This window comes from Corynebacterium massiliense DSM 45435, from assembly GCF_028609805.1.
GTDB classification, from domain to species: Bacteria; Actinomycetota; Actinomycetes; order Mycobacteriales; family Mycobacteriaceae; genus Corynebacterium; species Corynebacterium massiliense.
Genome location: NZ_CP063189.1, coordinates 627481 through 684721, shown reverse-complemented (window position 1 = coordinate 684721; position 57241 = coordinate 627481). Strand labels below are relative to the sequence as shown.

At 64.2% G+C, this 57241-nt stretch carries 50 protein-coding genes, 1 tRNA gene and 3 rRNA genes (1 of these 54 cut by a window edge); 28 read left to right on the top strand and 26 right to left on the bottom strand.

The annotated features are described in order from the left end of the window. The 4 genes in view from rpmB to rpsR are tightly spaced (at most 14 nt apart) and all read left to right on the top strand, a layout consistent with a single transcriptional unit that may run on beyond the window. Positions 1 to 196, top strand: the 3' portion of a protein-coding gene (gene rpmB / locus CMASS_RS03285) for a 50S ribosomal protein L28 (protein ID WP_022862869.1). 41 nt of this gene lie to the left of the window's left edge; only the last 196 of its 237 coding nucleotides appear in the window; its start codon lies off the left edge, out of view; the stop codon is at positions 194 to 196. A gap of 3 nt (positions 197 to 199) precedes the next feature. Further along, a complete protein-coding gene (gene rpmG / locus CMASS_RS03280; RefSeq protein WP_022862870.1) occupies positions 200 to 364 on the top strand; it encodes a 50S ribosomal protein L33 in 165 nt (54 codons plus the stop codon). A 2-nt stretch (positions 365 to 366) separates the two neighbouring features. Further along, positions 367 to 672, top strand: coding sequence for a 30S ribosomal protein S14 (gene rpsN, locus CMASS_RS03275; protein ID WP_022862871.1), 306 nt, complete (start codon positions 367 to 369; stop codon positions 670 to 672). Positions 673 to 686: 14 nt separating this feature from the next. Then, on the top strand, positions 687 to 935 hold the full coding sequence (gene rpsR, locus CMASS_RS03270) for a 30S ribosomal protein S18 (protein ID WP_022862872.1): 249 nt from the start codon (positions 687 to 689) through the stop codon (positions 933 to 935). A gap of 128 nt (positions 936 to 1063) precedes the next feature. Here the strand turns inward: rpsR and CMASS_RS03265 are convergent, their stop codons facing one another. The 5 genes from CMASS_RS03265 to CMASS_RS03245 all read right to left on the bottom strand — a co-directional run bounded on the left by CMASS_RS03265 (position 1064) and on the right by CMASS_RS03245 (position 7063). Then, a complete protein-coding gene (locus CMASS_RS03265; RefSeq protein WP_022862873.1) occupies positions 1064 to 2065 on the bottom strand; it encodes a proline-rich domain-containing protein in 1002 nt (333 codons plus the stop codon). A 63-nt stretch (positions 2066 to 2128) separates the two neighbouring features. Further along, positions 2129 to 3052 (bottom strand): hypothetical protein, encoded by a 924-nt coding sequence (locus CMASS_RS03260; RefSeq protein WP_022862874.1) that lies wholly within the window; start codon positions 3050 to 3052, stop codon positions 2129 to 2131. Positions 3053 to 3097: 45 nt separating this feature from the next. After that, positions 3098 to 4657, bottom strand: a complete 1560-nt coding sequence (gene purH, locus CMASS_RS03255; protein ID WP_022862875.1) for a bifunctional phosphoribosylaminoimidazolecarboxamide formyltransferase/IMP cyclohydrolase — start codon at positions 4655 to 4657, stop codon at positions 3098 to 3100. Between the two features lie 46 nt (positions 4658 to 4703). Beyond that, a complete protein-coding gene (gene purN, locus CMASS_RS03250) occupies positions 4704 to 5321 on the bottom strand; it encodes a phosphoribosylglycinamide formyltransferase (protein WP_027018638.1) in 618 nt (205 codons plus the stop codon). Between the two features lie 50 nt (positions 5322 to 5371). After that, entirely contained in the window at positions 5372 to 7063 is a 1692-nt protein-coding gene (locus CMASS_RS03245; protein WP_022862877.1) for a cell division protein PerM, read from the bottom strand. Positions 7064 to 7394: 331 nt separating this feature from the next. On the opposite strand from CMASS_RS03245, the gene CMASS_RS03240 reads away from it, so the two are divergent. Both CMASS_RS03240 and CMASS_RS03235 read left to right on the top strand, forming a co-directional pair. Beyond that, positions 7395 to 8213 (top strand): M23 family metallopeptidase, encoded by an 819-nt coding sequence (locus CMASS_RS03240; protein WP_022862878.1) that lies wholly within the window; start codon positions 7395 to 7397, stop codon positions 8211 to 8213. A 341-nt stretch (positions 8214 to 8554) separates the two neighbouring features. Next, entirely contained in the window at positions 8555 to 9337 is a 783-nt protein-coding gene (locus CMASS_RS03235) for a M23 family metallopeptidase (RefSeq protein WP_022862879.1), read from the top strand. Here the strand turns inward: CMASS_RS03235 and pcrA are convergent. Further along, entirely contained in the window at positions 9334 to 11883 is a 2550-nt protein-coding gene (gene pcrA, locus CMASS_RS03230; RefSeq protein ID WP_022862880.1) for a DNA helicase PcrA, read from the bottom strand. The two genes, CMASS_RS03235 and pcrA, sit on opposite strands and share 4 nt — an antisense overlap. A gap of 171 nt (positions 11884 to 12054) precedes the next feature. On the opposite strand from pcrA, the gene pgi reads away from it, so the two are divergent. Further along, positions 12055 to 13707, top strand: coding sequence for a glucose-6-phosphate isomerase (gene pgi / locus CMASS_RS03225; protein ID WP_022862881.1), 1653 nt, complete (start codon positions 12055 to 12057; stop codon positions 13705 to 13707). A gap of 15 nt (positions 13708 to 13722) precedes the next feature. On the opposite strand, the gene CMASS_RS03220 is transcribed toward pgi, so the two are convergent. The 3 genes from CMASS_RS03220 to CMASS_RS03210 form a co-directional block, all read right to left on the bottom strand. Beyond that, on the bottom strand, positions 13723 to 14130 hold the full coding sequence (locus CMASS_RS03220) for a YccF domain-containing protein (RefSeq protein WP_022862882.1): 408 nt from the start codon (positions 14128 to 14130) through the stop codon (positions 13723 to 13725). Positions 14131 to 14141: 11 nt separating this feature from the next. Then, entirely contained in the window at positions 14142 to 14975 is an 834-nt protein-coding gene (locus CMASS_RS03215; protein WP_022862883.1) for a DNA-formamidopyrimidine glycosylase family protein, read from the bottom strand. A 62-nt stretch (positions 14976 to 15037) separates the two neighbouring features. Next, positions 15038 to 19924, bottom strand: coding sequence for an ATP-dependent helicase (locus CMASS_RS03210; protein ID WP_022862884.1), 4887 nt, complete (start codon positions 19922 to 19924; stop codon positions 15038 to 15040). Positions 19925 to 19972: 48 nt separating this feature from the next. Between CMASS_RS03210 and CMASS_RS03205 the strand changes: the two genes are divergently transcribed. The 6 genes from CMASS_RS03205 (at position 19973) to CMASS_RS03180 (ending at position 23754) form a co-directional block, all read left to right on the top strand. Then, positions 19973 to 20737, top strand: a complete 765-nt coding sequence (locus CMASS_RS03205; protein WP_022862885.1) for a 3'(2'),5'-bisphosphate nucleotidase CysQ — start codon at positions 19973 to 19975, stop codon at positions 20735 to 20737. A 5-nt stretch (positions 20738 to 20742) separates the two neighbouring features. After that, the gene (locus CMASS_RS03200; protein ID WP_022862886.1) at positions 20743 to 21552 is read left to right on the top strand and encodes a thymidylate synthase; all 810 of its coding nucleotides are present in this window, start codon (positions 20743 to 20745) and stop codon (positions 21550 to 21552) included. A gap of 2 nt (positions 21553 to 21554) precedes the next feature. Further along, positions 21555 to 22091 carry a dihydrofolate reductase gene (locus CMASS_RS03195; RefSeq protein ID WP_022862887.1) on the top strand — a complete coding sequence of 179 codons (537 nt, stop codon included), beginning with the start codon at positions 21555 to 21557 and terminating at the stop codon, positions 22089 to 22091. Beyond that, positions 22092 to 22382, top strand: a complete 291-nt coding sequence (locus CMASS_RS03190; RefSeq protein WP_022862888.1) for a mycoredoxin — start codon at positions 22092 to 22094, stop codon at positions 22380 to 22382. 56 nt (positions 22383 to 22438) lie between these two features. After that, a tRNA-Arg gene (locus CMASS_RS03185) sits at positions 22439 to 22511 on the top strand. A 190-nt stretch (positions 22512 to 22701) separates the two neighbouring features. Continuing rightward, positions 22702 to 23754 (top strand): DUF1906 domain-containing protein, encoded by a 1053-nt coding sequence (locus CMASS_RS03180; RefSeq protein WP_022862889.1) that lies wholly within the window; start codon positions 22702 to 22704, stop codon positions 23752 to 23754. 3 nt (positions 23755 to 23757) lie between these two features. Here the strand turns inward: CMASS_RS03180 and CMASS_RS03175 are convergent, their stop codons facing one another. The 4 genes from CMASS_RS03175 to CMASS_RS03160 form a co-directional block, all read right to left on the bottom strand. Continuing rightward, positions 23758 to 24876: a hypothetical protein gene (locus CMASS_RS03175; protein WP_022862890.1), complete on the bottom strand. Its 1119-nt coding sequence runs from the start codon at positions 24874 to 24876 to the stop codon at positions 23758 to 23760. A 9-nt stretch (positions 24877 to 24885) separates the two neighbouring features. Then, positions 24886 to 25758 (bottom strand): aldo/keto reductase, encoded by an 873-nt coding sequence (locus CMASS_RS03170; protein ID WP_022862891.1) that lies wholly within the window; start codon positions 25756 to 25758, stop codon positions 24886 to 24888. 33 nt (positions 25759 to 25791) lie between these two features. Next, positions 25792 to 26151, bottom strand: a complete 360-nt coding sequence (locus CMASS_RS03165; RefSeq protein ID WP_022862892.1) for an FKBP-type peptidyl-prolyl cis-trans isomerase — start codon at positions 26149 to 26151, stop codon at positions 25792 to 25794. Positions 26152 to 26350: 199 nt separating this feature from the next. Then, positions 26351 to 27643: a citrate synthase gene (locus CMASS_RS03160; RefSeq protein ID WP_022862893.1), complete on the bottom strand. Its 1293-nt coding sequence runs from the start codon at positions 27641 to 27643 to the stop codon at positions 26351 to 26353. A gap of 77 nt (positions 27644 to 27720) precedes the next feature. Here CMASS_RS03160 and serC point away from each other — a divergent pair, with 77 nt between their 5' ends. The 3 genes from serC (at position 27721) to CMASS_RS03145 (ending at position 30904) form a co-directional block, all read left to right on the top strand. Next, complete coding sequence (serC, locus tag CMASS_RS03155; protein ID WP_022862894.1) at positions 27721 to 28857, top strand: phosphoserine transaminase; 1137 nt, start codon at positions 27721 to 27723, stop codon at positions 28855 to 28857. 70 nt (positions 28858 to 28927) lie between these two features. After that, on the top strand, positions 28928 to 30007 hold the full coding sequence (gene sepH, locus CMASS_RS03150; protein WP_022862895.1) for a septation protein SepH: 1080 nt from the start codon (positions 28928 to 28930) through the stop codon (positions 30005 to 30007). A 33-nt stretch (positions 30008 to 30040) separates the two neighbouring features. Continuing rightward, a complete protein-coding gene (locus CMASS_RS03145) occupies positions 30041 to 30904 on the top strand; it encodes a DUF6928 family protein (protein WP_022862896.1) in 864 nt (287 codons plus the stop codon). Here the strand turns inward: CMASS_RS03145 and CMASS_RS03140 are convergent. The 4 genes from CMASS_RS03140 to CMASS_RS03125 form a co-directional block, all read right to left on the bottom strand. Beyond that, positions 30877 to 31695, bottom strand: a complete 819-nt coding sequence (locus tag CMASS_RS03140; protein ID WP_022862897.1) for a TrmH family RNA methyltransferase — start codon at positions 31693 to 31695, stop codon at positions 30877 to 30879. The genes CMASS_RS03145 and CMASS_RS03140 overlap by 28 nt on opposite strands. 18 nt (positions 31696 to 31713) lie before the next feature. Further along, complete coding sequence (locus tag CMASS_RS03135) at positions 31714 to 33018, bottom strand: aspartate aminotransferase family protein (RefSeq protein ID WP_240482781.1); 1305 nt, start codon at positions 33016 to 33018, stop codon at positions 31714 to 31716. A gap of 156 nt (positions 33019 to 33174) precedes the next feature. Further along, complete coding sequence (locus CMASS_RS03130; RefSeq protein ID WP_022862899.1) at positions 33175 to 34599, bottom strand: NCS2 family permease; 1425 nt, start codon at positions 34597 to 34599, stop codon at positions 33175 to 33177. 100 nt (positions 34600 to 34699) lie between these two features. Continuing rightward, positions 34700 to 35383, bottom strand: coding sequence for a DUF3027 domain-containing protein (locus CMASS_RS03125; protein WP_027018642.1), 684 nt, complete (start codon positions 35381 to 35383; stop codon positions 34700 to 34702). 29 nt (positions 35384 to 35412) lie between these two features. Between CMASS_RS03125 and CMASS_RS03120 the strand changes: the two genes are divergently transcribed. Both CMASS_RS03120 and CMASS_RS03115 read left to right on the top strand, forming a co-directional pair. After that, positions 35413 to 36300 (top strand): glutaminyl-peptide cyclotransferase, encoded by an 888-nt coding sequence (locus CMASS_RS03120; protein WP_240482775.1) that lies wholly within the window; start codon positions 35413 to 35415, stop codon positions 36298 to 36300. Positions 36301 to 36311: 11 nt separating this feature from the next. Then, positions 36312 to 36851 carry a DUF2771 domain-containing protein gene (locus CMASS_RS03115; RefSeq protein ID WP_022862902.1) on the top strand — a complete coding sequence of 180 codons (540 nt, stop codon included), beginning with the start codon at positions 36312 to 36314 and terminating at the stop codon, positions 36849 to 36851. On the opposite strand, the gene CMASS_RS03110 is transcribed toward CMASS_RS03115, so the two are convergent. Then, entirely contained in the window at positions 36848 to 37231 is a 384-nt protein-coding gene (locus CMASS_RS03110; RefSeq protein WP_022862903.1) for a cold-shock protein, read from the bottom strand. The genes CMASS_RS03115 and CMASS_RS03110 overlap by 4 nt on opposite strands. Positions 37232 to 37542: 311 nt before the next feature. On the opposite strand from CMASS_RS03110, the gene CMASS_RS03105 reads away from it, so the two are divergent. Beyond that, positions 37543 to 38196: a resuscitation-promoting factor Rpf1 domain-containing protein gene (locus tag CMASS_RS03105; protein ID WP_022862904.1), complete on the top strand. Its 654-nt coding sequence runs from the start codon at positions 37543 to 37545 to the stop codon at positions 38194 to 38196. 101 nt (positions 38197 to 38297) lie between these two features. Here the strand turns inward: CMASS_RS03105 and CMASS_RS03100 are convergent, their stop codons facing one another. Then, the gene (locus CMASS_RS03100) at positions 38298 to 38483 is read right to left on the bottom strand and encodes a hypothetical protein (RefSeq protein ID WP_022862905.1); all 186 of its coding nucleotides are present in this window, start codon (positions 38481 to 38483) and stop codon (positions 38298 to 38300) included. A 65-nt stretch (positions 38484 to 38548) separates the two neighbouring features. Between CMASS_RS03100 and CMASS_RS03095 the strand changes: the two genes are divergently transcribed. Continuing rightward, the gene (locus CMASS_RS03095) at positions 38549 to 40657 is read left to right on the top strand and encodes a helicase-associated domain-containing protein (protein ID WP_022862906.1); all 2109 of its coding nucleotides are present in this window, start codon (positions 38549 to 38551) and stop codon (positions 40655 to 40657) included. Here the strand turns inward: CMASS_RS03095 and CMASS_RS03090 are convergent. After that, positions 40654 to 41901, bottom strand: a complete 1248-nt coding sequence (locus CMASS_RS03090) for an HNH endonuclease signature motif containing protein (RefSeq protein ID WP_022862907.1) — start codon at positions 41899 to 41901, stop codon at positions 40654 to 40656. The two genes, CMASS_RS03095 and CMASS_RS03090, sit on opposite strands and share 4 nt — an antisense overlap. Positions 41902 to 42129: 228 nt before the next feature. On the opposite strand from CMASS_RS03090, the gene CMASS_RS03085 reads away from it, so the two are divergent. From CMASS_RS03085 to CMASS_RS03065, 5 genes are read left to right on the top strand one after another with little or no spacing between them, the layout of a single operon-like run. Next, on the top strand, positions 42130 to 42393 hold the full coding sequence (locus CMASS_RS03085) for a helix-turn-helix transcriptional regulator (protein WP_022862908.1): 264 nt from the start codon (positions 42130 to 42132) through the stop codon (positions 42391 to 42393). Then, on the top strand, positions 42393 to 42887 hold the full coding sequence (locus tag CMASS_RS03080) for a hypothetical protein (RefSeq protein ID WP_022862909.1): 495 nt from the start codon (positions 42393 to 42395) through the stop codon (positions 42885 to 42887). Before CMASS_RS03085 ends, CMASS_RS03080 begins: the two co-directional genes overlap by 1 nt. A gap of 21 nt (positions 42888 to 42908) precedes the next feature. After that, positions 42909 to 43808, top strand: a complete 900-nt coding sequence (locus CMASS_RS03075) for an ABC transporter ATP-binding protein (protein WP_022862910.1) — start codon at positions 42909 to 42911, stop codon at positions 43806 to 43808. Between the two features lie 3 nt (positions 43809 to 43811). Beyond that, positions 43812 to 44990 (top strand): ABC transporter permease, encoded by a 1179-nt coding sequence (locus tag CMASS_RS03070; RefSeq protein ID WP_022862911.1) that lies wholly within the window; start codon positions 43812 to 43814, stop codon positions 44988 to 44990. A 28-nt stretch (positions 44991 to 45018) separates the two neighbouring features. After that, the gene (locus CMASS_RS03065; RefSeq protein WP_022862912.1) at positions 45019 to 46668 is read left to right on the top strand and encodes a DNA repair helicase XPB; all 1650 of its coding nucleotides are present in this window, start codon (positions 45019 to 45021) and stop codon (positions 46666 to 46668) included. On the opposite strand, the gene CMASS_RS03060 is transcribed toward CMASS_RS03065, so the two are convergent. From CMASS_RS03060 to CMASS_RS03050, 3 genes are read right to left on the bottom strand one after another with little or no spacing between them, the layout of a single operon-like run. Continuing rightward, positions 46654 to 47199, bottom strand: coding sequence for a hypothetical protein (locus CMASS_RS03060; protein WP_022862913.1), 546 nt, complete (start codon positions 47197 to 47199; stop codon positions 46654 to 46656). The genes CMASS_RS03065 and CMASS_RS03060 overlap by 15 nt on opposite strands. Next, a complete protein-coding gene (locus CMASS_RS03055) occupies positions 47192 to 47560 on the bottom strand; it encodes a DUF6114 domain-containing protein (protein ID WP_022862914.1) in 369 nt (122 codons plus the stop codon). Before CMASS_RS03055 ends, CMASS_RS03060 begins: the two co-directional genes overlap by 8 nt. Positions 47561 to 47566: 6 nt before the next feature. Further along, positions 47567 to 48136, bottom strand: coding sequence for a DUF6230 family protein (locus CMASS_RS03050; protein WP_022862915.1), 570 nt, complete (start codon positions 48134 to 48136; stop codon positions 47567 to 47569). A gap of 106 nt (positions 48137 to 48242) precedes the next feature. Here CMASS_RS03050 and CMASS_RS03045 point away from each other — a divergent pair, with 106 nt between their 5' ends. From CMASS_RS03045 to CMASS_RS03035, 3 genes are read left to right on the top strand one after another with little or no spacing between them, the layout of a single operon-like run. Then, positions 48243 to 48884: a DUF3239 domain-containing protein gene (locus CMASS_RS03045; RefSeq protein ID WP_027018644.1), complete on the top strand. Its 642-nt coding sequence runs from the start codon at positions 48243 to 48245 to the stop codon at positions 48882 to 48884. Between the two features lie 42 nt (positions 48885 to 48926). Next, the gene (locus CMASS_RS03040; RefSeq protein ID WP_027018645.1) at positions 48927 to 49748 is read left to right on the top strand and encodes an ABC transporter ATP-binding protein; all 822 of its coding nucleotides are present in this window, start codon (positions 48927 to 48929) and stop codon (positions 49746 to 49748) included. Then, a complete protein-coding gene (locus tag CMASS_RS03035) occupies positions 49745 to 51358 on the top strand; it encodes a hypothetical protein (RefSeq protein WP_022862918.1) in 1614 nt (537 codons plus the stop codon). Before CMASS_RS03040 ends, CMASS_RS03035 begins: the two co-directional genes overlap by 4 nt. Before the next feature lie 547 nt (positions 51359 to 51905). Here CMASS_RS03035 and rrf read toward each other — a convergent pair. From rrf to CMASS_RS03020, 3 genes are all read right to left on the bottom strand, one after another. Continuing rightward, a 5S ribosomal RNA gene (rrf, locus tag CMASS_RS03030) occupies positions 51906 to 52023 on the bottom strand. 138 nt (positions 52024 to 52161) lie between these two features. Beyond that, positions 52162 to 55235, bottom strand: a 23S ribosomal RNA gene (locus CMASS_RS03025). A gap of 456 nt (positions 55236 to 55691) precedes the next feature. Beyond that, a 16S ribosomal RNA gene (locus CMASS_RS03020) occupies positions 55692 to 57212 on the bottom strand. Together the 16S, 23S and 5S rRNA genes form the textbook arrangement of a ribosomal RNA operon. Positions 57213 to 57241: the final 29 nt, after the last annotated feature.

Here is a 57241-nt window from a genome sequence, read left to right as displayed (position 1 = left end):
CGGCAAGCAGGTCTCGCACTCGCACCGCCGCACGTCGCGTCGTTGGAACCCCAACATTCAGCGTCGTCGGTACTACCTGCCCTCCGAGGGTCGGCACATCACTCTGAACGTGTCGACCAAGGGCATGAAGATCATCGACCGCGACGGCATCGAGTCCGTCGTGGCCAAGATTCGCGCTCGCGGGGAGAAGGTGTAAGAGATGCCACGTAACGATATTCGTCCGATCATCAAGCTGAAGTCCACTGCGGGTACCGGCTACACGTACGTCACCCGTAAGAACAAGCGCAACAACCCGGATCGCATCACCCTCAAGAAGTTCGATCCGATCGCCCGCAAGCACGTCGAATTCCGCGAGGAGCGATAAATATGGCTAAGAAGTCCAAGATCGCTAAGAACGAGCAGCGCAAGGAAATCGTCGCCCGCTACGCGGAGCGCCGCGCTGAGCTCAAGAAGATCATCAAGAACCCGAACAGCACCGACGAGGAGCGTCTCGACGCTCAGTTCGAACTGAACCGTCAGCCGCGGGATGCTTCCCCGGTTCGCGTGCGCAATCGTGACTCCCACGATGGCCGTCCGCGCGGTTACCTCCGCAAGTTCGGTCTTTCCCGTGTCCGCATGCGCGGCATGGCTCACCGCGGTGAGCTGCCGGGCGTTCGCAAGTCCAGCTGGTAAGGGGGAGTTGCACAATGAAGCGCAATAACCACAAGAAGTTCCGGGCTGAGCAGACCCGTCGTTCCAAGAAGAACCCGCTCAAGGCAGAGGGCATCGAGAAGGTGGACTACAAGGACACCAAGACCCTGCGCCTGTTCATCTCGGATCGTCACAAGATCCGCTCTCGCCGCGTCACCGGCCTGACCCCGCGCCAGCAGCGCCAGGTCGCCACCGCCGTGAAGAACGCACGCGAGATGGCTCTCCTGCCGTTCACCGCCCGCTAAACATTTAGCCGGGGTATCAACAGCGCACTTTTGCCGCTGGTAAGTGTGACACGGTAAAAGCACACAAAGCCGCCGCCTCCTCACTTCCAGGAAGACGGCGGCTTTGTTGTGTTTTCCGTGCCCGCGGGTTAGCTAGCGCTCGCTGCCCCAGTCTTGAACCACGTGGTACTGCCGCCCAGGCACAGCAGAACCAACACGGCCACGTGAATAGGCAGCAGGATGATGATGAAGTAGACGAGCGCGCCCATACCGCCAATGATGGCTGCGAGGTCCGCGATGATCATGACGCCGGTCTTCGCGATGAGAATCCAACGCGAGAAGTCGCCTGCCGGCTTGGCGGCCGCACCCGCGGCGCTCAGGCCCCAGAGTGCGTGCACGACAAGGAACGTCACGATAGCGGCGATGAGCGGCGCGATGAAATCGTTGCCACCGAAGAAACCAGTGACGGAGTCTCCGATTTCGTCACCGAAGAAGTCTCCCGCGACTCCGCCCAGCACCTTGCCGCCCACGCTGCCTACCTCGATGACCGAGCGCACCCAGAAGGCCGCGATCAGCACCGACAACGCGGACAGAACCGCGGCAACAAAGCCCAAAATGGTGACCCACTGGATGGACTTCGGGGCGTCTTTCACCCCAGCGATCTCCGAGTCAGCGAGTAGCCTGCTCATCTTCTCCGCGCCGAACTGCGAGGCGCTCTGCTGCGAGTACCCCTGTTGCGGGTATCCCGGCTGTGGGAATCCCGGCTGCGGCTGCCCCTGCTGCGAGTAGCCGTAGTGCGGCTGCCCCTGCTGCGGGTAGCCCTGCGGGCCCGACGGCATTTCCTGGCCGAACAGCGATTGCGGCTGCTGGGCCTGCTCGTCAGTGAAGAGTCCGGTGTGAGCCAGTGACAGCAGATCAGAAATCTGCATGTCCGGCGCGCTGGTGTCCTGCAGGCGGGAGTCGTGCTTGGAACGAAGGGTGTCATCGCCAAGCACGGTGCGGGCCGTCTTGACTTCCTCGATGCGCGCGTCCCCATCGGTTACGCCCTGGGAACGCAGGTCCTCGATGCGGGAATCGAGCTGGCTTGCAAGGTCAGCGGTAGAACTCGACGTGTCCAAGCCGAGAGACTCGTAGAGATCGTAATGCGCCACGATCGCGTCCTTTCTTGTAGGTTGCTGTGTGGAACATTACCGAATCTGGACTATTTCGCAGGCTTAGTGCGCACTGGTCCCCGATTTTTCCCCGGAAACTTTCTGAGCCAGGTAGCTCAGCTCCTGTTGGGCGGTCTCGTACGTACCGTCGCCGGCATGGGCATAGACGGCCACCCCGACGTCTTTTCCGCCCAGCTGCACGCGGCCTATCTGCACGACGTCGTAAGCTCCGGTTTCGTCCGGGCCCCAGCCTCCTTTCAGCGCCGCGCCGTCGAGGGTGCGCAGGCCATAGGCTTGGGCTGGGTCGTCAGCGCGCATCGCCTCTAAGACGGGCCCTGCCCCCGCGATCTCGGGTAGCGCGTGGGCGAAACGCGCCTGGTTTTCTAGCCCCCAGTGGGTTTGGCCGAAGGCGGTAAATTCGGGGCGCACCTTTTCAGTCTGCACAGTGGTTTCTTCGTCGCCGCCGTCGCGCAACACCTCGTTTGCCGCGGCCCCCGCCGCAGCCGGATCGCCGAGCGCAGCCCACAAGGACTCCGCAGCCTGATTGTCGGAGTAGGTGATCGCCTGCGAGATTGTGTGCGCATCGGCCACCCCGGCGCGCTGTGCCGCGATGGCCACCGGGACCTTCGAGGTCGACCAGGCCGGGTATCCCTCCGTCGTTCCGGCGGAGTGCACCTCAGCGCCGTCAAACACCGCGATGCCTGCCTGGCCGCCGTAGGTGTCGATGGCCGCTGCCACCGCGTCCTTCAATGCAGCGTCGTCCGTGCGCGCCTCCGAGCCGGCAGGATCCGGTTCTTCTGCGGCGGTCGAGGACGTTGGAGTGACCACGGTGGTGACGGTCGAGGGGGCATCGGAAAGCGTGGCGTCCCGGTCGTCTGACGGGGACGAACCGTCACCGATGGTGCAGCTTGCGAGCGCGAGCGCGGCGGTCAGCTGGAGGATCAGCGCACCGCCCGCCCGCGAATAAGTACGTACAGCGCGTGCCATGGAAAGCGATCCTACTGTGGCCGCGCTGTTGCCGCGTGCGCGCCTTTAGTGCGCGAAGTGGCGGGTGCCGGTGAAGTACATCATGATTCCGGCCTTCTTGGCGGCCTCGATGACCTCCTCGTCGCGGATGGAGCCGCCCGGCTGCACGACCGCCTTCACGCCGGCTTCAAGGAGGGTTTCCAGGCCGTCCGCGAACGGGAAGAAGGCGTCGGAGGCGGCCACGGAACCGCGGGCCCGCTCCGCGCCATCCTCGGACAGGGAGTTCGCACGCTCGACGGCCAGACGGGCGGAATCAACGCGATTGACCTGCCCCATGCCCACGCCGACGGTGGCGTTGTCCTTGCTCAAAAGGATAGCGTTCGACTTCACCGACCGCACCGCGCGCCACGCGAAGGCGAGCTCGGAAAGCAGCTCGTCATCTGCGGCCTCGCCGCAGGCCAGCTTCCAGTTGGCCGGGTCGTCGCCGTCCGCCTGGTAGACGTCCGCGTCCTGAACCAGGGTGCCGCCGCTGATCGGGCGGCGCTCCTCGCCGCGGTCCTCGTGCTCGGCGACCAAGATGCGCAGGTTCTTCTTGCTCTGCAGCAGCTCGAGGGCCTCCGGCTCGTAGGACGGCGCGATGATGACCTCGGTGAACACGCCCTTGACCTGCTCGGCCATCTCGCGGGTGACCTCGCGGTTGGCTGCGATGACGCCGCCGTAGGCGGACACCGGGTCGCAGGCGTGCGCGGCAGTGTGGGCCGCAGCGATCGACTCGTCGGAAACCGCAATGCCGCACGGGTTGGCGTGCTTAATGATCGCCACGCACGGACGCTGGTGATCCCAGACCGCGCGCCATGCCGCGTCGCCGTCCTGGTAGTTGTTGTAGCTCATCTCCTTGCCGTGCAGTTGCTTGGCATTGGCCAGGCCCTTGCCGCTGCCATCGCTCAAAACACGTGCCTTCTGGTGCGGGTTCTCGCCGTATCGCAGGGCCTTCTCCCCCGCAGCAGTCTCGTCGGCAGCGCTGTCTGCCGCGGTCTGCTCCACAAACCACTGGGAGACGGCCGCGTCGTAGTCGGCGGTGTGCAGGAAAGCATCGCGCGCCAGCTCGCGGCGCTCGGCCTCGGTGAAGCCGCCGTTGTCCAAGGCCTGAGCCACCTCGCCGTAGCGCTTCGGGTTGACCACGACCGCCACGGACGGGTGGTTCTTCGCGGCGGCGCGCACCATGGACGGCCCGCCGATGTCGATCTTTTCCACGCAGTCATCGAAACCGGCACCGGAGGCGACGGTCTCCTGGAAGGGGTACAGGTTCACCGCGACGAGCTGGAACGGCTCGACGTCGAGGTCGGCCAGCTGCGCCAGGTGGTCGTCTTTGCGGGTGTCCGCCAGGATGCCGGCGTGCACGCGCGGATGCAGGGTCTTCACGCGGCCTTCCAGGCACTCCGGGAACCCGGTGAGCTCCTCCACCGGAGTCACGGCGATGCCCAGATCCTTAATCTTCGCCGCCGTCGAACCGGTGGAGACGATTTCCACCCCGGCCTTATCCAAGGCGCGTGCGAGATCCTCCAGTCCGGTCTTGTCGTAGACGCTGAGGAGAGCGCGCTTGATTGGCTTTCGGTTATCACTCATGTGTGTTTCGTTGCCTTTCTTGAAAACTGTGCTGGCCAGGTTGGTTCTATCCAGAAAAACTGATGCTCAGCCCGCCCGCGCTTTCCACGCGGGTGTGGCGGAGCACCTCGACGATGAGTTCGCGTTCGACGACCTTGATGCGCTCGTGCAGGCTGGCTTCGTCGTCATCGTCCGCCACGCGCACGGGCCGTTGCGCGATGATCTGCCCGGTGTCGACCCCGGAGTCGACGAAATGGACGGTAGAACCTGTGACCTTCACCCCGTAGTCCAGTGCGTCCCGCACCCCGTGCGCCCCCTTGAACGCGGGCAGCAGTGCCGGGTGAGTATTGATGGTCCGCCCGCCAAAACGGTGCAGGAACCCCTCCCCCAGAATTTTCATGAAGCCGGCGGAGACCACGACATCGGCACGCGGCGCTGCCGCGGCCACGGCCTCGGCGAGCTCCTCGTTCCACGCCGCTCGGTCGCCGGTTAACGCAACGACCTGCGTATCGATGCCCGCCTTTTCCGCCCGGTCAATCCCCGGGCACGGCTTATCGGCGACGACCTTGACCACGCGGTAGCTATCGCCTTGGTGGTCGAGGATGGATTGCAGAAGCGAACCCGTCCCGGAGACGAGTACGACGACGTTCAATACAGGGTGCTGAACTGTCTGCGGTGAAGTCACTCACCTGAGCCTAGTCGCCGCACCCGCCAGCGGGGAATTCAGCCGCCCGCCTACTCCTCCGGTCGCGACACCTTCCGGACGGTGAGGTTCTCACCGGCGGCCGTGTCCGTGTCGTCGTCTTCTGCGTCTTCGTCTTCGGCCTCGGCAACATCTGCATCGTCTGCCTCCGCCACCGGGCTTGCCGATGCCTCCTCATCCCCACCGTCGTCCTCAGTGTCGGTGGGAGCCGCGGTCTCTGCAGTGTCGTCGACTTCCTCGTCTGCCGGTTCGTCCTCTGCCGCTTCTTCGCTTACGGACTCCTCGTGAGCAGGCTCTTCGTGATGAGCAGACTCCTCGATAGGCGCGGCATCGAGATCCGCGTCCGCGTCGATGACGTCTACGCCTTCGGCAGCGTCCTCCGGTTCGGCGGCCGCCTCCTTGCCGCTACCGCCGAAACGCTCCATCACCGCGAGCGCCGCGACAACGGCAATGCCGGTCGCCGCCGTCCACAGCGCGGCCAGTCCGGCGGCCGGCCACGCATTCGGCCCCGTCGAGCGGTAGCTGCCCAGCTCGCCGCCAGCGAAGTAGCACGCAATAAGAACCAGCAGGCCGACCCCTACGCCGGACCCCACGGCGATGATGAGGCCACGGGAGCCCACTGGGCGCAGCCGCAGCCACACCGAAGCGCACACCACGGCGGTCAGCGCCAACAGGGCTACCGCCCAGTCGGCGGCCTGCGGCGGGATGGCGGCAAACCACGGCATCGGCGGCAGGGGCACCAAGTGGATATCGAACAGGCTGACGCTGGCGGAGGCCGTATGGGCGTCGCTGCCGACGAGAATGGACAGGCAGGCGATAACCACGTTGGGGAAATACAGCACAGCCAGCGCGATAAGCCCTGCCCCACCGGCGGCACCCAGGTGCGGGTACGCGGCGAGCATCTCCTGCTGGCGCCCCCAGCTGACAACGAGGGCGACCAGGGCCACGACCGCCGCGAGTGCGACGAGCGCGCCCGCCACGCGGAGTGCTACCGCGCCGCAGTGGTAGACCGCCATCGGCACGCCGTAGCGCTTAAACAAGGCGCGCCAGAGTTTTACCCCGAAGCCCACGGCGAGTGCCACCAGGTGGAAAAGGACCACGCGCGCCAGGGCGCGACCCAGCGGCGGCGCGGCAACCTCCAGGGTCTTGTCGGCGTGGTGCAATACGCCCCAGGCGATGAGCGTGAGGATAACCGGGATGGCCACCACCATCGCGGTAAGGACAATGAGGTCCCGAATGCTCACGCGCTGTTTGATTGCGCGGTTAATCCGCCAGGAAATCATCGCCAGAAACAGCAGCGCCGGCAGCATGGGAATGACGGATACGGTAATCCCGCCCGCGGCGACCGGCGCCATGTTGAAGACCATCCAGGCCTCCGACACGGCCGCGCCCAGCCAATCCAGCGGGGCACTGGACAGTAGCAAGATGGCGAAGGCAACGACGGTAATACCGAGGACCGCGACGAGGTTCGGCGCGAAGGCGGCGGCGAACAGCTGACGGTTCCGCTCCCCGCGGGTGGCCTGCGCGGCGCCGCGGCGGGCCCGGGTGTGCGCGTCGACGGTGTGCGCAACGCGCGCTGCCGGGTCCGTGTGTGCGCGGGCGCTGCTGGCTGGGGCGTCAGCAGTTGCGGTGCGCCGTGGTCGGCGAGTGTGAGCGCGCCCCCGCTGGGGACCGGTGCGTGCGGAGCGACGTTGGGTCCGTGTCCGATTAGTGTCAGCATTCATATTGCGTCTACTCTGCCACGCATATAAGTCGAACTGCGGGCGGCGCGACCAAGGCAATGGGCAAAGGTCACACACGGCCGGAAGCTACGGGCATTCACCTGCGGTTTCGCCAGGTCGCGACTATGAAACCAGACCGCCTACTTAGTCACAGCAACACCACACACAACAGATTGGACGTCGAGTTGGGTAAACAGGTTGCCCGCTAGATACGGAGGCGCTAATGTTACCTCTCGTTAATAACGGGAAGGTCACAATCTCGTAACCGCCCGTAACGCAGAATTCCGCCTCACTTCGAGGCATGACAGTGAGACGAAAAACGGGAAGTTAAATAATGCGCACGAAGACTCAACGCAGCGTCGGCCGCCACCGCAAGGTCGTGCCTGCGCAGACCGCCAAGGGCCGCATCGCCCTCGTGACCGCTGCTGCGGGTGCCGTATCCACCGCAGGTGTGGGTGGCGCCGCAGCCGCACAGGTCACCGGCCACGAGGACAACGATCAGGCACAGTCGGTCGACATCGACCTGGCCGCCGACAACCACGACTTGGCCGGTTCCGCCAAGGACGCTGCCCCGCAGATTCTCGCCATGGCTGACAATAAGCCGGTGGACAACCTGCAGGAGCAGCTGGACAAGGCCGTCAACCTGGACAACGCGCGCCAGACCGCCGAGGCCGCCGCCCGCGACGCACAGCAGGGCATCGCCGGCGAAGGCAGCGCCGACCTCAGCAGCCTTTTGGGCGGCTCGAGCGCGTCCATCCTCCGCCCGGGCAGCACCGTTAAGCCGGCCGAGGGCCAGTACACCTCCGGCTTCGAGATGCGCTGGGGCCAGTTCCACGCCGGCATCGACATCGCCAACGCCATGGGCACCCCGATTGTCGCTGCCCAGGACGGCGAGGTCATCTCGTCCGGCCCGGCCTCCGGCTTCGGCCAGTGGATCCGCATCCAGCACGACGACGGCACCATCACCGTCTACGGCCACATGGAGACCCTCGACGTCAACGTGGGCGACCACGTCACCGCCGGCCAGAAGATCGCCGGCATGGGCAGCCGCGGTTTCTCCACCGGCACCCACCTGCACTTCGAGGTGCACCCGGCAGGCGGCAGCGCCATCGACCCGGTCCCGTGGCTCGCCGAGCGCGGCATCTCCCTGTAAGAGACTTTTATTCCCGCATCTCACTGATTTCTGCGGCTTTCCCGCGGCCTAGGTTGTATTCCTAGGCCGCTTTTCTGCGTTTTCAGCGCCGTACTCTTCCCGCCACATGTGTCTCTAAGGCGCCGGCCCCACCTCCCCCCGCGGCCACCCCCAAACGCTAAACAACGGGTTAATACCCAGCGCACACCACCCGCGGGCGAGGTAGCCCTAACGCTGGCACGTTCGACGATGTTCGAAACATATACAACAGGAGGCGATTATTCTCCCATTGGCCACAAGAGTCACAGGGCGATAAATTCTGTAGCGCAGAAAAGAACTCCCGCCGGGAAAAGGAAACTTGTATGAAGCGCAGTCACCGCGCCCGTGTCGCCGCGTCCGCGGCAGCCGCGGCGCTTATCGCGGGGCTCACCCTGCCCCTCGGCACCGCCACAGCCGGCGCTGCACCGAAGAACGCCGCCACCATCGACCTGTCCGACGGCTCCGCTCACCCGTCTCTCACGCACGTGGATTCCGCATCGCTTGCCGATGCCCTGGTGGGCCTCTACGAGTCCGGCAAGGCGGTCTACAACGGCGAAGTGACCCCGCAGTTCTCACAGACGGAAAACGGCATCGCCATCAGTGTGGTCATCGACCCGAAGTCGGTGCCCGGGCTAGGTGATGCGTTCGCCCCGTCCAAGAAGCAACAGAGCCACCAGCTGTCGCCGTCGATGACCGGCAAGACGGCCAACGGCTCGAAAGTGGTCTTCCCGACCACCGGCACCCTGACGTCCACCTTCGGCGCGCGCTGGGGCGCGCAGCACAACGGCATCGACGTGGCCAACTCGCAGGGCACGCCAATCGTCTCCGCCATGGACGGAGAGGTCATCTCTGCGGGCCCGGCGCAGGGCTTTGGTAACTGGGTGCGCGTGCGCCACGACGACGGCTCCATCGCCGTTTACGGCCACATGACCGCTCAGTCCATCCAGGTGTCGGTGGGCCAGCGCGTGACCGCCGGCCAGCAGATCGCGGCCATCGGCAACGAGGGCCAGTCCACCGGTCCGCACCTCCACTTCGAGATCTGGCCGGATGGCGCGACCCCGAGCGACCCGCAGCAGTGGTTCGCGCAGACGGGAATTACGGTCTAGAGCTTTTCCATCGGCAACCCGCCGATGAGCATGAGCCGCACGGTTCCGGCGCTGCCGAAGTCGATGGTCGCGGTGGCACGAGCCCCGCTACCGCTGCAATCGACGACCGTGCCCAGACCGTACTTCGCGTGATTGACACGGTCGCCCACCGCCAGCTGCAAGTTGGAGTTCTTCATCCCGGCGCCACCGCCGCCGGAACGGGAGCCGCGGTTTCGGCCCCGCTGCGTAGGGGAAGACGCAGTGGAGCCAGACCGAGCCCCCGAGCGCGACGACCGCGACTTTCCGCCCCACCCAGACCAGGACGAGCCGAAGGTGCGCCCGTAGGAGTAGGACGGCTCGTCCCACCCCGACCCCGACAGGGAGCTATCCGGCTCCTCCCTGCGCCAGCTGAGGAGATCCTCCGGGATCTCGCCGAGGAAGCGGCTGGCGGGATTGGTCAGCGGGTTGCCCCACGACGAGCGGATGATGGCCCGCGAGAGGTACAGCTTCTCGCGGGCGCGCGTGATCCCCACATAAGCCAGGCGCCGCTCCTCGGAGAGCTCCTTCGGGTCTCCCAGCGCGCGCATGTGCGGGAACTGCCCGTCCTCCCAGCCGGTGAGGAAGACCACGGGGAACTCCAGACCCTTCGCGGTGTGCAGGGTCATGAGGGTGACCACACCGTTCTCCGAATCGGGGATCTGGTCCGCGTCCGCCACCAGGGAGACCTTTTCCAAGAAGGCCTGCAGCGAGCCCGGCGCGGCCTCGCCCTCCTCGACCGCCTCGGCAGGATCGATATCGCTGGCCGCCAGCTGGTTGGCCGCCTCGGAGGAAAACTCGCGGGCGACGGAGACCAGCTCGTTCAGGTTGTCCAGGCGCGAGCCGTCCTGCGGGTCGTTGGAGTTTTCCAGCTCAGCGCGGTACCCCGTCGCATCCAGCACGGCGTTGATGAGCTCGCCCAGATCGGGCTGCCCAGTCACCGAGTTGCGCATGTCCGGCACCTGGTTGGCTATCCCCTGCATCATCTCGTTGAACTTGCGCACCGCGTTGACCGCCCGGGTGCCCAGGCCCGGCACGTCGCCCGCCGCGGCATCCACCAGCGCGCGCCCAAAGCTCACGCCTAGGTTATCTGCGTGCACCGCAATGTGGCCTTGCGCTTTGTCCCCGATGGCGCGCTTGGGCACGTTGATGATCCGGCGCAGGCTCACCGTGTCGTCCGGGTTGTCCAGGATGCGCAGGTAGGCGACGATGTCGCGGATTTCGCGCCGCTCGTAGAAGCGGGTGCCACCCACCACGCGATACGGGATGCCGGTGCGGATGAAGATGTCTTCCAGCGCGCGGGAGGCATTGTTGGTCCGGTACATCACCGCGATGTCCGAGTACGGCTTCCCTTTGTCCGCCAGCGCGTCGATCTCGGTGGCGATAAATCGCGCCTCGTCGTGTTCGTTGTCCGCCACGTAGCCGACGATCTGGTCGCCGCTGCCCTTGGCGGTCCAGAGGTTTTTCTCCCGGCGGTTTTCATTGCGGGCGATGACAGCGTTGGCGGCGTCCAGAATCGTCTGCGTCGAGCGGTAGTTCTGCTCCAGCAAGATCGTGCGCGCCTGCGGGTAGTCGCGCTCGAACTCCTGGATGTTGCGGATAGTCGCACCGCGGAAGGCGTAGATGGACTGATCCGAGTCGCCCACCACGCACAGCTCGGGCGCGTCTGGGCCGAGGTTCCCGCGGCCGACCAGCTCGGAGACCAGCCGGTACTGGGCGTGGTTGGTGTCCTGGTACTCATCAATGAGCACGTGGCGGAAGCGCTTGCGGTAGAACTCCGTGACTTGCGGGTAGTCCGCGAAGATGCGCACGACCTCACCGATGAGGTCGTCGAAGTCCACCGCGTTCGCCGCGCGCAGGCGCTTCTGGTAATCCGCGTACACGTCCGCGACGGTGCGGTCGAAAGGATTGCGCGTCTCACTCGCGCGGTGCGCCGCCGCGTCGGGGCCGATGAGCTCGTTTTTGTAGTTCGAAATCTGGTTGGCCAGCACGCGCGGGGTGAACTTCTTGAGATCGATCTGCTTTTCTTTAGCGATCATTCCCAATAGCCGGCGGGCGTCGTCGCCGTCATAAATGGTGAATTTGCTGTTAAGCCCCGGCACGAGCTGCGCCTGCTGACGCAGGATGCGTACGCAAAACGAGTGGAAGGTAGACACCCACATCCGCTCCGCGACTGGGCCGACGAGCTGGCCGACGCGGTCTTTCATCTCCGCGGCAGCCTTGTTGGTAAAGGTAATGGCCAGCACCTGCCACGGCGAGACCCCGCGGTTGCGCAACAGGTGGGCAATGCGCCGGGTAAGCACCGCGGTCTTTCCGGAACCCGCGCCGGCGACAATCAGCAGCGGCGCGCCGGTATGTTCCACCGCCGCGGCCTGCTGCTCGTTGAGCCCCGTCGTCAGCGGCTCCGGGGTATTCGCTGTCTCGCGCGCGGGCTGGGCGCTTCCGTCACCGCCGCCGAAAAGGGACGGCTGGCCTTGGGGGTTGTCGCTATCACGGGAAGAAAATGGGCTGCTAAAAGGCGAGTTCGTCATAATGCCCTCTAACCTACTAGGCACCCCGGACACTGCCTTCGCCCCCGCCAGCCAAGCGCGATTTTTGGGCAAAGGATCGGCATTTCCCAGCGGCCTCAGCCCCGTTACGATTAGCGTTGGATAATTGACCGAACCGCCCATTTTCTTGCCGCAGAAAGGCTGACTTCCGCCGTGGACTCCTCCGCCCGCCAGCTCACCGACCTCGCCGAGTGGAACGACCTCCAGTCGCACTACGACGAGTTTTCCGGCCGCACCCTCCGCGAGCTTTTCGATGCCGACCCGGACCGCGCCCACCGATTCAGCTTCGATGCGGCCGGGCTGCACGTCGACCTGTCGAAGAACTTGGTGGACCACGACGGCATCGGCAAGCTCATTGCTCTGGCCCGCGCCGCCGGCCTCGAAGACCGCCGCGCGGCGATGTTTAACGGCGAACACATCAACTCCACCGAGGACCGCGCCGTGCTGCACACCGCGCTGCGCATCCCCGTCGAAGACGATCTGCGCGTCGACGGCCAGGACGTCGCGGCCGACGTGCACGACGTGCTCGGCCGCATGCGGGATTTCGCCACCGCCCTGCGGTCCGGTTCCTGGCTGGGGCATACCGGCCACACCATCAAGAAAGTGGTCAACATCGGCATTGGCGGCTCCGACCTGGGGCCGGCCATGGCTGCCCAGGCGCTGCGGGCGTACGAGACGGCCGGGATTTCCGCGGACTTCGTCTCCAATATCGACCCGGCGGACATGACGGCCACCCTGGATAACCTCGACCCGCACTCCACTCTTTTCGTCGTCTCCTCCAAGAGCTTCACCACCCAGGAAACGCTCACCAATGCGCACGCGGCGCGGCGCTGGCTGGTCGAGCAGTTCGACGGTGACGAGTCGGCTGTGGCCAAGCACTTCGTGGCGGTGTCGACCAACGCGGACAAGGTCGCGGAGTTCGGCATCGATACGGCCAACATGTTCGAGTTCTGGAACTTCGTCGGCGGGCGCTACTCCATCTCGTCTGCCATTGGCCTATCGCTCATGTGCACAATCGGGCCGCAGGACTTCATGCGTTTCCTCGGCGGTTTCCACGCGATGGATGAGCACTTCCGCACTGCCCCGCTGGAGGACAACGTGCCAGTGCTCATGGGTCTGTTGGGCATCTGGTACACCAACTTCTACGGCGCGGAGACCCACGCCGTGCTGCCCTACTCGCAGGATCTCGGCCGTTTCCCGGCGTACCTGCAGCAGCTGACGATGGAATCGAACGGCAAGTCGGTGCGCCGCGACGGCACGCCCGTGGCCTGGGATACCGGCGAGATTTACTTCGGCGAGCCGGGAACCAACGGCCAGCACGCCTTCTTCCAGCTCATGCACCAGGGCACCCGGTTAATCCCGGCGGACTTCATCGGTTTCGCCCGGCCGCGATTCGATCTGGCCACCGCGTCGGGCAACGGCTCCATGCACGACCTGTTGATGAGCAACTTCTTCGCACAGACGAAGGTCCTGGCTTTCGGGAAGACCGCCGCGGAGATCGCGGACGAAGGCGTCGCCGAAGACCTCATACCGCACAAGGTCATGCCGGGCAACCGCCCTACCACCACGATCCTCGCGCCGGAGCTTAACCCCGCCGCCTTGGGCGCGCTCATCGCGCTCTACGAGCACATCGTGTTCGTCCAGGGCGTTATCTGGGACGTCAACTCCTTCGACCAGTGGGGCGTGGAGCTGGGCAAGAAACAAGCCGGGGACTTAGCCCCGGCTGTCAGCGGTGAGACAGCGCCGGATTCCGGCGACGCGTCCACCGACGCGCTCATCAACTGGTACCGCGCGAACCGCGGTTAATGTGCGCGGAAGTAGTTAGACCATCGGGCGCCATCCGGCCGGGATGGCGTCGGAATCGGCGATCCGGCGGCCGAAGGGCACGACCATGACCGGCAGCATCTTCAGGTTCGCCCACGCGAACGGGATGCCGACGATGGTCACCGCCTGCGCGAGGGCGGTGGCAATGTGGCTCAGGGCAATCCATACGCCCGCCACGCAGAACCAGATAACGTTGGACACCACCGACACCCCGCCAGTACCGTGCACCGGTTCGATAACGGTGCGACCAAACGGCCAGAGGGCGAAATTCGCCATGCGGAAGCACGCCACGCCGAACGGAATGGTGACCACGAAGACGCAGGCGATAACGCCGAAGATGAGGTAAGACAGCGCCAGCGCCCAGCCGCCGAGGATGAACCAGAGGAAATTAAGCAAGACCTTCATGGTGTCCTACCCTACGGCAGCCGATACGGTCCGGGCTGGCACACCGGGCACCACCAGATGACGCGCTCAAGCTCCCCGGCGTCCCCGCCGTAGTCGACGCCACCGAGGAAAGACTTTGTGATCAACGTGCCGCAGCGCCTGCACTTGCGGTGATTGCGCCCGAAGACGTAGGTGGCCTCCCCGGCACGCCGCACCCCGGTGGTCACGCGTACCGGCGAATTCCGGTTGGCCCACATAATCTTCCGGGAGATATCCACGACGTGCTCGACGTCGACCCGGCCGACGGCGCTGGCTGGGTGCATGCCGGCGATAAAACATGCTTCGGCGCGGTACTCATTGCCAATGCCCGCCACGTTGCGCTGGTCCAACAGCGCCGCGCCGATGGCGCGCTGCGGCCGGGCACTAATGCGGCGGATCGCCTCTTCCCTGCCGCCGCTTTCCGCCCAGTCCGGCGCAAGGATGTCGGGACCCAAGTGCCCGATGCGCTCCGCGTACTGGTTCGCCGGGAAGACCTCGACCAAGCCTAGGTTGTGCCCGACGACCTTCACGTCCCGCGGGCGCGCCGCCAGCTGCAGCACCACGCGGGCGGTGTGCCCCGGCCGCTTCCACTTGTCGCCGGCGTAGTGGGTGGTCCAGATACCCTCCATCTTGAGGTGCGTGTGCAAAATACCCTTGCCGAACTGCATGAACAGGTGCTTTCCGTACGGCCACACGCGGTCGCATACCTCGCCGTCGAAGCGGACGGTGGCGTACCGCGGCACGCGCAGGGACGTACGGGTGACCTCCCTGCCGGTCATAAACTGCAGCCGCCGGGACAGCTGCAGTACCGAATCCCCCTCGGGCATGCGCGGGTCACCACCTTTCCGTTTGTCGTTTCATCCGGCGCCACATCGGCCGCCGGGCCACCCTATCGGCGATACGGTCCGCGCCGCCGGAAGCTGCCCGAACGCGGGTCGTCAAAGCTTGGAGATGCGGAGCCTGGAGCTGCGGAGCCCGAGACATCGTCAAGCTCGGCCAAAGCCTGATCCAGGGTGCGGCCGCCGCGGCTTCGTGACGTCCGCGGGGCCGCCGTCGTCGCCGCGATGCGCACGCCCTTCGGGGTAATGCCGGCACCGGCGTGGCGCAGCGCCTGCGCAGCCGGGGAATCGAACACCGAGTGGCCGTTGGCCTTTTCGATGGTCAGCGGCGTAAGCCTGCCGGCGCCGACCAGCTCGACCAGAGCCTCCACGATGCTCTCCCACACGAAGGCGTGATCGATGCCCTCGGGTAGGGCATCGAAGAACGTCGTGAGCGTCTTGCCGCCGCGGGTGAGGTGGGCGACGGCGAGGCCATCGATAAGAATGGCCAGCGCCCCCGCCGACCGCCCCGGCGCCGACGTGGCCTTGCCACCAGCCTCATCGCGCTGCGGCCAGTCGAGCGCCGCGCCGTACGGGTTGGCCGGATCGGTCGCGGCGAGCACCACCACGTCCGGCTCGGTGGTCCCCGACGGCCACCCGGTGACGTCGGCGGAGTCAGACAATCCACGCAGCCTGTCGATGACCGCGGGCGTAGAAAACTGCGCCGCGCCGAGCCCCTCGATGACATAGCCGCGCATCGCTTTGCCGGATTCTTCGAACCCGGAGAGCACCTTGTAGGCCAGCGCGAACCCGCCAAGCACGTCCTCGGCGACGACGCTGCCGCGGGTAACCACGCCGTAGCGGTCCAGCCACGCCTCGCCGTGCTCGAGGCTGCGGTTGGTCGGATCGGTCGCGGGAGGAACGGCAAGCGCCCAGCGCCCGCCCATATCCGGCGGGGTCTCAGTCGCCTGCGCCTTGTGGGCCTGGGCAAACGAGGTACGGCCCATGCGCAGCCGGGAGCGGGTCGGCCGCCGTTTCGCGCGGTGCGCGGTGCTCCCCCGCCGGCCCTTGCCGGCCAGGCGCGTGCGAATGGGCTGGAAGGAATCGGGGGCGACAAGGCCCGCTTCCACCAGACCCCAGATGGCCTCGCGCAGCTCGGTGGCACTGGCGTTTCCGGTGATAAGCCCCAGATCGCCGCCGGCGCCGGTGGTCTCGCGCAGCAGATCGGCGAACAGGAAGGCGCCGCCGCGTTGCAAGACCTCGAGCACCGATTCCTGCAGCGCCGTCAGCCCCTCCGGTTCGACCTCAGGGGCGAGCTGCGCGGCGTAATCGGCGGGCAGCAGCATCACCCACGGATCGGCAGCGCCCGCCTTGCCGGCGCCGACAATGAGCACCTCGCCGGAGGAGGTGAGCTCGTCGAGCATCGCCGGCGAGTAGTCCCCGACGCGCGCCGGCAGCACCAGGGACTCCCACGCGGAGGCCGGCAGCCGCACCCCGGCGAACTGTTCCACCACGGTGAACACCCCGTCGGCCCCGCGCAGCACTGGGCGCTGGCCCACCGGGGCGACCTGCTGCCAGTCCGGCAGGAAGCGCCCGAACGTGGCGGCGCTGACCGGCTCGGTGGCCGCCCGAGCCGCCGCCAGCGACTTGGAACGGATGACCTTCAAGACCTCCGCGGCGCAGTATTCGGTATCTTCCACCCCCTGGCGGTAGTGCCCCTCCACGGTGCTGTCCATGGAGGTCACCGCGGTATACGCGGCGGAGATGGACAGGCCGAACGCCGCGGCGAGCTCGCGGAGGACGAACGGGCCGCGGGTGCGCGCCCACCGGCTGACCAGCTGGCTGAGCGCGTCCTCGATGGTCTCCACCTGCGCCGGCACTCCCGGCGGGACGGGCACGCCGAGCCCGTCGCGCAGCAACGGCGCGTCGCTGACCTGGGCGAGGTGCTCGCGCCCGGCGATGCGCACCCGCATGGCGCGGCCCGCGTTGACCAGCTCGCTTTCCACCGCTTGGGCAAGGCCGGCGTCCCAGTCGCCCTCGATGTGGGCGTCCATCTCCTCCACCGGCACGGGGCCCAACACGCGCAGCAGGTCGGCGACTTCCTCGGGCGTGCGCGCCCGGCGGCCGTCTGCTGTGCGCTGCAGCTGGGCGTGGACGCGGTCTATCACCTCGGCATCGAGAAGCTCCCGCAGCTCCACCGTGCCCAGCAACTTGGCTAAAAGACTCGGGTCCAGCGCGAGGGCCGCCGCGCGCTTTTCCGCCAGCGGCGAGTCGCCCTCGTACATTAACGCGCCGGTGTAGTTGAACAGTAGCGACGATGCGAACGGCGAGGGCTGCTCGGTAGTGACCTCCGCAATCCGCACGCGGCGATGACCCAGATCGCGCGCGACCTCACGTAGCGCCGGCAGGTCGTAGACGTCCTGGAGGCATTCGCGGACGGTTTCCAAGATGATGGGGAAAGACGGGTACTTACGGGCGACATCGAGAAGCTGCTCGGCGCGCTGGCGCTGTTGCCACAGCGGGGCGCGCTTCCCCGGATTGCGCCGCGGCAAAAGCAGCGCGCGGGCGGCGCACTCGCGGAAGCGGGAGGCGAACAGCGCGGAGTTTCCTACCTGTTCGGTGACGATGTCCTCGATCTCGTCGGCGCCGAACACAAACAGCGACGCGTCCGGCTCGGCGTCCGCCTCGGGCAGGCGCAGCACGATGCCGTCGTCGCCCGCGACCGCCTGCGGGTCCATGCCGGTCTGCTCCGCCACGCGCGCGCCCACCGCGAGCGCCCACGCAGAGTTGACCCCGCGGCCGAACGGGGTGTGCAGCACCACACGCCAATCCCCCAGCTCGTCTCGGAAGCGCTCGAGCACCAGCGTCTTCTCGTCCGGGATGACTCCGGTGGCTTCGTCCTGTTCCTGCAGGTAGGCCGTAAGGTTCCGGTCGGCTTTGTCATCCAAGTCCACCACCTGGGCGGGATCGGCGTGCACCGTACGCCGGAACTCGCCCAACGCCTGCCCCAGCTCGTACGGCCGGCCCGCCTGCCCACCGTTCCAAAACGGCAGCCGGCCGGTGTGCCCCGGCGCGGGCGTGACGATGACCTGGTCGCGCGTAATATCTTCAATCCGCCACGAGGTCGCACCCAGGGTGAACACGTCGCCCACCCGCGATTCGTAGACCATCTCCTCGTCAAGCTCGCCCACCCGGCGCGGCGCGCCCTCCGCGCCGGCCAGAAAGACGCCGAACATGCCGCGATCGGGGATCGTCCCGCCGGACGTGACCGCCACGCGCTGCGCACCGGGGCGCGGGGTGAGCACGCCGCTCACGCGGTCGTAGACCACGCGGGGTTTCAGCTCCGCAAAATCGGTCGACGGGTACACGCCGCTGGCTAGGTCGATGACCGAATCAAAGACGTCCCGCGCCAGCTCTCGGTAGGGCCACGCTTTGCGCACGGTGGCGTACCACTCATCGACGTCCAGCCCGTCCGGCTCGGACGCCGCCACCGCCGCAATCGTCTGCTGCACCAGCACGTCCAGCGGGTTGGTGGGCGTGTGCAGCTTTTCGATGAGCCCGGCGCGCATCCGCTTGACCGTCACCGCCGACTGCACCAGATCCGAGCGGTGTTTCGGGTAGAAGGTACCCTCGGAGACGGCGCCCACCGAGTGGCCGGCGCGGCCCACGCGCTGCAGCCCACTAGCCACTGACGGCGGGGACTCGACCTGCACCACGAGGTCGACCGCGCCCATATCAATGCCCAGCTCCAGCGAGCTGGTGGCCACCACCGCGCGCAGCGTGCCCTCTTTAAGCATCTGCTCTGTCATGGCGCGCTCGTCCTTGGACACCGACCCGTGGTGCGCGCGGGCGATAACGCTCGGCGCCTTGCCCGCGACGTCGGTCTGCTTCATCAGCTGCGCCGGGTCCCGGCGCGTGTCCGGCGAGAGCGAATCGGGATCGTGCTCTTCGGCATACAGCTCGTTGAGCCGGCTGGTCACCCGCTCCGCGGTGCGCCGGGAGTTCACGAAGACCAGCGTGGAGCGGTGCTCCATGACCTGGGTGAAAAGCTCCGTTTCAATAAACGGCCAGATGGATTTCGCCGTCGGCAGCGCGGAGTCGGCGGCGACGGGCTCCGTGTCCGCGATCCCCAGCGGATCGTCCAACGTAGACTCGCCGATGGTGGAACCGGGCTCCGGGGTGGGGAGATCCGACATGTCCTCGACCGGCACGCGGACCGATAGCTCCCAGCGTTTATCCGCCGGCGGGGCGATGATCTCCACGGGCCGGCCGCCGCTTAGGAAATTGGCCACGGATTCTAGCGGGCGGACCGTGGCGGACAGCCCGATGCGTTGGAAGGAGCCGGCGAGCCGTTCCAGGCGCTCCAGGGTCAGCGCGAGGTGCACGCCGCGCTTTGTGCCGGCGAGGGCGTGGATCTCATCGATAATGACGGTGTCCACGCTGGCCAGAACCCCCGCCGCCTGGGAGGTGAGCATGAGGTAGGCCGACTCCGGGGTGGTAATGAGGATGTCCGGCGGGCGGCGCACCTGCCGGGTGCGCTCTGCCTGCGGGGTATCGCCGGAGCGCACGCCCACGGAAATCTCCGGTTCCGGCACGCCGAGGCGCTGCGCCACGCGGGAGATGCCCGCCAAGGGCGCGCGCAGGTTCTGCTCCACGTCCACGCCCAGGGCCTTCAGCGGGGAGATATAGAGGACCTTCACCCCGCCGTGGGAGGATTCGCGCGCGGCGTGCTTGGCCACCGGCAAGGCGGTCTGGCCGTGACGGCCCACCAGGTTGTTGAGCGCCCACAGAAACGCCGCGAGGGTTTTGCCCGAACCGGTCGGGGCCACAACTAAGGCGTGGTCCCCGGCGGAGATGGCCTTCCAGGCGCCGGCTTGGACATCGGTAGGCGCGGCGAAAACCTCCGTGAACCATTGCCCGACCTCGGGGCGGAACTTGTCCAGGATGTTTTCGGCCATGCCTTAGACTAACGCGCGCGTCGGACACGACCGGTAACGTGTGGGTTTATGACGGCCACACTTTCCGATTCCCGCCTGACCAACGCCCTGGCCGAAGGGTGCGGGCAAATCCTCAAAGGCATTCGCAAGGGCGGTCTGTTGCGCCACGTTTCGCTGGGAGACGCCGGCGACGAGCTCGCGCAGTCGTGGATTTCCCGCGTGCTGGAGCAGCACCGGCCGGACGACGGCTTCCTGTCCGAAGAAGCCACCGACACCCTCGACCGCCTCAACAAGGAGCGGGTGTGGATCGTCGACCCGGTTGACGGGACCAAGGAGTTTGCCACCGGCCGCCAGGATTGGGCGGTGCACATCGCGCTGATTATCGATGGCCACCCCGCCCACGCCGCCGTCGGCCTGCCGGATCTCGGCGTGACCTTCAAGTCCTCCGACGTGCGCGCGGTGAAAGGCCCACTGTCGCGCAAGATCGTCGTCTCCCGCAACCGCCCGCCGGAGGTGGCCGGCTACGTGGCCAATCAGATGGGTTGGGAGACTGTCGGGATCGGGTCTGCCGGTGCCAAGGCCATGCACGTGCTACTTGGCGATTACGACGGTTATATCCACGCCGGCGGCCAGTACGAGTGGGATCAGGCCGCCCCCGTGGGCGTGGCGCTCGCGGCGGGCCTGCACTGTTCCCGCCTCGACGGCTCCCCCATTACCTTCAACAACGAAGACACCTACATTCCGGATCTGTTGGTCTGCCGCCCCGAGCTTGCCGATGACATCCTGGCCCACGCAGCCGAATTCAAAGCCGCCCATGGCGGGACTCTAGAGTAGGCCCCATGGATTCCGCCGCTATTGCTACCCCATACGAGGACCTGTTGCGCGACGTGCTGGACAACGGCACGGCGAAAGATGACCGCACCGGCACCGGCACCCGCTCGGTGTTCGGCCGTCAGCTGCGCTACGACTTGAGCGAGTCCTTCCCGCTGCTGACCACGAAGAAGGTCTACTTCCACGGGGTCATCGGCGAGCTGTTGTGGTTCCTGCGCGGCGAGTCCAACGTGCGCTGGCTGCAGGAGAACAACGTACGCATTTGGAACGAGTGGGCTGACAATGAGGGCGACTTGGGCCCCGTCTACGGCGTGCAGTGGCGCTCGTGGCCCACCCCGGACGGCCGACACGTGGACCAGATCCAACAGGCGCTGGACACCTTGCGCAACAACCCGGATTCGCGCCGCAACGTCGTCTCCGCGTGGAACGTCTCCGAGCTCGACCAGATGGCGCTCCTCCCTTGCCACCTGCTCTTCCAGCTCTACGTCGCGGACGGCAAACTGTCGCTGCAGGTCTACCAGCGCTCCGCCGACCTCTTCCTCGGAGTGCCGTTCAACCTGGCCTCGTACGCAGCCCTGGCGCACATGTTCGCCCAGCAGGCGGGCCTGGACGTCGGCGATCTCATCTGGACCGGCGGCGATTGCCACATCTACAACAACCACTTCGACCAGGTAAAAGAACAGCTCTCGCGCACCCCGCGCGAGTACCCCCAGCTGAAGCTCCACCCGGCGAAGAGCATGTTCGACTACGACTTCGACAACTTCGAGATCGTCGGCTACGACCCGCACCCGGGCATCAAGGCGAAAGTGTCGGTGTAGCCATGGATTTCCTCGGCGCCGTGTGGGCACAATCTCTCGACGGCATCATCGGCGACGGCACCGACATGCCCTGGAATGTGCCGGAAGACATGCGGCACTTCAAGGAGGTCACCATGGGCGCGCCCGTCATCATGGGCCGCGGCACGTGGGAGTCCATCCCCGCTAAGTTCCGCCCGCTCCCCGGCCGCGACAACTTCGTGGTCTCCAGCCGCGCGCCCGGCGAGTGGTCGACTGGTGCCACGGTCATGCACAACCCCAGCGACATCGACACCGGCTGGGTCATGGGCGGCGGGCAGCTGTACCACGCCACCCTCGAGATGGTCGACGTCATCGAGATGACGCTCATCGGCGTCAACATCGGCGGCCTCTACGGCGATGATGCCGTCCACGCCCCCGCGGTCCCCGATGACTTTGGCCTCAGCGCCGACTCCGACTGGCTGACCTCGGAAAAAGGCAGGCTCACTATCCCGAACCAGCCGCCGAGCGATCTCCCTTTGAAGTACCGATTTTTAACCTACGAGCGAAAGGACGCCGCGTAAATGAGCGACATTCAGACCCCTGAGACCACCGAGCACGTCACCATCTTCGCCGCTGAATGGTGCCCGTTCTGCCAAAAGCTCAAGCAGCGCCTCGACCGCACCGAGACGCCCTACGCGCTTGTCGATGTCGAGTCCGACGACAACGCCGCCGACATCAACGCGTGGATCGAGTCGGTCAATGACGGCAACCGCATCATCCCGACCGTCTTGTATTCCGACGGCACGCACGCCACCAACCCAGAGGCGTCCGCGGTGCGCAAAAAGCTGCGCGAGCTCACCGGCGAGGAATAACTTCATCCCCTGCCAGTTATCTAGCTGCCGCGATGCTGCGGTACGCTAGCCCCGTTGCCCCAGTAGCTCAGGGGATAGAGCACGGCTCTCCTAAAGCCGGTGTCGGCGGTTCGAATCCGTCCTGGGGCGCAATTTTCTCTCCCCTTCACCCCCGGGCCGCGCCGATCCCCCCCCCGAAGAATCCGCGAACGTACGCCCGACCTCGTTCTTGTGTCCAGGGCCGGTCACCGCAGCGTTGCACGCCGTGATACCGGAGTTGCTAAAGTTAACGGCTGATACTGCAGTTAACAGCCTCTTCCCACCTCCGGAGACTCAAACCATGGAAAATTTTCGCTCCGCAGCGTTTAACCGCCGCTCCCTGTTCAAAGCCGGCGCAGCCGCGCTCGCAGTCGGCGCATTCGGCGCCGTCGCAGGCCAGCGCGCTCCCCTAGCGCAGGCTGCCCCGAAGCTGGGCACCATCCTCGACTACGCCGCGGGCGTCCCCTCCGCAGCGTCCGTGAAGGCAGCCGGCCACATCGGCGCCATCCGCTACGTCTCCGCTAAGCGCCCCGGCGCGGAGTGGATGACGGGCAAGCCGGTCTCGTTGAAAGAGACCAAAGACTTCGCCGCCCACGACCTGAAGACCGCCTCCATTTACCAGTTCGGTCGCGCAGAGACCGCCGACTGGAAGCAGGGCGCCGCCGGTGCCGCGGTGCACGCGCCGCAGGCCATCGCATTCCACAAGGCCGCAGGTGGACCCACCGGACGCCCGATCTACATCGCCATTGATGACAACCCATCGCGCGGCGAATACGACTCGCTCATCCGCCCCTACCTCAAGGCGTTCGAGACCGCCCTGAAGGCGGCCGGGTTCCAGGCCGGCGTGTACGGCAACTACAACGTGGTGGACTGGTGCGTCGCCGACGGCATCGGCTCGTTCTACTGGATGCACGACTGGGGTTCGGGCGGCAAGGTTCACCCGAAGGCGCACATCCACCAGTTGCCGCAGGGCCAGCAGACCAAGGTCGATGGCGTGGTGGCCGATGTCAACGACGTCCTCCAGTCCGACTGGGGCCAGTGGACGCCGGGACAAGCCACTAATACCCCGAAGCCTGCGCCGAAGCCGGAGCCCGCAAAGCCTGCGCCGAAACCGCAGAACAACCCGGCTCCTACGTCCCCGCTGGACGGGCTTAGCTCCCAACTCGACCCGAACAGCAGCGCGGCCTACGCCGACGTCATCAACGGGCTGGCCAACCAGGCGGCGGGCACCGCCGGCGTGGCCCTGCCGCGTATCGATGCCAACGGCATCACCTACAACGGCTTCACCGTGACCAACGAGCAGCTGAAGCAAGCGGCGCAGATCGCGGAGATCATCGCCAAGCAGATGCTCTAGCCGCTACTTCTTCGACTTTGGCTCAGCGCTTTTAGACTCCGTGTCCTTCGGCTCCTCTTTCTTCTTGGAGTCGGAAGGCTCGGAGTTTTTGTCTTTCTTGTCATCTTTAGACGTCGTTTCCAACGACTTCGACTCGGACGACTTAGACTCCAACGACTTCGACTCGGACGACTTAGACTCCGACGACGTTGTCTCCGACGACGTGACGGTCGGCAGCGGCGGCACCATCTCGTGCGAGCCGCCGCGGGCGCGCTTTTCGGCCTCCTTGAGGTGATCCTTAGTCACCTGCTTTTCCACCAGTTTGCTCAGGTCATCCGCGGACCCAGACACGCCGGCGGCGACGATGAAATCCTTGCCGAATGACACCGAGTTGTGCAGATCCTTGTCGTTCGACCAGCCCCACTTGGTGCCAATGACCCCGTCGAGTTTTGCCGTGCCGAAGTCCTGGTCGTAGCCATCTTCGGCGACCTTATCGGCGTTCGACATCGCGACCAGGATCGGGTGAACCTCGTCTTCCTTCATCAACGCGGCGAGGAACTCCGTCATGTCGTAGGTGGAGGTCAGCGACTCGCCCCACGTCGGCCCCGCAGTGGTGGAATACAGGTTGTAGTGCCGCGCGGTCTCCGTGATGGAGTCGGGGTACTTCTCAAAGAGCTTGTCCGCCGCCTTGTCGGAGGAGTTCGCGATCATGTCGAGCGCCTTGTAGCTATCCTCCACCGACCCTTCGCGCAGAACGTAGTCGGCGATGTACAACTTGATGATGCTTAGCGCCGGCCGCGCGAAGCGCTCATTCGCGGTGCCCATGCGCACGCCATCGGAAAGCCGCACGTAACTCAGCTGCGAACCGGTGGTGGTCCGCACGTTCGCCTCCGCGGGATCCTCCCCGACGAGGCTCGTGTCGTAGGGCCGCGGGGCGGTCTTTTCCCCCGACTTCCCCGAGTGCTCTTCCGACACGTGGGAAGCCACCGCCGCGTCAGTGGAGCGCGGAGCAGTCGCGCGGGCGACGAACCAGGTGCCGGCAAGCAGGAGCGCTATCACCACAATGGCCGCCATGATGGCGGCCGGGGTGACACCAGACGGGTTTACGCGTGACGCTTGAGAGCGAGACTTGGGTTTTTCCACGCACCCATATTAAGCGTTCGCTGATTCCCCAGGGAACTCACGCGGATCTTTAAACATCCGCCCGAAGCCCGGCGCGGATGCCAGCGCGTCAATCTCGGCCATCTCCTCGCCCGTGAGCTCAAAGCGGAAGGACGCCAGGTTCTCCTCCAGGCGCTCCTTGCTCGAGGTCTTCGGGATGATGGAGATGTTGTGCTGCGCCAGGTACCGCAGAACGACCTGCCCGGTGGTCACCTCGTGGGCGGCGGCGATCTCCTCGATTTTCGGGTTGTTGAGCACGACGCCGCGCGCAAGCGGCGCCCACGCCTCGGTGACAATGTCGTGGCTGTCATGGAACGCGCGCAGCTCCGGCTGGGTGAAACCGGGGTGCAGCTCCACCTGGTTGAGCACCGGAGTGATGCCAGTGGTCTCAATGAGATCGTCCAGCACTTCCTCGTAGAAGTTGGCCACGCCAATGGACTGCACCTGGCCCATACCCTGCAGGCGACCCATCTCTTCGAAGGTCTCGTTGTAGAGCCCGCCCTGCGGCCACGGCCAGTGGATGAGGTACAGGTCGATGTAGTCGAGGCCGAGCCGCTTCATCGATTCGCCGAACGCGGCGTCCACGTGGTCCGCGCCCTGCTGGTCGTTCCACAGCTTGGTGGTGACAAAAACATCGTCACGCGCGACATCACCCGCCGCGAACGCCTCGCGCAGGGCCTTGCCCAGCGCTTCCTCGTTGCCGTACATCGACGCGGTATCAAAACGCCGATACCCCAGCTCGATTGCCTGGCGCACCACGGTGACGCATTCATCGTCAGTCAGCTTGTAGGTGCCCAGACCGAGCTGGGGCATCAGGGTATCGTCGTTCAGCTTGAGCATGGGGACATTACGCATGTCCCCCATTGTGCCCGAACGGCGATGAGTTGGGGAGGAAGTTTACTTCACATCGAGCAGGTCGATGATGAAGACCAAGGTGCGGCCCGAGAGCGGGTGGCCGCCACCAGCCGGGCCGTAGGCCTTCTCCGGCGGGATGGTCAGGCGACGGCGACCGCCGACGCGCATGCCCGGGATGCCTTCCTGCCAGCCAGCGATGAGGCCGGTCAGCGGGAACTCGATGGACTGACCGCGGTCCCAGGAGGAGTCGAATTCCTGGTTGGTTTCGAAGTCAGCGCCGACGTAGTGAACCTCAACCTGCCCACCAGCCTGCGCCTCGGCACCGTCACCAACAACGATGTCTTCGACGACTAGGTCCGCGGGGGCCTCGCCAGTCTGGGCTTCAATCTGAGGTTTTTCCATGGGATTTACTCTCCTTGGATTTAACGTGTATGAAACTGCGGTAAGGCTAGTTCAGAGCTGACGCTAACCGCAAAAAGATGGGCGATGTTGCCACCAAACGATACACAAACTTTATAAGCGCCTGGCGGTTATATGCATTGAAAAAGCCCGCTCTCCCCACCGCGGGAAAGCGGGCGTGTCAGGGGCTACTGCGCCCTCATTAGCGCTGGTCGCGCGGAACAACCTTGCGCTCGACCTCGCCGGTGTAGATCTGGCGCGGGCGGTTGATCTTGGTGTTCATCTCCAGCTGCTCGCGGTACTGCGCGATCCAGCCCGGCAGGCGGCCGATGGCGAACAGGACGGTGAAGAAGTCCGTCGGGAAGCCCATGGCGCGGTAGATGAGGCCGGTGTAGAAGTCGACGTTCGGGTACAGCTTGCGCTGGATGAAGTAGTCGTCGTTGAGGGCGATTTCCTCGAGCTTGACGGCCAGGTCCAGCAGGTCGTCGCCGCCCAGGTGCTCCAGGATCTCGTGGGCGGTGTCCTTGACGATCGCCGCGCGCGGGTCGTAGTTCTTGTACACGCGGTGGCCGAAGCCCATCAGGCGGACGCCCTTTTCCTTGTTTTTCACGCGGTTCATGAAGTCGGTCGCGTCGCCGCCGTTTTCCTTGATCTCCTCGAGCATCTCGAGGACGGCCTGGTTGGCGCCGCCGTGCAGCGGGCCGGACAGCGCGTTGATGCCGCCGGCGATGGCGACGAACATGTTGGCCTGCGCGGAGCCGATCATGCGGACGGTGGACGCGGAGCAGTTCTGCTCGTGGTCAGCGTGCAGGATGAGCAGCTTGTCCAGCGCCTTGGCCACGACCGGGTCAACCTCGTACGGCTCGGTCGGGTAGCCGAACATCATGCGCAGGAAGTTCTCGCGCGGGTTGAGGGAGTTGTCCGGGTACATGTACGGCTTGCCCTGGGACGCGCGGTAGGCGTACGCCGCGAGCATCGGCACCTTAGCCAGCAGGCGGACGGTGGCCTTGTCCAGCTGCTCGGAATCGAGCGGGTTGAGCTGATCCTGGTAGTAGGAGGACAGAATGTTAACGGAGGACGCGAGGACCGCCATCGGGTGCGCGTCGCGCGGGAAGATGTTGAACTGCGCCTTGAAGTCCTCGTCGAGGAGGGTGTGGTGGCGGATGTCCTCGTTAAAGGCGGTGAGCTCTTCCTGGTTCGGAAGGTGGCCCTTGATGAGGAGGTGGGAGACCTCGTTGTAGGTCGCGTTTTCCGCCAGGTCCGCGATGTCGTAGCCGCGGTGGCGCAGGATGCCTTCCTCACCGTTAATGAAGGTGATTTTCGACTCGGTGGAGCCGGTCGCGGAGTAGCCCGGATCGAAGGTAACCAGGCCAGTCTCGTTACGGAGCTTGCTGATGTCGAAACCAGAGTCACCCGCGGTGGACTGCTTGATGTCCATCTCGTACTCGCCGCCCGGGTACTGAAGGACTACCTTGTCATTGCTGTCAGAAGCCACGTTCGATCCTTTCTCACTATCGCTTAAAACTGTCTACAGACAGATCTGACTCTAGCAAAGATTGTGACGCGCCCGACATGAACTCCCACACTCTACGCATCCCACCGCACCTTCTGCCTGCCGACGGCCGCTTCGGCTCCGGACCGTCCAAAGTGCGCAGCGCACAAGTCGCCGCCGTGGCCGATAGTGGGGCCACCGTGCTGGGTACGTCGCACCGGAAACCACCCGTGAAAAACCTCATCGCGCAGATCCGCGAAGGCCTCGCCGAGCTCTTCGCCCTCCCCGCCGGCTACGAGGTGGTCCTCGGCCTCGGCGGGGCGACCGCTTTCTGGGACGCGGCGGCCTTCGGCCTGGTCCGCCGCCGCGCCGCCGCGTACGTCTACGGCGAGTTCACCCGCAAGTTCGCCGCCGCGTTGCAGCGTGCACCATGGCTCGACGATCCTCAGCTCATCGACTCCCCGGCCGGCACCGCCCCCACCCTCACCCAGACGCCGCAGGCAGACGCGGTGTGCTGGGCCCAGAACGAAACCTCGACGGGTGCGATGGTGAAGGTGGCGCGGCCCCAGCCGGGGACGGACCAGCTGGTGCTTGTCGATGCCACCTCGGCCGCCGGCGGCCTTCCCGTCGACGTGTCTGCCACCGACGCCTATTACTTCTCGCCGCAGAAATGCTTCGGTGCCGACGGCGGGCTGTGGGTCTCGCTTCTCTCCCCCGCCGCCGTGGACCGCATCGAACGGATCTCCCGCAGCGACCGATATATCCCCGCCTTTCTGGATCTACAGACCGCGGTGGACAACTCGCGCAAGAACCAGACGTACAACACCCCGCCGATAGCCGCGCTTCTCCTGCTGGCCGCGCAGATCGAGTGGATGAACGCCGCCGGCGGGCTCGCCGCGATGACGAAGCGCACCCAGCACTCCGCGGACATCCTCTACTCGTGGGCGGAAAACCGCCCGGAAACGTCCCCGTTCGTCTCCGACCCGGCGGCGCGCTCGCACACGGTGGGCACGATTGACATAGACACAGACATCGACAGTCGCCTGCTCATCGACACGCTGCGCGCGAACGGCATACGGGATATCGATCCGTACCGCAAGCTGGGCCGCAACCAGATCCGCGTCGGGATGTTTCCGGCGGTGGAGCCAGCGGACATCGCCAAGCTGACCGCGTGCATTGATTACGTGCTGGACTCGGGGTGCGTGGCAGCGCAGTAACGGCGACGCCTGCGTTAAAGTAAAGCCCATCACATTATCCGCAGACGTCTGGGAAAAGGAGCGCTGATTTATGCGCGAGCTGTACGTGGTCGACAGCGAATCCACCACCTCCTCTCTCGTCCTCCGCGATGAGAACGGCGAGGAGTTCTTCCTCCCAGTCGACGAGGAGCTGCGCAGCCTCCTTACCGAATCCACGGATACCGACTCTGCCGCCGCCACCGTCAGCACCGAACCCGAACTCAGCCCGGTGCACGCCATCGGCCGGCCGGATGAGGACGACGAGCCACAGCCGGAAGAACCCGAGCCGGAGGAGCCTGCGGCGGAAACGCCCCAGGCTGACGATGTCCCGTCGCAGCCAAGCCCCCTGCAGTCGGTGCCCGCGCCCACACCAGAGGCTCCGCGCCCGCTGTCGGACGCGATGTCGATGCGCCCGGCCGAGATCCAGAACCGTATCCGCGCCGGCGCGACCTCGGCGGAGCTCGCCGACGAAATGGGCGTGGCCGAATCCCGCGTCGACGCCTTCGCGCACCCGGTCATGCTGGAGCGCGAGCGCATCGCCCAGTTGGCCAAACAGGCCCACCCGGTGCGCGAGGATGGTCCGGCGGACCTGACGCTGTGGGAGATTCTCGCCACGGCGTTCGCCGCCCGCGGGCACTCGCTCAACGAGGCCGAGTGGACCGCCTACCGCCAGCAGGGCGAGCCCTGGGTCGTCCGCGTGACCTGGACCGCCGGTTTGAGCGAAAACGAAGCCGAGTGGACGCTGAAGCAAAACCGCACCTCCAACGCCACGGTGGAGGCCCGCAATTCGGTCGCGGCTGACCTCGTCGACCCCGACTTCGTCCAGCCGGTCCGCAGCCTGACCTCGGTCGGCCGCGGTGCGCGCTACGACGAGGCCATCGACGGCGATCACCCGGGCGAGGCCACCGCCCAGCCGATGTCCGAGTTCTACGACCAGGAAGACGACGACCTCGCGGACACCCGGGACGACATCCCGCGCGTCGAAGAGACGGACGCGGAAGGCGAGGAGGACTTCCTCCAGCACCCAGATCCGGCGAAGAAGCCGTCCAAGCGGCGCCGCAAGGCCGTCACCCCGCACTGGGAGGACGTGCTGCTTGGCGTGCGCACCAACACCAAGCGCCCCCGCAAGTAGTCCCCCCCGCAAGTAGAGGAGAGTGTCCTGGCCGTGGAATGTGAAAGCGCAGTCCTCAACCTCTGGTACGTCACCGCGGACAACCCCGGCGAGGTCCTCGCGGCGGAGCCGAAGGCGGATCGCGGCTACGGCCGCAAGTACCTCGCCCAGCTCAACCCGGCGTTTCCCATTACCCCCATCGGCCAATTCCCCTTGAACCGCTCGGCGCAGGCTGATGCCGGCGAGTTTTACATCGGCGGCTACCCGGGCGTCACGGTCGTCCAGACGGTGGTGACCGCGGAGGCCACCCGTCTTTCGGAGCTGTCTCCCCTGTTGTTGCGCGCCGCCCCGGCCGAGCACGTCTTCGCTTTCGCCGAGGACCCGAATTCCACTTACGCCGCGTTCGCGCACTGGGACGCCGGCGAGCTCAAGCGGTCGTTCTGCGCCAGCCGCTACAACAGCCTGGAAGACATCGGGCTGCCCGAACCTTTCGAGGGCCCATTCTGGGCGGGTGAGCACGGCGAGCAGCTCGGCGGAATCGCCCTTCCCTTCGAACCGGAAAAGCTGATGCAGGCCGCCCAAACGTACTGGCTGGGCGTGGAAATTGGTCCGGAAGGCCCCGATCTCCACGTGGTGGGCTACGCCACCGACGGCCGGCCGGAGCCCAAGGTCGACGAACCGAAAAAGCGCACCCCAAAGCCCACCGACGAGCTGGCCAGCCACTCGGCGGCAAAACTCGGCATCGGCCCGGGCAACGGCGACTACGACGACTACGAGGGCCCAGGCGATGACACCGGCACCACGGAAAGCCTCAAAGACCTGGCGCATGCGGTGCAGCGAGCTGGTCGCGTGACCGGCCGCTTCCTCGGCTCGGTCGGGCGCCGGGTCGGTCAGGTCAAAGACCGCTGGCGCTCGTAGAACGCCACGGCGGCCGCGGTGGCCACGTTGAGCGAGTCGGTACCGGCGGCCATCGGGATCCGCGCCCGCACATGGGTGGCGCGCATCGCATGCTCGGTCAGCCCGGGCCCCTCCGCGCCGACGAGCAGCGCCGCCTTCTCCGCACCGGCCAGCGCCGTGGCGAGGTGCACCGCCTCCTCGTCGGGGGTGAGGGAAACGAGGCGGAAGTCGGCATCGGCAAGCTGGGCCAGCGAGCGCTGCCACGTGGTAAACCCGCCTTCTAAGTGGGCGAACGGGGTCAGCAGGACGTGGCCCATGGAGACGCGCACGCTGCGGCGATAGAGGGGATCGGCCGCGCCGGACCCGAGCAGCACCGCGTCAACCCCGAGCCCCGCGGCATTCCGGAACAGCGCGCCGATGTTTTCGTGGTCGCCCACGCCCTCCAGCACCGCGATGGTGCGGGCATTGCGGATAATGTCCGCGACCTCCGGCTCCGGCGCCCGGCTCGCGGCGGCAACCAGCCCGCGGTGCATGTCAAAGCCGACGACGTCCGCGAGCGTGTCGCGGCTGACCTCGTAGACGGGGCAGTCCGGCTCGCCGTGAAGCTCGATGAATTGGTCAATCTTGTTCGGGAATCCGACGATGCACCGCACCGGGAAACGCGACCGGCACAGCCGGGAGACCACTAGGTGCCCTTCCGCGATGACCAGCCCCTTGCCGGTGGCGTCGCGGCCGTGGCGGTCGGAGCGGTTCAAGTCCCGGACATCGTCAAGCCGCGGATCCGCGGCCGACTCGATAGCGATTCGCTGCATGCCTTCCCAGGCTAGTAGCTAGGTCCAGCCCAGTACCTCGTCGGTGTCCAGTTCGATCTCGCCGTTTTCCAGGGCTGTGAATGCGTCGTCGAGGACCGCGATCCCCTGCTCCAGCTGCTCCTTCGGGGTGTTCATCGGCGGCTGGAACCGCAGGACGCTGGCGGCCAGAGTGATGAGGATGACGCCGTGTTCGTGGCAGTACTTCATCACCTTGTTCGTCGCGTCGCTGTCTGGCTCTTTGGTGTCCCGATCCTTGACCAACTCGATCGCGCCATTGAGGCCGTACATGCGAACGTCCCCGATCGCCGGATGCTTCTCCTGCAACTCGTTCAGCCGTGCTTTCGCCCACTCGCCCAGCTCGCGGGAACGCTCGACCAAACCTTCCTCCGCGATGACGTCCAGCACCGTGGAGCACGCCGCACACGCGATCGGATTGCCGGCATTGGTGAAGATGTGACCGGGGGCCTGCAGGCTATCGATCACCTCCGCGCGGCCAACAACCGCCGACAGCGGAAGTCCGTTGGCCAGGGACTTGGCCGTGGTCAGCAAGTCCGGGACCACGTCGAAATGCTCGATGGACCACATCGTGCCGGTGCGGCCGAGCCCCTGGTTGATTTCGTCCACGCCCAGCAGGATTCCGTTCCTCTTACACAGCTCGGCCAGCTGCTGGACGTAGCGCACCGGCGGCTTGACGATGCCGGCGTCGCCCTGGATCGGCTCAATAATCACCGCCGCGACCTCTTCCGCCGGGATGGTGGTGGCCAGCATTTCCTCGACGTAACCGAAGTAGCGGTCGGTGAATTCTTCCTCGGTCTCGCCCGGGAGCGCCTTGTGGTAAAAGTCCGGGAACGGGATCGTGTGGACCTCGGGGACCAGCGGGCCGGAGCCGGTGCGCATCGTGCTCGTGCACGTCGACATCGTCAGCGCGCCGTAGCTGGTGCCGTGGTAAGCACCCGAAAACGTCAGCACGGTGGTGCGCTTCGTGTATGCACGGGCGTACTTCATCATGCCGTCGTTCGCGTCCGAGCCGGAGGTACCGAAGGCGACCTTCTTGGGGAAATCGCCCGGCGTGGTGGCCGCGAGCTTCTCGATGGTCTCCACCATCCGGTCGTGGTAGAAGAAGGCCGCGCTGTAGTTGACCAGGCGATCGGCCTGGTCCTTGATGGCTTCAACCACCCGCGGATGGGAATGCCCGATGTTGCCCACCGAGCCGTTGCCGTGCAGGTCGATGTACTCGTTGCCGTCAATATCGGTGACCGTCGCGCCGTGGGCCGTGGCGACTGCGAGGTCTAGCCACTTGAAGTGCGAGCTGGCTGCGTAGATCGGGTCAGCCTTCTCGTAGTAGGCGCGGGACTTTTCTGCGGAATGCGACTGTGAATCACTTATCGCGGGCAGTCTCCTCTCCGGTCACTTCAACACTGCTGTGTTCAACACTGTTGACGGATCAGACTAACCAAGCGAGAAGTGATTCACACCACTTTAATTCACCAGCTGCATGATCGGGTCCATCGCGAAGTACAGGACGAACAGCGCCGCGATGAGCCACATGATCCAGTGGAGCTTCCGCGCCCGGCCGGCGAAGACAGACAGCAGGGTGAACGAGATGAAGCCGACGCCGATGCCGTTGGCAATGGAGTAGGTAAACGGCATCACCACGATGGTGAGGAACGCCGGGATGGAGATGTAGAGCTTGTCCCACTCAATGTTGACGATCTGGGTGGTCATCATGACGCCCACGATGACCAGGACGGGCGAGGCGGCTTCAATGGGCACGGCCTCATACAACGGGGTGAAAAACATCGCCAGGAGGAACAAAAGGCCGGTGGTGATGTTGGCCAGACCGGTGCGCGCGCCATCGCCAATGCCCGCCGAGGAATCGACGAAGACGGTGTTCGACGAGGTGGAGCCGATACCGCCGGCGACCGCGCCGAAACCTTCGACCACCAGGGCCTTCTTCATGCCCGGCAGGTTGCCGTCTTCGTCCATCAAGCCGGCCTGGTTGCCCAGCGCGGTCATGGTGCCCATCGCGTCAAAGAAGTTGGTGAGCACGAGGGTGAAGACAAGCAGCGTGGTGGCCACGACGCCGATGTGCGTGAACGCGCCGAAGAGGCTGACGTTGCCCACGATCGACAGATCCGGCAGCCCGCCGAGCGAGTTCGGGATCTCCGGCACGGCCATGCCCCAGCCGCCGGTCTCCTCCGCCGCCGATCCGGTGCCGTAAACCGCCTGGAGAATCATCGCGATGATCGTGGTGAGCACGATGCCGATGAACAGGCCGCCCGGAATGTTCCGGATGACCATGAACGAGCAGATGATGAGCCCGATAACGAAGATGAGGGTGGGCAGCGAGGCGATGGATCCGTTGATGCCCAGCCCGACCGGAACCGTGGTGCCGGCCGCGTCGGGCACACGGGTGACAAAGCCGCCATCGACAAAGCCAAGCATCGCGATGAACATGCCCACGCCGACGCCCATGGCCGCGCGCATGGAGTTCGGGATGGCTGCGAAGACCGCGGAACGGAAACCGCTAGCCGCCAACAGCACGATGATGATGCCGTCGAGGACCACAAGCCCCATGGCCTCGGGCCAGGTCAGCCCCTCGGTGCTTACCAAGGTCACGGCGACGAACGAATTGACGCCCAGCCCGGCCGCGAAGGCGAAGGGATAGTTAGCAATCGCGCCGAAGATGATGCTCATCAGGCCGGCGATGAGCGCGGTGGCGGCGGCGACCTGGGTGGTTCCCAGCGCGTGCCCGGTGACATCTTCCACCGTGCCGACGATGAGCGGGTTGAGCAGGATGATGTAGGCCATCGCAAAGAACGAGACCGTTCCCGCGCGCACCTCAGTCCCGATTGTCGAACCGCGTTGGGAGATTGTGAAGAATCGATCTAAGGCCGCGCCCATAGATAGCCCCTTTACCTAGTGCCAGGAGGTGTATTGATTTTGCCGTACCCCAGTCTCCCTGTTTGCTGGGAATTCACAAAATCCACCGAGCGGCCCTGCGCTAGTAAAGCGGCTCCTCGTCGTCGAAGGCGACCTCTCCCGGGGTGAAGTCGTCGCCGGTGTCCACCCGCGTTTCCGAGTGCGCGCCGCAACCATACGCCGCATGCACGACCCGCCCGTCGGCGGAGAACTTGTTGGCGCACACGCCGAAGTTAGGTCCGATCTCGTCGCCTGTGGGGAGGAAAAAGGCGCAGGTGCGGCACTTCAACCGCGCCTGCGTGGCCATCTCCGAGTGGGGCCCGAAGTCACCGTCGCGCCACCGCGCGCGGGCGCCGTCCAGCCCCGCGCGCGTAAGCGTGCCATTGGCGATGCGCGGATCATCAGGTTCCGGCGGGAACACATCCCCCGGCCCCAGGTCGCCGGGGCGGACGCGATCGGCGTACGGTACCCAGTCCGGCGCCTGCAGGGCCTGGCCGGTGTTACCGGGCACGAGTGCGACCTCGTTGACGGTCACGTCCGCCGCCCCACTCGCGCACGCGACGACCGCGTGCCACTCCCAGCCCGGGTAGCCCGGCAAGTCGGCGGAGAAGCGCAGAGTCGCCACGTTGCCTGCGCCGGACACGGCGAAGAAGCCGAGGTGTTCGCCTACCCCGCCCTCGTCGAGCTCCTCCAGTGCGCGGCGCGCTATCTCTACTGCCTGTTGCCCGAATAACGGATTGGGGTTCGAGTCAGTCACGTTCCTCATTATGGGATACGTCGGGCACAATGAACCACATGGGTTCTCGGTTCCGGCTTCTCTCCTGCCTCTGTCTGGTTGGTCTCGTGGTGGGGTGCAGCATCGACAAGCACAGCGACGGCGACGGCGAGGACATAAGCGACCGCCCCGCCGAGCCTGAGCATCTGCGCGCGGAAGTTACGGACACGCTGCCGTTCAACGCCGACTACTTCACCCAAGGCCTAGAGGTAGATCGCCGGGATGGTTCCCTGCTGGTGGGCACGGGCGGCTACGGCACGTCCGGCATCTACCGCATAGATCCCGAGACGGGAGAAGAGATCAACTCCGCCGCCATGCACGATTCCCTCTTTGGCGAGGGCATCACGCAGTCCGCGGGCGGCATTTGGCAGCTGACGTGGAAAGACCACATTGCCACGCTGCGCAACCCGAAAGACCTCTCCGTCGACCACGTGGCTCACCCGGATGGCGGCGAGGGCTGGGGCGTGTGCGAGCTACCGACCCACCCGCGCCGCCTCAACGTGGACGGCACCTCTCCCCTGCCGACGCCCGAGCTGGTGGTCTCCCACGGCACCTCGGAGCTGACCTTCCACGACCCGAAGACGATGGCCGGCGGCGGCTCGGTCGAGGTGACCAACCAGGGCTCCCCGGTGGACAAGATCAACGAGCTGGAGTGCGTGGGCGGGGACGTGTACGCCAACGTGTGGATGTCCACGGACATCCTGCGCATCGACCCCGCCACCGGCGAGGTCACCGCAATTATCGATGCCTCCGGCCTGCCCAACCGCGCAGCGAACGATCCGGACAACGTGCTCAACGGCATAGCCGCGATCCCGGAGACCGAAGACGAAGACGGCGTGCCCGAGTTCTATCTCACGGGCAAACGTTGGCCAGACCTGTACCGCGTGCGGCTTACCCCAAACGAGTAGCATTCACTGCCATGGCAACGCGCAAAGAGGCACGGAAAAAGTCCCTGCTGCAGATCCTCGGGCTCATCATCGCGGTGGCGGTCATCGCGGTCGGCGCAGTGCTCATCCAGAGCTGGTGGAACAACCGGCCCGGTCCGGATCCCGCCTCCATTTCGCTGACAGCGTCCGTCGGCGACCGCACCGAGGAGGTCGCGCCGTACTTGGTCTGCGAGCTGGGCGTGGAGTGCCCCGAGGGAAAAGTCCCCAACCTCAAGGTCGGTGACGACGAGACACTCCACTTGGATATTCCAAAGGAAATCAGCAACACCCAGTGGAAGCTGCTGCGCATCTACGACAATCCGGCCGCGAACGACGAGACGGTCTATGGCGCCGGCGAGGAAAACTCGGTCGACGTACCGGGCTCGGTCGACCCCATCGAGGAGTCGGACTCCAAGGACCGCCCGCACCTGCAGGTGGTGGAGGTCTCCTCCGTGATGGTCAGCGAGGTCGACGGGAAGGAAGAGGCCCCGTACAGCGTGGTGTGGTCACTGTCCACGATGGACGACGACTAGCTGTCGAGCTCCTTGGCAATCGCCCGCAGGATGCTCGCGACCTGCCGTCCGGTCTTGCGCTCTGGGTAGCGGCCCTGCGCAAGGGTGGGCTGGACCTGAGTTTCTAGGACCGTCATGACGTCGGAGACCATGCTGGACAGCTCCGCGGGTTTTCGGGACGGCCCCTTCTTGCGGCGCGGAGTCTCGAGCACCTTGATGCGCAGGACCTGCGGGGCGCGCTTGCCAGCCGCGAAGTCGAATTCGATGCGCTGGCCGTGGACAAGCTCGTCGACGCCTTCCGGCAGTACGTGGCGGCTGACATAGACGTCTTCATCACCCGGGTTGGAGACGAACCCGAACCCCTTGTCGGGGTCGTACCACTTCACCTTGCCGATGGGCACGGAAGTTCACCACTTTCCACTTGTAGGAACGTGTACAGAAATCCCTATTTTAACCCGCCGGGGGCGGTGGGGCCTAAACCTTCCCGTAGCCACATCAACTATAAAGTGCCACAGATCACACTCAGTAATTTTCACAGCGCCGAAGACCCTCTCACCAGCTGATTTCCCCTTAAACGGTGGCGCAAGTGGCCCATGTGACTGCGCGCCACGCGCCCAAATGTCACGGAATGTGACTATTTCGTTACATACCGTTACCGTAGCGAGCAGTTATTTTCGCGGACCTTTAAAACCAACGAGAAGGGAAAACGTTCATGGGACGCCACACCGCTCACCGCAAGGGCTTCGCCTCCAAGCTTGCCGCCTCCACCGTCGCCGTCGGCGCCGCCGGCGCACTCTTCGCACCGGCCGCCACCGCTGCCCCGGATTCTGACTGGGACCGCCTGGCGCAGTGCGAGTCCGGTGGCGATTGGCACATCAACACCGGCAACGGCTTCCAGGGTGGCCTGCAGTTCAACCAGGGCACCTGGCAGGGCCACGGCGGCGGCGAGTTCGCCCCGTCCGCCGACCAGGCAACCCGCGAGCAGCAGATTGTCGTTGCCGAGCGCGTTCTCGCCTCCCAGGGCTGGGGCGCATGGCCGGCATGCTCCGCTTCCCTCGGCCTGAACTCCGCACCGACCGAGCGTGATGCCGCGCCGGCCCCGGCACCGGCACCGGAAGCCGAGCCGGTTGAGGCCCCGGCCGACGCCCCGGCTGAGGTCCACGCGGCCGCCGACGGCCAGTCCGACGAAGCCGCCGTCGACGCCGTCTACGGCATGGTCAAGGACACCCTGGCCACCTACGGCGTCGAGGTCCCGGCATTCGTCGACGACCTGTACAACGCCAACCGCGGCAACTTCACCGAGTTCTACAACGCTAACCGCGACTACATCGACTACGTCGCCGACCTGGCTGAGCAGAACCTCTAAAGGTCCTCCCCTTCCTCACAGAGAAAAAGAACTCCTCCTTCCCACAGCGGGAATGGAGGAGTTCTTTTTGGTACTTGAGCTGCTAGAACCTACTAGTAGCTCTAGCGGTTAATGCGGGTGTACGGGTGAACGTAGCCCAGCTCTTCGACCGGTCGCGGAAGAACCATGTCGTCACCAAACGGGATGGGCGCGCCAGCGAACGGCGCGGAGATTTCAGTCACGGCGTGCTCGCGCGCCGTGGTCGGCCAAGCCGGGGACACAAAGTTCTTCTTTTCTACGTTTGCCATAGGCACCATTCTGCCAAACCACGCGGAAAAAAGTAACTGAAGCGCTACTAGACTCTGCTCACATCATGACTGGTTCCACCCCCTCTCCTACCGCGACATTCCGTAAGTGGCTTGCCGGGCTTGACGATGCCGCCTTGGCGACCATCGTCCGCAACCGCCCCGACGCGGCCCACCCGTTGCCGCCAGGCATCGACGCCCTGGCCACACGTTTACTGCTACGGCAGTCCGTCGCCCGCGCGCTCGCCGAGTGCACCGCCGCGGAGCTTTTGGCCGCGGAACGGCTCGCCGCCGACGGAGCAGAGCTGGAACCTGCCTCCCCGCCCCCAGAGGACGCACAAGCCATCGAGGGTTTGACCGACAAAGCCCTCGCCTTCCCCGCTGGCGACAAGGTCTACCTCGCCAGCGAGGTCATCCCGGCGCTGCCCACCGGCTGGAGCCTTCTCGACCAAGCGGCCGTCTCGCCAGAGGATCTTGCCCAGCTTGACGATTCCCAGCGGCACATCCTCAACACCCTCCTCCAGGCGGGCGGCACCGGCACCACCCGGGACGCGGCCCCTGATGCCGATCCGTCCCGTCCCATTCCACAACTTCTCGCAGCCGGCCTCTTGCAGCGCGTCGATTCCCGCACGGTGCGCCTCCCACGGGCCGTGCGGTCCGCGTTGCGCGGGGAGGACGCCGCGCCCATCCCCACGCAGCCGTCGGGTAGGGCGGGTCAACCGGGCATCGATAAGAAAGCGGACGAGGCAGGCGCCGCTGCCGGGCTCGAGGTCGTCCGCCTTGTCGGAGAGCTCATCGACGCCGTCGGCTACAGCCCCATCGAGCTGCTCAAAGACAAGTCCCTCGGGGTGCGTTCGGTCAAGCAGCTGGCGAAATCCCTGAACACTACCCCGACCGATGCTGCCCGCTTGGTCGGACTCGGTTTCGCGGCGGGGCTTTTGGGCCGCGGCGAACCGAAAGGGTTTGACGGCAATTTCCTTGGCGCCACTACCCGCGGTCTCGATTGGCAGGAGGCCGAGCTATCCGAACGCTGGGCCGTACTTATCGATGCCTGGCTCAACTCCCCCTGGGCCACCTGGATGTCCACCCGCGGCATCGACCCGGAGACCAACCGCCCACGGCTGAACGGCTTTCGCGACCGCGTCCTTTCCGTGTACCGCCACACCGACGGCGAATTGGCTTTCCCCGAATTCCTCGAGGAGCTGCGGTTTAGGTTCCCGTTGTTCGCCTCGTCGACGGCCGCGAGCACCATTGAGAACCTCCATGCGGAAGCGGAGCGTGTAGGCCTCATCGCCCGCGGGCGCGCCACCTCCGTGCTTATCCGCGCCGAGGACGAAGACACCAGCGCCGTGACTGCGGAGCTGACCCCTGCCACCGTCGACCAGTTCATCGTGCAGGCCGACATGACGATCTTGGCCCCCGGGCCCCTGGAGCCAGATATTCGGAAGCGGCTGGCCACGATCGCGGAGTTGGAGTCGCCCGGCCTGGCCAGCGTGTATCGTCTAAGCGAAAACTCGCTTCGCCGCGGCCTCGACCACGGCGCGACCGCCGGCGAACTGGCCGACTTCCTGCGCGAGCACGCCATCGGCGAGGTGCCGCAAACCGTCACTTATCTCCTCGACGACCTCACCCGCCGCCACGGTACCCTCCGGTCCGGCGCGGCTTTGTGCTACGTGCGCAGCGAGGACCCTGCCCTGCTTGCCGATGCCACACGCCACCTCCCCCAGCTCCGCCTCATCGCCCCTACCGTTGCAGTGAGCACGCTGCGGCTGTCGGCCGTCCTGGACAAGCTGCGCGAACAAGGCTTCAGTCCCGCCGCCGAAGACGAAACCGGGGCCTCCATCGACGCCCGGCCCGAGCCTGCAACGGTTCCCCTGCCTAGTCCACGGGCACGCCCGGACCGCGGGCTCGACATCGACAAGGTCGTGCGCTCGATCCGAGACCACGACGGGGACGACGCTGACGGCTCGACGGATGCCAGCCCGTCGCTGGACCTCCTTCATGTCGCGGCCCGCGGGGGACGTCCCGTGTCCATTACGTATGCGGACAAAAACGGCACGCCGCGAACTATTACCGCCACCCCGCTGAGCGTGAACGGCGGGCAGGCCGACGTCCTCACCGGCGGGCAGACAGTCCGCTTCCCGCTGCACCGAATCTCGGCGATTTCCCTGTCCTAGAACGGCGGTTCACCCCACTCGTCGGGGTCGGGGCTAGCTTGCTGCGCTTCGTAATTGGCTTTGGCCCGCTCATGTGCGTTGCGCCTCCGGGCGATGATTGCCTGCTCGATGGTCTGCAGCCAGTTGCACGCGTCGGGTGATAGCGGCCCTTCCGCGACCGTGGCTTCCCAGGTGCCGTCGGCGAACAACCACACGACATCGTCGGCATCCGGGTCGATGACGTACTTTGCCCGCTTGTCGGTCTTGATGTTGTGGTGGTGTTGGCACAGGTTCACTAGGTTCCATGCGGCGGTGGGCCCGCCCTTTTTGAAGTCCACGCAGTGGTCTTTCTGGCATTTCGAGGCCGGCCGCGAACAGCCCGGGTAGCGGCAGTGCCCGTCGCGGCCGTTGATATATGCCTTGATGAGGTCCGGAGTGGCGTAGCTGTCGCTTTTGGCCTGCGCAGCGAAGCTCATGTCCCGGGTTGTCGTTGCGCGGGCAGCGAGCCGCTTGCCCGTTTCGGGATCCACCCACCCGAAGTCCTGGACATAGACCGGGCTGTTCGGCCGGTCGGTCGCCTGGTAGACGTGCAAAGTGACATTGGTGGGGCGTTCGATATCGTTCAAGATAAGCATCGCCAACGCCTGCGATTTGGACACGCCATACTCATCGGCGGTACGAGAAATAGCCGCATCGAGCTGGGCGGTTGTGTCGGCGTCGTATTGCGCCTCGATCGCTCCCATTCCGCCCGGCAGAGAGTACGAGTCATATATTCTTTTGCGACGGCGCCACAGGACATCCTCGTCGCTTTCACCTACCCCGAGCTGCGGATCTTCAGCGGCGACAAGCATGTTGACTTTTCTGCGCAGGTTTCTAATGCTCGGCAGCTCCTGGCCCGCCCGGCGCGGGGTGAGGTAGCTGGTCAGAGCGTCATCGATACGCGCAAGCACCTCCTCGTCCGGAAGGTAGAGCTTGTTGAGCACGCGATCGATTGCGATGAGACGAGCGAAGTCCAAGTGGAAAAGACTCTCCTGCAGAGCCTCGAGCTTCGGCAGCTCTTTCAGCCGATACAGCGCAGTAATAATATCTCCCGCTCTCCCAGCCGAAATGCCGGTGAGGCTGGCGAACTTCTTAGCGCATAGTTCGAAGTCCTCCTCCACATCAGGAAGATGGCGCTTGAACAAGAAGTAGGTCTGGGTACGAATCGCGGTGGCGGTGGTGGCTAGGTCGTTGTCGGGTGTGTGGACTTTGTAGTACGGCAACATCGGCTTGGTCAGCCCCTAGGTATTCGGTTCTTTGTTCGATTCTTAACCCTAACAACCACCCTGGACACCGAACTATTCCCAGACGAACAAACATTCCTTTACCACAGGACCGACCAGGCTCCCCGCACCCCCGCTTGACGATACCCCCTCCGTCCCACCCCCACCCCGGAACCCAACATCCGGTTCCATCTATTGACATTCCGTTGGGTTTATACAACACTTTAAATTATGTCCCCAAAGAAACGTCCCTCAAAACCTATCCATAACCGGGTGCGGGTCCTGCGCGTCGAACGGGACATGTCACGCGCACAGCTCGCAGAGGAAATCGAGGTCAATCCCCAGACCGTCGGCGCACTAGAACGCGGCGACCACTCCCCGAGCCTGGACCTCGCATTCCGTATTTGCGAAGTCTTCGAACTTCCCGTCGAAGCGGTCTTCTCTCGCACCGCGTTCACCCCGATGTCCACCGAAATCTATCCGAGGACGAGCTAATGCCGAACTCAACGCCAAGCGCAAAACCCCAGCTGCAACTATCTCCCACGGCAACGCGGCTCCTAGTCGTTGCTGTATATGCGCTCCTAGGTATCGCGACGCTTCTGGCGGTCGTCGCATTCTTCAAACACGCCTCCGCACTGCTCTTGCCGATGGCTGTCTGTTTCATCCTCATTTGCGTCCCCTGGACCATGTTGCGGATGAGCATTAACAGCGCAGATTCGGCCCCTATTTCAAAGCTGGACGATTACGAGGCAGAGGTTCTAGATCACTGGCGGCACCATGCACTTCGTCTGGCCACCTTCCTGTTGTCCGCCTTGGCCGTGTTCCTGCTCATAGTGGGCAACTTCCGCCCAGACTTCTTCGACAATCACTTCACAGCTAACCAAGTGGTCATCATTGCCGGTTTCCTAGCGCTCGTTGCTTATCTACTTGTCAGCACCTTGCCCGCCGTCGGCTATGCCCTGACCTTCAACCAGCCTGTAGAGGACTAGAACGGAAGAGGAATAAGACCCATGCCTACCCTCGACATTGACCACCTCAACAAGACGTTCGGGGACAAACAAGCCCTGGACGACATGACTTTTAGCGTCCGCGACGGAGAGATGTACGGCTTCGTCGGCTCTAACGGCGCGGGCAAATCCACCACGATGCGCATTGCTCTCGGCGTGCTCTCCGCCGATTCCGGCGAGGTCTACTTCGACGGCGCGCCCATCAACGCCACCAACCGCCGTCGCATCGGCTACATGCCGGAAGAGCGCGGACTCTACGGCAAGGAAACGCTCATCAGCCAGCTCGTCTTCTTCGGCGAGCTCCACGGGATGGGCAAGAACAAGGCTCGTCGCTCGGGCGAAGAACTGCTCGACCAGTTGGGACTGGGCGAGCGCAAAGACGACAAGCTCGACGATCTCTCCCTGGGCAACCAGCAACGCGTCCAGCTCGCGGCGTCTCTCATCCACGACCCGGACATGCTCATCCTCGACGAGCCGTTCTCGGGCCTCGATCCAGTCGCCGTCGACGTCATGTCCTCGATGCTCAAGGAACGCACCCGGCGCGGCGTGCCGGTCATCTTCTCCTCGCACCAACTCGATTTGGTGCAGCGGTTGTGCGATCGGGTGGGCATCGTCACGCACGGCCGCATGGTGGCCGAAGGCACGGTGGACGAGCTCCGGCAGGCTGGCCCGACACGCTACGAAATCGGCACCACCGCTCGCGACTGGTACCCGGCCGGGACGCAACTGGTAGGCGCCACCGAGCGCTCCGTTGTGCTCGAGTCTGCTGACGGCGTCGACGACCAAGACATTCTGCACGCGGCGCTTGCTGCGGGCCCGGTGCATTCCTTTGGCAAGCATGTACCCGACCTCACCGAAATGTTCCGCGACGTGGTCACCAGCACCGAGACCGAGGAGGCCTAAACCATGAATTACTCCCCCATGCGCACCATCACCACCGTAATGAAGCGCGAGATGGCCGTGGCGTTTAAGACCAAATCCATGCTCGTGCTCATCGGCCTCTTGCTACTCATCGCTATCGCCGGCCCGCTCATCATCAGCTTCTTCGCCGACGACGACGAACCGGACACCATCGCCACCGTCGGCATGGATGAGGCGGCGTTCGCCAGTACATCAGTAGATACCGTCACTGCCCAGGACCGCGCGGCGGCAGAACAGCTCATCGACGACGAGGAGGCCGATGCCGCGCTCGTGCCCAGCGAGCAGGAAGCGGGCGGCTGGGATCTGCTGACCAAGGGCAGCGCGTCGCAATCGGTCACCATGGCCGCGCAACAGGCAGCCGAAACGGCGGCCAGCGCGGAAGCCTACGAAAAGCTGAATATCAACCCGCAGGACATTGCAGACGCCACCCCGTCCTCCGAGGTCCACGAGGTGGACGTGGAGGGATCCGACGGCGGGATTACGGATCAGAATTTCGTGGACATCTTCACCGTCTTCATCGCGACCTTCGTGGTCATGATGTCGATCATGACCTTTGCCGGCCTGGTCGGCGCGCGGGTGACGGAGGAGAAGTCCTCCCGCGTCGTGGAGATCATCCTGTCCTCGGTTCGCCCGGTTGATTTCCTGGCGGGCAAGCTCCTCGGCAACTGCCTCATCGGATTCGCCGCCACCGTACTCATCGTGGTCGCCGGCGCCGCATCGGTGACGGCCACGGGGCTCGTCACGGACTTCCCCATCAACTGGCCCCTGATCGGTGTCATGCTCCTCGGTGAGCTCCTCGGCTTGCTCTTCTTCTCCTGCCTATACGCCGCCGCGGGGTCGTTGGTGCGGCGCACCGAAGACCTGCAGTCCACCCAGACGCCCGTGCTGATGCTGGTCCTGGCCACGTTCTACGTCCCGCTTTTCGGCTGGCAGCACGCCGAAACAACCTTGATGAACGTGATGGGCTGGGTCCCGCCGGTCTCCACCGTCGTCGCCCCCTTGGAGGTCGCCGCCGGGCAGATGAGCTGGGGCGAGCTCGCCGCAAGCTACCTCATCCTGGCGTTGGCCACCGCGGGCGTCATCTGGATTGTCGCGCGCATCTACCAGCGGGCTATCCTCAACAACGGCAGCAAGATGACCTGGAAGCAGGCGCTGACGAAGTAAAAGGCGTGGAAGGGAGCAGTACTTGTCGATGACCGCAGGCCCGCTCATCGTCCAGTCCGACAAAACAGTGCTCCTGGAGGTGGATCACCCGCGTGCCGATGAGGCCCGCGCGGCCCTGTCCCCTTTCGCCGAACTGGAGCGGGCCCCAGAGCACATCCACACCTACCGCATTACGCCGCTGGCGCTGTGGAACGCCCGCGCCGCCGGCCACGATGCGGAGCAGGTCGTGGACGTTTTGGAGAACTACTCGCGCTTCCCGGTTCCGCAGGCTTTGCTTGTCGATGTCGCCGAGACGATGTCGCGGTATGGCCGGGTGCGCATCGACAAGCATCCTGCTCACGGGCTGGTCCTGGAATCGTCCGAGCCGGCAATCCTGGAGGAGATTTCCCGCCACAAGAAGGTCGGCGGGATGCTGGGCACACGGATCGATGACAACTCCGTGTCAGTCCCACCCTCCGAGCGCGGCCGGCTCAAGCAGGAGCTGTACAAGGTCGGCTGGCCGGCAGAGGACCTCGCCGGATACGTCGACGGCGAGTCCCACCCAATCGAACTCATTGAAGACGGCTGGGCCCTGCGCGACTACCAGCACTACGCCGCCGAGTCCTTCTGGTCCGGCGGTTCCGGCGTCGTGGTCCTGCCCTGCGGCGCGGGCAAAACGCTCGTCGGCGCCGCCGCGATGGCCAAGGCGAAGGCCACCACGCTCATCCTGGTCACCAACACCGTCGCCGGGCGGCAGTGGAAAGACGAGCTGATCCGCCGCACCTCGCTGACCGAGAACGAGATCGGTGAATACTCCGGCGAGAAGAAGGAAATCAAGCCGGTGACCATCGCGACTTACCAAGTGGTCACCCGGAAGACCAAGGGCGAATACAAGGCCCTAGAGCTCTTCGATTCCCGCGACTGGGGCCTCATCATCTACGACGAGGTGCACCTGCTCCCCGCCCCGGTGTTTCGCATGACGTCGGATCTGCAGTCCCGCCGCCGGCTGGGGCTCACGGCCACCCTCGTGCGCGAAGATGGGCGCGAGGGCGACGTCTTCTCCCTCATCGGGCCGAAGCGTTACGACGCGCCGTGGAAGGAGCTGGAGTCCGCCGGTTACATCGCCACCGCCGAGTGCGTCGAGGTCCGCGTGGACATGGACCCGGACGAACGCATCGCATATGCCACGGCGGATCCGCGCAACCGCTACCGGCTCGCGGCGACGGCGGGGGCGAAGCTGCGGGTCATCGACACGCTGTTGCAGCGTCACAGCGACGAGCAGGTCCTCGTCATTGGCGGTTACGTGGATCAGCTCGCGGACATCAGCAAGCGCGTCGGCGCCCCCGTGGTCGACGGCAAGACCTCGAACCGGAAGCGTGAGGAGCTCTTCGCCCAGTTTCGCGCCGGCGAGCTGCCCGTTCTCATCGTCTCGCGCGTGGCCAACTTCTCCATCGACCTGCCGGAGGCGGCGGTGGCCATCCAGGTTTCCGGTACCTTCGGCTCCCGCCAGGAGGAGGCGCAGCGACTGGGCCGCCTGCTGCGCCCGAAAACCGACGGACGCGCCGCCTATTTCTACACCGTGGTCGCCCGCGACACCCTCGATGCCGAGTACGCCATTCACCGGCAGCGTTTCCTGGCGGAACAGGGCTACGCCTACCGGCTTGTCGATGCCGCCGATCTGCCTTTACAGGCCGATTGAGGTGCCCTCGTCGAACCGGATGTCGTCCGCGGAGATGTAATACGTCTCCATTGATCCGTCACGCATGACCAGCTGCTCCGACACCTCGTCTGGGGTGTCGAGGCTTATTTCCTTCAGGTGCTCGGCGACATCGTCAGGCGCCCACGCGGCGTCGACCGTCACCGGTTCCGGGGACGCAAGCCCCGCTATCTCCGGCGTGGCGGTGAGGCGTGCGATGACAATGCGGAAGTTCCCATTGAGGGTCGTGGTCCGACCATCGCCTGTGCGCTGCCATACGTCCGCGAAACCGCCGGGCTGGCCCGGAAAGCGCACGTGGAGATTGTCCAGCACGACCCGGTCCGCGTCGATCTGTATGGCAGGGCGCGGTCCGGCGGCGGTGGGAAAGTCGACGTAGGACACTCTTACGTTGCCAAGCAGCCGGGTGGAGTTCGACTGGACGGTGTACGTATTTCCCGTCGCCGTCTGCCCCGCCGCGGGAGTGCACACCAGCCCGGCGAGAATGGCGGCCGTAATCGCTGCGAGGCTACGCACGGACGCACTCCCGCCTCGGTACCCATGCCAGTGCGGCGGCCCCAGCCAAGAGCGCCACGAGAGTCCCCAGCAGGAATCCTCCAAAGTTAGATGTCGGCAGCGCGACGACCGCCAGGACCATCGCAGCCACCCCAGCGAGGATCCGCCCCTCCGGCATCCACAAGGTCATCGCGCCGCAGACGATGAGCAGAACGCCCACGACGAGGGTGGACACTCCGGACAGGGTGGAAATTTGCACCTGGATGTTGGAGACGGAAAAGGACAGATATGCCGGCAGCATGATTTCCACGCCGGCCAGAATCATGCACAGGCCCGGCCAGAAGGGGCGCTGCTTCCTCCACTGCTGAAAACTTTCGTTCACCGCGGCCTAGCACCTCCCGCCGTCGGGGTCCTCGACGGTGATCTTGCCGCCCGCGGAGCTGAGCCGATCGGCCGAAGTAGACACGGCGTGAATCACCTGATCACTGGCCTCCATATGCGTGGCGGCAAGGCCGAAGGCGCCCGGCTCGGCATCATCGGAAAGCTGGCTGGCGTCGACGCCGATCCGCGGGTTCGTCATGGTCAGAGAGCCCTCCATGTCCGCCACACCGATCACCAAGTTGTCCGCGGTAGTCGAGGGGCCATCGGCCAGCATCTGGAACTTCTTCTCCCCCACCCCGGGAAGGTTGACTTTGGCGGACAAGCACATGTCGGTGATTTCCGCGTGCTGCAGGCGCAGGCGCGTTACCCCGCGGTCGCCTTGCTGCTGGTGTTCGGTGTCCACGAAAAGCCCAAAGTCGTCGGCGTCGAGGCCGCCGACGGTCTGAGTAAAGATCGTGTTGGACAGCGCCAGACCAGCGGCGAGGCCGTTGTTGGCCATCGCTACACCTTCCGCGCTCAATGCGATGAGTCCTGCCGCCGCGATGGCCGCGAACCGGCGCTTTCGAATACGCCCCATGGTTTCCTTCCCCGGTTAGTTAGTTTCTTTCCCGAAACCATACTATATGGGGGATTCTTCCCGGGAATACAGCCCGCGTGTCTCGGCGACGTACACTGACTACACGATGAAGGTTTTCAAATTCGACGTCGACGAGTCATACGCCAAGCAACACAACGAGCTACTGCGCGATACCGGACGCTTGCGCACCTCCGGCATCATCCTGGGCCTCTTGCTCATCGCGGCAGGGCTCGCTGTGTACTTCCTTGTCGATGCCGCCTGGGGCCTCACCATCGGCATCGGCCTGGGGCTCTTCGGCGTCATGATCGGCATCATCGGCGTCGCAGCCGCCAGCCGCGTGGGCACGGCGCAGCAGCTCTACGACTCCTATCCCCTCGCCCCGGCCGTCGTCGCGGAGGTCAACGAGCGCGACATGGTGCTATTAGCGCTGGTCAACACCAACGTGGACTCCTCCCAGCCGCCGCGCTGGGGCGCCGCCCTGCGCACCGTGACCTCCATCCCGGGTCTGAAAAAGCGCACCGAGGGCACCAAGGTGCCCGTCGCCGCCGTGGGCGGGCACCGCTCCACGCAGGACAAGGACCACTGGCAGCAGATCTCCCCTATGCCCATCGCGTGGGGGACGCCCGATCAAGAGGTCGTCGACATCGCCCGCACCTCCATCCCGCAGGATCAGTGGAACCGCCTCGAGCGCGCCCGCAAGCGCCTCGACGAGGTGAAGGCGACGAAGTACGACCTGCTGGTCCTGTAATCCCACCGCGCGTAATCATAAGGTCAATGACATGATTACGGCATGCTCAATTATGGATATTTGACTCCCCTTGCGGAGGATCCTTCCTCCCCTGCCTTGGCCTTGCGTGGCCTGACCCGCCGGTTCGGCGAACACGTCGCCGTCAACAACTTGTCGCTGGACGTGCCTCGCGGCAGTTTCTACGGGCTCGTCGGCCCCAACGGCGCGGGCAAGACGACCGCACTGACCATGGCGACCGGCCTTCTGCGCCCCACCGCCGGCGATGCGTGGGTGTGCGGCCACTGCACCTGGGGCTCCGAAGAGGAAACCCTGGCCGCGAAGCGCTGCTACGGCCTGCTTGCCGATGGCCTCCCCGTCTTCGATCGCCTCAGCGGCAAGGAGTTCCTCGACTACACCGGACGCCTGCGCCAGCTGCCCGAGGCGGAGGTAGAAAAGCGCTCCACCGACCTGCTGCGGGTGCTGGAGCTGCCACAGGAAGGCGGAAAATATATCGCTGACTACTCGGCGGGCATGACGAAAAAGATCCTGCTCGCCGCCGCCCTGTTGCACCGCCCGGACATCCTCATCCTCGATGAGCCCTTTGAGGCCGTCGATCCAGTGTCCGCACAGGTCATCCGCGAGATCCTTCGCAGCTACGTGCGCTCTGGCGGCACCGTGTTGATGAGCTCGCACGTGATGGCCCTGGTGGAAGAGATGTGTGACCGGGTGGCCATCGTCAATGCCGGCAACACCGTCGCCGCCGGCACGCTGGAGGAGGTCCGCGGCTCGCGGGATTCGCTGACTGATGTCTTCGTCGACCTCGTCGGCGGCGGCCACCTCGACCACGACGCACTCGGCTGGCTCGCGGAGGGCGATGCCCAGTGAGCTCAGTGACACGCACCATCATCGCGCTGCACGCGAAACTGTGGCCGCGCAGTTTCAAAGCTAACCCGTCGCAGTTCGTCGTCCTTCTGATCTTCTTCCTCTACGGTCTCCCCGGTGCGCTCGGTCTGGCGTTCCTGACCGGCGACATCGCGCTGCAGGAAAACGACCTACAGTACGCGGCGGGCCTGCAGGGGCTCGGCGTGTTTTTCTACTGGCTGCTAGCGCTGCTGTATCCCTCGGGGGAAAGCCAGGTCGAGCCCTCCCGGATGGCCACCCTGCCGCTGCGGCCGCGCGAGTTGGTCCCGGGCTTGTTGTGGACGGAGTTCCTGCAGGCCCGGACCGTGCTCGCCCTGCTGTGCACGGTTGCGACGGCGGTCATCATTCCCGCCGTGCTTGGCGATGCCACCAGCACCACCTTTGTCGTCGCCTGGGCCGTAAGTTGTCTGGTCTCGTTCGTGCTCGCCGTCGTCGACGCGGCCAGTATGAGCGGGCTCGGACAGCTCTTGGGCGCGCAGCCGGCGTGGGTGCGCTACCTCGTCTTCGCAGCGGGGCTCGTCGTGGCAGTGGTGGCGACGTTCGCGGTCTCTGCAGACACCACCGACATGGAAGCCACCGGCACCGCGGTGCTGCGCACCTTCGCGTGGACGCCTTTTGCCGCGCCCGGCTCCGCGGTGACTTTCGGCGTCGTGGGGCACTGGGCGCCGGTTGTTCTCATGGCGGTTCTGACCGTCGCGCTGTTTTTCCTCGCCGCCTGGGCGCAGGAGAAGGCCATTGGTGTTGCGCTACACGCCCCGGCAGAGGGCGAATCGAGGAAGTCCTCCACCTCCAAGCGCGGGACCGTTCTGCTGCCGTGGGCGCCGCGGACGCGCTGGGGCGCCATCTACTCCCGGGCTCTGTGCTACTGGTGGCGCGATTCCCGCTTCCGCGCGCAGTGGGCCAGCGCGGTTGTGCTCACCGCCATCTTCTGCGGCACCGGCCTAGCGGCCGGTGACCCAACCCGGCCGTATATCGGACTAATCTCCAGCGTCATTTTGTGCACGACCGCTACGGCTAACGACTACGGCTACGACGGCCCGGCAAATTGGGTGCACCTTGCTGCACACGTGCCCGCGAAGACGATGGTGACCGCCCGGGCGGCCGCCGGTGGGACTCTCGGTGGAGCGACCCTACTGATTACCGCGGTAATAAGCGGCTTTGCCACCGGCGCGAACCCGATTTTCTGGACATGTCTCAGTGTCGCTACCTGCGCCTCCCTTGCCGGCCTCGGCTTCGCCGCCGTGATGGCCGTTTTTAATCCCTACCCGACCTCGAAGCCTGGGACGAATGCCTTCAACGACCGCTCCGGGTTTAATGGCGCGGCCATCTTGACGTCTCTCATCGGCATCTTCGGCGTCTGGCTCCCGCTCGTGCCGGGAACCATCATGATGGGCCTTGCTCTATCGCGGGGACACGCGTCGTTCGCAGACATGGCGTCTGGTCTGTTTCTCACCGGCCTCGCGCTGAACGTTGTTCTCGCGGTAGCGGTCCTCGTCGGCGGCCTCGCTATCGCGTACCGACGCCTCAGCCACAGCTGGCCCGACATCTTCCAGCGCGTTCGCAACTACGTGTAGCCCTTCCCCACTCTTCGTGCTCGGTCAGCGACCCGCAGCTGCCGACGTACTGCGGATGACCGAGCACACTGCCTGTTTTTGGATCGTTAGGGTGTCCACCCCGTGTTGTGGGGGTAGTTAGGATCCAGATTCAGGCACCGAGGCGTACCCCGCGGTTGAAGGGGGCGCCTGGGTAGGTTGCTGGTTTCCCCACATTGGGCAGTAACGACCCGGGTTGGGTCGCTTAAACCCGCTTTGGGACATTCCTGAGCAAGGTTTGTGGTGTCAGGGCGTGCAGGTGCACGTTTTGTGTCCTCAAGGGCCGGTTATCCGCCTGGTTTGGGTGCTTGTGTACTTGTTTCGTGCACCCCGGGCTGTGGTCGTAGCCGCATACCCCCTCACACACTCATGCTGTAGTGGCCGGCAGGCCGGAAACAGATACGTGGCTCTGCGTGCCGCCTTGGGGGGCTGAGGACATGGAAAAAGGAGGGGGAGAAACACGAACCAGCCGTGTGGTTGGTTGGTGTTTCTCCCCCTCCGGGTTGTATTGAGTTGTTGTGTTGTGTGGTGTCGGCGGTTACTTACTCTCCCACACCCTGGCGGGTGCAGTACCATCAGCGTGGGCAGGCTTAGCTTCCGGGTTCGGAATGGGTACCGGGCGTTGCCCTGCCACTATCACCACCGACAAACCTATAAGGGCTTGTCCATGTCATTATTTTGTTTGTGTGCGCACCTTTGGGTGGTGTGTCAGATACTGCATAGTGGACGCGAAACCAAAATGGTGTGATTGTGACCCGACTGTGTTGTGTGGGTCTTTTTTGTTTTGGTTGTGTTTGTTCGGCGGATTAGTACCAGTCACCTTCACGTGTTACCACGCGTCCAGATCTGGCCTATCAACCCCATAGTCTATAGGGCGCCTCAAGTATGAAACCTCATCTTAGAACAGGCTTCCCGCTTAGATGCTTTCAGCGGTTATCCTTCCCGTACGTAGCCAACCAGCCATACCCCTGGCGGGATAACTGGCACACTAGAGGTACGTCCGTCCCGGTCCTCTCGTACTAGGGACGGATTTCTTCAAGTTTCCACGCGCGCGGCGGATAGAGACCGAACTGTCTCACGACGTTCTGAACCCAGCTCGCGTGCCGCTTTAATGGGCGAACAGCCCAACCCTTGGGACCTACTCCAGCCCCAGGATGCGACGAGCCGACATCGAGGTGCCAAACCATCCCGTCGATATGAACTCTTGGGGAAGATCAGCCTGTTATCCCCGGGGTACCTTTTATCCGATGAGCGACACCACATCCACAAGTAGGTGCCGGATCACTAGTCCCGACTTTCGTCCCTGCTCGACATGTCTGTCTCACAGTCAAGCTCCCTTGTGCACTTACACTCAACACCTGATTGCCAACCAGGCTGAGGGAACCTTTGGGCGCCTCCGTTACCATTTAGGAGGCAACCGCCCCAGTTAAACTACCCACCAGGCACTGTCCCCAACCCAGATCATGGGCCAAGGTTAGACAGCCAATCCGGCCAGAGTGGTATTTCACCAACGACTCCACCACCACTAGCGTGATAGCTTCATAGTCTCCCACCTATCCTACACAAACCGAACCGACTGGCAATACCAAGCTATAGTGAAGGTCCCGGGGTCTTTTCGTCCTGCCGCGCGTAACGAGCATCTTCACTCGTAATGCAATTTCACCGGGCCTGTGGTTGAGACAGCAGAGGTCTCGTTACGCCATTCGTGCAGGTCGGAACTTACCCGACAAGGAATTTCGCTACCTTAGGATGGTTATAGTTACCACCGCCGTTTACTGGGGCTTAAATTCTCCGCTTCGACCCACAAGGGTCTAACAGGTCCTCGTAACCTTCCAGCACCGGGCAGGCGTCAGTCCATATACATCAACTTACCGTCTTCGCATAGACCTGTGTTTTTGATAAACAGTCGGACCCCTCTATTCTCTGCGACCCACCACCAGGTGGGCCCCCCATCTCCCGAAGTTACGGGGGCATTTTGCCGAATTCCTTAACCACAGTTCACCCGAACGCCTTAGTATGCTCAACCTGACTACCTGTGTCGGTTTCGGGTACGGGCCATAAACACACATCGCTAGAGGCTTTTCTCGACACCACAAGCACACCACATTCAACCCAAAAAAGGGTCTATGCATCACGCCTCACGCATAACACAGACCGGATTTGCCTAGCCTGCACGCTCGATGCGCTTACACCAACAATCCACTAAGCGGCGTGGCTGCCCTGATGCGTCACCCCATCACGTGGACCACAGATAAGGCCCCACCGCACACACACCAACAACCACACCCCGAAAGGTGCAGCGAAAGTCAGTATGTGTTTGGTGGTTAGTATCACTGCTTTACCAGGGGCGCGTGTTTACGGGTACCAGAATATCAACTGGTTATCCATCGACTACGCCTGTCGGCCTCGCCTTAGGTCCCGACTCACCCTGGGAAGACGAACTTGACCCAGGAACCCTTAGTCATCCGGCGGTAAGGATTCTCACCTTACAATTCGTTACTCATGCCTGCATTCTCACTCGCACACATTCCACCACTCCTTACAGTATGGCTTCACCACATGCACGACGCTCCCCTACCCAAACAACAAAAAGTTGCTTGCCGCGGCTTCGGCGGTGTGCTTGAGCCCCACTACATTATCGGCGCAGAACCACTCGACCAGTGAGCTATTACGCACTCTTTCAAGGATGGCTGCTTCTAAGCCAACCTCCTGGCTGTCTTCGCGATCCCACATCCTTTCCCACTTAGCACACCCTTAGGGGCCTTAACCGGCGATCTGGGCTGTATCCCTCGCGACCATGGAGCTTATCCCCCACAGACTCACTGCCGCACCAACACTTATGGCATTCGGAGTTTGGCTGATGTTGCTAAGATGATAGTCCCGCTCAACCAACCAGTAGCTCTACCTCCACAAGGCCTAACGTGCGACGCTGCACCTAAATGCATTTCGGGGAGAACCAGCTATCACGGAGTTTGATTAGCCTTTCACCCCTACCCACAACTCATCCCCGCAGTTTTCAACCTACGTGGGTTCGCGCCTCCACAACCTCTTACAATTGCTTCACACTGGCCATGGGTAGATCACCCCGCTTCGGGTCTTGGACACACCACTAAAAACACCCCATTAGGATTCGGTTTCCCTACGGCTACCCCACACACGGGTTAACCTCGCGACATGCCGCAAACTCGCAGGCTCATTCTTCAAAAGGCACGCCATCACACACACAAAGGTGCTCTGACGGATTGTCAGCACACAGTTTCAGGAACTATTTCACTCCCCTCCCGGGGTACTTTTCACCATTCCCTCACGGTACTATCCACTATCGGTCACACTGAGTATTTCGGCTTACCGGGTGGTCCCGGCAGATTCACAACAGATTCCACGAGCCCGTTGCTACTCGGGAAAAGACACAACACAACCACACACAGCCTTCAGCTACAGGACTCTCACCTGCTCCGGTCGACCATCCCAGGCCAGTTCACCTAACTGTCGCAGCCATGCTCCAGGCTGGCAGACCCAGACACATCAATCCCAACAACACCGCATGCGCAACCACTGCCACGTATCACACACACACGGTTTAGCCACATCCACGTTCGCTCGCCGCTACTAGCAGAATCATAAAATATTATTTCCTTCTCCTACGGGTACTGAGATGTTTCACTTCCCCGCGTAACCCCCACACCCGCTATACATTCACGAGCTGGTACCACCCAATAACAGGCAGTAGGTTTCCCCATTCGGACACCCTCGGATCAACGCTCCTTTGACAACTCCCCGAGGCCTATCGCGGCCTAGCACGTCCTTCATCGGCTCAGCATGCCAAGGCATCCACCATGCGCCTCAACGACAACACACCAAGATGACCCAACAACACACAAAAAATAATCACATCACACACACAAACAACACACCCACACACAACCAGCCACACACACGTATGACCAGTCACATGCAGCATGTTGCACGTATTCAGATGCTCGCGTCCACTATACAGTTCTCACACACCACCCCACCCCAGAAGCAACCACCACACACAAACAACGTGGCGGCACCACCAGAATGGGCACACAATAAAGGGACATGATGCCCCAGACACCCAACAATGCACCAACATTTGCCAAAAGAAAAAAATTAACCGTGTCCTCATTACCAACCACAGCCCATTGGCCTGACCAGGCTGGCCACGCACCCACAACCACACACTCATTCACGGCGTGATGCAGGCGTCCACAAAAGGTGGCGGAACCACAACCGGATCCACAAACCACCAACACAGCCTGCAACTGCAGACCACAAAAATAAAGCTCCTTAGAAAGGAGGTGATCCAGCCGCACCTTCCGGTACGGCTACCTTGTTACGACTTCGTCCCAATCGCCGATCCCACCTTCGACGGCTCCCTAACAAGTTTGGGCCACCGGCTTCGGGTGTTACCAACTTTCATGACGTGACGGGCGGTGTGTACAAGGCCCGGGAACGTATTCACCGCAGCATTGCTGATCTGCGATTACTAGCGACTCCGACTTCATGGGGTCGAGTTGCAGACCCCAATCCGAACTACGACCGGCTTTCAAGCGATTAGCTCCACCTCACAGTATCGCCACGCGTTGTACCGACCATTGTAGCATGTGTGAAGCCCTGGACATAAGGGGCATGATGATTTGACGTCATCCCCACCTTCCTCCGAGTTAACCCCGGCAGTCTCTCATGAGTCCCCAACCAAATGCTGGCAACATAAGACAAGGGTTGCGCTCGTTGCGGGACTTAACCCAACATCTCACGACACGAGCTGACGACAACCATGCACCACCTGTACACCAACCACAAAGGGAAAACGTATCTCTACGCCTGTCTGGTGCATGTCAAGCCCAGGTAAGGTTCTTCGCGTTGCATCGAATTAATCCACATGCTCCGCCGCTTGTGCGGGCCCCCGTCAATTCCTTTGAGTTTTAGCCTTGCGGCCGTACTCCCCAGGCGGGGCGCTTAACACGTTAGCTACGGCACGAAACCCGTGGAAGGGCCTCACACCTAGCGCCCACCGTTTACGGCATGGACTACCAGGGTATCTAATCCTGTTCGCTACCCATGCTTTCGCTCCTCAGCGTCAGTAACTGCCCAGTAACCTGCCTTCGCCATCGGCGTTCTGCCTGATATCTGCGCATTTCACCGCTACACCAGGCATTCCAGCTACCCCTACAGCACTCAAGCATGCCCGTATCGCCTGCACGCCCGGAGTTAAGCCCCGGAATTTCACAGACGACGCGACACACCACCTACGAGCCCTTTACGCCCAGTAATTCCGGACAACGCTCGCACCCTACGTATTACCGCGGCTGCTGGCACGTAGTTAGCCGGTGCTTCTTCTCCAGGTACCGTCACAAAAAGCTTCGTCCCTAGCGAAAGGAGTTTACAACCCGAAGGCCTTCATCCCCCACGCGGCGTCGCTGCATCAGGGTTTCCCCCATTGTGCAATATTCCCCACTGCTGCCTCCCGTAGGAGTCTGGGCCGTATCTCAGTCCCAATGTGACCGTCCACCCTCTCAGGCCGGCTACCCGTCGCCGTCTTGGTAGGCCATTACCCCACCAACAAACTGATAGGCCGCGAGCTCATCCCACACCAGAAAAAACCTTTCCACCACACACACCAAAGTGCGGTCCTATCCGGTATTAGACCCAGTTTCCCAGGCTTATCCCGAAGTGCAGGGCAGATCACCCACGTGTTACTCACCCGTTCGCCACTCGAGTACTCCAGCAAGCTGGAGCCTTTCCGTTCGACTTGCATGTGTTAAGCACGCCGCCAGCGTTCGTCCTGAGCCAGGATCAAACTCTCCACAAAAAATTGTGAGACATCAAAGCCCAAAAGAG

Excerpts from the sequence above, each read along its gene's own strand:
- rpmG (WP_022862870.1), top strand. The coding sequence starts at position 200 with ATGCCACGTAACGATATTCGTCCGATCATCAAGCTGAAGTCCACTGCG.
- rpsN (WP_022862871.1), top strand. The coding sequence starts at position 367 with ATGGCTAAGAAGTCCAAGATCGCTAAGAACGAGCAGCGCAAGGAAATC.
- rpsR (WP_022862872.1), top strand. The coding sequence starts at position 687 with ATGAAGCGCAATAACCACAAGAAGTTCCGGGCTGAGCAGACCCGTCGT.
- CMASS_RS03260 (WP_022862874.1), bottom strand. The coding sequence starts at position 3,052 with ATGGCACGCGCTGTACGTACTTATTCGCGGGCGGGCGGTGCGCTGATC.
- purH (WP_022862875.1), bottom strand. The coding sequence starts at position 4,657 with ATGAGTGATAACCGAAAGCCAATCAAGCGCGCTCTCCTCAGCGTCTAC.
- CMASS_RS03245 (WP_022862877.1), bottom strand. The coding sequence starts at position 7,063 with ATGAATGCTGACACTAATCGGACACGGACCCAACGTCGCTCCGCACGC.
- CMASS_RS03240 (WP_022862878.1), top strand. The coding sequence starts at position 7,395 with ATGCGCACGAAGACTCAACGCAGCGTCGGCCGCCACCGCAAGGTCGTG.
- CMASS_RS03235 (WP_022862879.1), top strand. The coding sequence starts at position 8,555 with ATGAAGCGCAGTCACCGCGCCCGTGTCGCCGCGTCCGCGGCAGCCGCG.
- pcrA (WP_022862880.1), bottom strand. The coding sequence starts at position 11,883 with ATGACGAACTCGCCTTTTAGCAGCCCATTTTCTTCCCGTGATAGCGAC.
- CMASS_RS03220 (WP_022862882.1), bottom strand. The coding sequence starts at position 14,130 with ATGAAGGTCTTGCTTAATTTCCTCTGGTTCATCCTCGGCGGCTGGGCG.
- CMASS_RS03215 (WP_022862883.1), bottom strand. The coding sequence starts at position 14,975 with ATGCCCGAGGGGGATTCGGTACTGCAGCTGTCCCGGCGGCTGCAGTTT.
- CMASS_RS03210 (WP_022862884.1), bottom strand. The coding sequence starts at position 19,924 with ATGGCCGAAAACATCCTGGACAAGTTCCGCCCCGAGGTCGGGCAATGG.
- CMASS_RS03205 (WP_022862885.1), top strand. The coding sequence starts at position 19,973 with ATGACGGCCACACTTTCCGATTCCCGCCTGACCAACGCCCTGGCCGAA.
- CMASS_RS03200 (WP_022862886.1), top strand. The coding sequence starts at position 20,743 with ATGGATTCCGCCGCTATTGCTACCCCATACGAGGACCTGTTGCGCGAC.
- CMASS_RS03195 (WP_022862887.1), top strand. The coding sequence starts at position 21,555 with ATGGATTTCCTCGGCGCCGTGTGGGCACAATCTCTCGACGGCATCATC.
- CMASS_RS03190 (WP_022862888.1), top strand. The coding sequence starts at position 22,092 with ATGAGCGACATTCAGACCCCTGAGACCACCGAGCACGTCACCATCTTC.
- CMASS_RS03180 (WP_022862889.1), top strand. The coding sequence starts at position 22,702 with ATGGAAAATTTTCGCTCCGCAGCGTTTAACCGCCGCTCCCTGTTCAAA.
- CMASS_RS03170 (WP_022862891.1), bottom strand. The coding sequence starts at position 25,758 with ATGGGGGACATGCGTAATGTCCCCATGCTCAAGCTGAACGACGATACC.
- CMASS_RS03165 (WP_022862892.1), bottom strand. The coding sequence starts at position 26,151 with ATGGAAAAACCTCAGATTGAAGCCCAGACTGGCGAGGCCCCCGCGGAC.
- serC (WP_022862894.1), top strand. The coding sequence starts at position 27,721 with ATGAACTCCCACACTCTACGCATCCCACCGCACCTTCTGCCTGCCGAC.
- sepH (WP_022862895.1), top strand. The coding sequence starts at position 28,928 with ATGCGCGAGCTGTACGTGGTCGACAGCGAATCCACCACCTCCTCTCTC.
- CMASS_RS03140 (WP_022862897.1), bottom strand. The coding sequence starts at position 31,695 with ATGCAGCGAATCGCTATCGAGTCGGCCGCGGATCCGCGGCTTGACGAT.
- CMASS_RS03130 (WP_022862899.1), bottom strand. The coding sequence starts at position 34,599 with ATGGGCGCGGCCTTAGATCGATTCTTCACAATCTCCCAACGCGGTTCG.
- CMASS_RS03125 (WP_027018642.1), bottom strand. The coding sequence starts at position 35,383 with ATGAGGAACGTGACTGACTCGAACCCCAATCCGTTATTCGGGCAACAG.
- CMASS_RS03120 (WP_240482775.1), top strand. The coding sequence starts at position 35,413 with ATGGGTTCTCGGTTCCGGCTTCTCTCCTGCCTCTGTCTGGTTGGTCTC.
- CMASS_RS03115 (WP_022862902.1), top strand. The coding sequence starts at position 36,312 with ATGGCAACGCGCAAAGAGGCACGGAAAAAGTCCCTGCTGCAGATCCTC.
- CMASS_RS03105 (WP_022862904.1), top strand. The coding sequence starts at position 37,543 with ATGGGACGCCACACCGCTCACCGCAAGGGCTTCGCCTCCAAGCTTGCC.
- CMASS_RS03100 (WP_022862905.1), bottom strand. The coding sequence starts at position 38,483 with ATGGCAAACGTAGAAAAGAAGAACTTTGTGTCCCCGGCTTGGCCGACC.
- CMASS_RS03095 (WP_022862906.1), top strand. The coding sequence starts at position 38,549 with ATGACTGGTTCCACCCCCTCTCCTACCGCGACATTCCGTAAGTGGCTT.
- CMASS_RS03090 (WP_022862907.1), bottom strand. The coding sequence starts at position 41,901 with ATGTTGCCGTACTACAAAGTCCACACACCCGACAACGACCTAGCCACC.
- CMASS_RS03085 (WP_022862908.1), top strand. The coding sequence starts at position 42,130 with ATGTCCCCAAAGAAACGTCCCTCAAAACCTATCCATAACCGGGTGCGG.
- CMASS_RS03080 (WP_022862909.1), top strand. The coding sequence starts at position 42,393 with ATGCCGAACTCAACGCCAAGCGCAAAACCCCAGCTGCAACTATCTCCC.
- CMASS_RS03075 (WP_022862910.1), top strand. The coding sequence starts at position 42,909 with ATGCCTACCCTCGACATTGACCACCTCAACAAGACGTTCGGGGACAAA.
- CMASS_RS03070 (WP_022862911.1), top strand. The coding sequence starts at position 43,812 with ATGAATTACTCCCCCATGCGCACCATCACCACCGTAATGAAGCGCGAG.
- CMASS_RS03065 (WP_022862912.1), top strand. The coding sequence starts at position 45,019 with ATGACCGCAGGCCCGCTCATCGTCCAGTCCGACAAAACAGTGCTCCTG.
- CMASS_RS03050 (WP_022862915.1), bottom strand. The coding sequence starts at position 48,136 with ATGGGGCGTATTCGAAAGCGCCGGTTCGCGGCCATCGCGGCGGCAGGA.
- CMASS_RS03045 (WP_027018644.1), top strand. The coding sequence starts at position 48,243 with ATGAAGGTTTTCAAATTCGACGTCGACGAGTCATACGCCAAGCAACAC.
- CMASS_RS03040 (WP_027018645.1), top strand. The coding sequence starts at position 48,927 with ATGCTCAATTATGGATATTTGACTCCCCTTGCGGAGGATCCTTCCTCC.